The following is a 56284-nucleotide window of genomic DNA, read 5'->3' as shown; positions in this document are numbered from 1 at the left end:
AAGGAGGAAATCAGCCTCGATATCCGGCTGACGGCTTTGTTAGGTCTCTATTCCAATCCCAAGCGCGATCCGCGCAATCATACCGTGACGGCCTGTTATGTCGCCGAAGCGCACGGCATGCCCGTGGCGGCTGATGACGCCAAAAATTGCGGCATTTTTACGTTCGACAATCTTCCCGCCGAGCTGGCGTTCGATCATGCGATGGTGCTGGATGATTACCGCAATTACCGGCTGACCGGCCAAGTCGCGCCCTTGCGGCTATAGGAAGGCAGGCTTAACGCACCGTTTTACCGGCGCGTTACGTGGCATGGCGTTTTAAACGACCATGAAGGGGTTGGGCTTGGGATTGGCCAGTACTTTCAGTATGGCCCGGATATCGGCTTCCAGAATATTGAGATTGGTGTAAAGCTCTTCATTGTCATATTGTTCGTCAAACCTGAAGGACTCTATCACCGGCAACAATTCATCCAGTTTTTTCTGTAAATTCTCTCTGTCCACTATTTTCCACTCCAAAAAAGTCAGGACGGGTTATTGATCTGGTATGGCAAGCCAAACCGACTGTAAGAGGTTGGCCCCAGCAGGGAAAAGTCTACGATAATTGTGGCCTTTGTTGAAAGCCTAATTTTGGCGGGTATTGGGTGGAAATTAAGTGTGGGGCAACTCCAGTCGCCTTTTGCCGCGTCAAGTTAAAACATAAAACCACGAAGGACACGAATAGCACGAAGAAACTCAGGATAAAAACTTCATGTTCTTCATGAACTTCGCGGTTGATCAGTTAATTTGCTTGGGTGAATATTTGTGGAGGCGACTGCCAACAGACGCTTTAGGCGTCGCCCCACATTCCCACGCAATTTATTATTCAGTCTTCAGGACCATAGCATTTTGAGTAATCGCTACAGACATCGCAGGACGGCGCACGGCAGAGATACAGCCCTTCCGCTTCGCAGAGCTGTTTATACAGGAATTTTTTCCATTTCATGTCCTTGTCGTTTTTGCCAGCCAGTTCGGGAAAGTTACAGCACAGCATGGCGCTCAACTGGGAGCGGCTCCATAAGCCCAAATCCTGCCATAGGTGATCGCTCCCCAGACAGCCGGCCACGATAATGGAGATGATGTAGTCGTTTTCGAAAGTATGAGGCAGGCTGTAATGCTTGAGCAGGTTGACCAGATCATCTCTCTCGAGCATGCGGGTGAAATCCTGCCGTATGCCCGAGGGCGCCTGTTCGGGTATGCCGCAGTCCGGAAAATAGTGGCTGATCAGTTCGTTAAACTGTAAAGGCTCCAGCCCCAGGTAGTCCGGCAGAGCGCTTTTGCCCAAACACCAGCTGGAAACCATGCAGGCCAGCCATTCGTGGTTAGGCGTCGCTATCGCTTGCGATTTCAGCCGGGCGTAGAGGATTTCCCTGTTGTCCTGAAGTTTGAGCGCTATAGACATGATATTGGCCTCGTATGGCTTAATCCCGGGCCGGCTTCCGGCAAGTCCGGCCGACCACGATAGGGAGGATTCTGTGTTGCGGACTTGAAAGGCTGACTGAGGACATAAGCAATTCCTTGAAAAACCGGGATTATTTTTCCACTGTACCGGACAGACAGTCGTGCGGTTCGGTCCCGGATGTCCGGGGACAGCCTTCCAGGTCCGAGCCGGCCAGAATTTCCGTCAGCCCTATCCAGTTATGGACCTTGTGCTGATCGAATCCCACGACCCTGGCATCGCCTACCTGCATTAAGGGGCGGCGAATCAATAGCCGATCTTTCAGCATTAAGGCCAGAGCCTGCTCTTCAGAGATCTGATTAGGGTCAAGCGCGCCGTTTTTTACCGCCGGCGCGCTGTAATTAAACCACTGATGCACGGGCTCGCTGCCGAAGAAGGCGCGCAAGCGTTCCTTTTGCCAGGGCTCGGTCAATAAATTTTTCGCGATAACCTGATGACCCGCCGCTGTCAGTAACTTCTTTTGCCGGGTGTTGTTGATGCAACCGGGTTTTTCGTAGAAGTAGACCGTAGCCACAGTTGTCGTCCTTTTAATGGGCCTGCAACTCGGCCATCGCTTCGGCCATTTTTTCCGGCGGAATACCGGTCAAAGACCCCGGCGGATTGATGGCCTCACCCAGCGAGTTGAGTATCGCTCCTTCAATCGGGCAAATGCTGGCGCATTGATAAACGGGATAGTCGCCTTCGCATTCGGTGCATTTCTTGCTGTTGACCCGAAAATGCGGTTTGGCTTCATAAATGGCTTTGCTGGGACAGACTGGTTCGCAGGCAAAGCAGTTAACGCAGGATTCAATAATTTTTACTGCCATAAAACAAACTCCTGAATCGTAGGGTACGCATCGCGTACCATTTTTAAAAGGTACGCGATGCGTACCCTACAATGTTCCAATTGGCAGGGTGGGTGTAAAAGCACCGCCCACCCTAACTGTTGTTATGCACTCGCTCTAACTGCGTCAGGTTTTGCATCCAGCTTGCCTGCCGCCGCCATTTCCTTGTACACGGCCATGACCGCATCCTCGATCGGCTCCATGGCATGCTCGCCGTTCGGCTGGATACCGGCCGTTTCCAGCATCTCCCAGGGCTCATAGCCGACTTTCGAACACAGCACCGCTTCGCAGCCTTCCAGCGCCCTGATCGTGCGCATCAGGGTCGATTCAGTCTCGCCGCAGGTCGTATCGCCACCGCAATACTGATCGGCCTTGCGATGACTGATGAAGCGCACGCCATCGGGTGATGCCTCATAAATCAGAAATTCCTTGGCGTGACCGAAGTGCACGTTAATGAGGCCCTGTCCGCTGGTCGCCACGGCCATCAGCACCGGACGCGTATCGAGCTTGGGTTCCTGTTTGAACTGTTCGGCCTTGGATGCCTTTTCCAGGCGCTTGCTGTCCATTTCAGCCTGTATGGCTTCATGAATAACCTTGCGCTTTTCCATCGCCGCCTGGTAATCGATTTCCATCTCTTCGATTTTGTCCAGTGTGAATTCGTCGCCGCGGTCCTCGCCGAGCAACCCTACGGCATCGGCACGGCACTGGCGGCAGTGGCGCATCATGTTCATGTCGCCGGAGCAGGCATCCTGAAGGTCTTGAAGCTCGTCGGGCGTAGGACCGCGTTGCCCCATTACACCGTAAAACGTGCCGTGCTCGGCTTCGGCGATCAGCGGCATGACGTTGTGCAAAAACGCGCCCTTGGATTTGACGACTTTACTGACTTCCGCCAGATGCTTGTCATTGACGCCCGGAATCATGACCGAGTTGACCTTGACGAGGATGCCTTTGGCAATCAGCATTTCCAGACCTTTTTGCTGCTGTTCGATCAGGATTTTCGCAGCCTTGACGCCATGGATACGGCGGTTGTTCCAGAAGATCCACGGATAAATCTTGGCACCGATTTCAGGATCAACGCAGTTAATGGTAATCGTGACATGGTCGATATTGTGTTTGGACAACTCTTCAACCGCATCGGGCAGAGCCAAGCCGTTAGTGGATACGCACAGTTTGATATCGGGCGCTTCCTCGCTTAAACGGCGGAAGGTTTCGAATGTGCGTTCCGGATTGGCCAGCGGATCGCCGGGACCGGCAATGCCCAGGACCGTCATTTGCGGAATCGTGGCAGCCACGGCCATGGTCTTTTTAACGGCCTGATCCGGCGTCAGCAGTTCGGACACCACGCCAGGGCGCGATTCATTGGCGCAATCGTATTTACGGTTGCAATAGTGGCATTGAATGTTACAAGCCGGCGCCACCGCCACGTGCATTCTGGCGAAATAGTGGTGCGCGTCTTCCGAATAGCAGGGATGATTCTGTACTTTCTCCCGAATCGAGTCGGGCAATTGATCCATTTGGTCATCGGTTGAACCGCAGGAACCTGCTGAACATCCACCTGCTGCTTTGGGTGTATCGTTGAGTACTGGCAATTCCATAATATTTGACCTCGTAAGTTATGTTTGCATAAAGTAAATGCATAGGCCGTGCCAATATTTCATACTATTGATTTATATAGTTTTTTATTGATTTTTAGCCTTGTTTACGCGGGAGATGTCGCAAACGCAACAGGTATGCAGGCAGGTTTTGTAATCAACCGGACAATGAAGCGGGTTACAAACCCGCTCCAGCATTACCGCAAGCAGCCCTCAAGCTACATCAAAATACCACTCCAGAAGCTCTTCACCACCCCAATTTTCGGCGCCTGCGGGGATGGTTTCAGCCGTTTGGTAGAGTGTCATTTGTCCGGGTTTGGGTGATGTTACCAACAGGCTTTCCGCATAATCCACCGAACAGCCTTGCTTGCCGGTTTCATCCTTTAGCCATTGCGCGGCCATGGCGATAGCTTCCTGCCGGGTTTCACCGAAACCGAAAACGGCATAATCGTGTTGCACGTATAAAATGGTCATTGTTTTTCCTTGTAGGCTAGTCTCGAAGGCTGGGTTTATCAACCCAGTCTACGTTCGTTAAATTTGCTTCATGGTAATATCCAGCACCTGGATACGATAGGCGATCTGGCGCGGCGTCATGTTGAGCAGCCTCGCGGCCTTGGCCTGCACCCAGCCGCTTTGCTCCAGCGCTGCGATCACCCGCTCGCGGTCATCGAGCGTTTCATCGTTGATATCGACCGGCGGGGTTTTCTGGGATTTAAGCACGACGTGGTGGCCGATTTCATCTTCGAGTCCGGTATTGACCATGACATCCCTGTCGATAATGCCGTTGGGGCTCATGATCGCGGCGCGCTCGAGGCGGTTGGCCAGTTCCCGGACATTGCCGGGCCAGTTGTGCTTCATCAGGATTCGGATGGCGCTGTCTTTGATTTCCAGGTAACGTCCGCCTTGCTGGGCTGAGATTCTGCCCAGCAAAAACTCGGCCAGTTGCGGGATGTCTTCGGTTCTGTCGCGCAAAGCCGGCATGTGTATGGGCATGACATTCAGCCGGTAATACAAATCCTCCCGGAACGTGCCTTCGGTGACTTGCTCTTCCAGGTTGCGGTTGGTCGCGGCGATGATGCGCACGTTGACGTTGATGGTCTTGGTGCCGCCCACACGTTCGAATTCGCCTTCCTGCAACACGCGCAGCAGCTTGGCCTGGAACGAGGCCGATATCTCGCCGATTTCGTCGAGGAACAGGGTGCCGTTGTCAGCCAGTTCGAAACGCCCCTTGCGCTGCGTCAGAGCGCCGCTGAAGGCGCCTTTCTCATGGCCGAACAGCTCGGACTCCAGCAGCGTATCGGGCAGGGCCGCGCAGTTGAGTTTCAGGAACGGCCCGCTGGCGCAGCCCGAGTTGAAATGGATGGCGTTGGCGACGACTTCCTTGCCCGTGCCCGACTCGCCGCGTATCAGAACAGTAGTATTCCACTTGGCGACCTGGCGGATCAAATCGAACACTTTCAGCATCGACGGCGAGTGCCCGACGATGTTTTCAAAGCTGTAGTTCTTGATCAGCGCCTGTTTCAGGTGATCCCGCTCGCTGAGCAGATCCCGCTGCTTGCGTTCCATGACCCGGAGCATCTTGACGCTTTGCGCGATCAGATTGGCGACCATCTCCATGAACCGGGAGCGCTCGCCCAGGAACAGGCTGTTGGTGGGCTGCGCGGCCAGCACGCCGACCAGTTCACTTTTCTCCACGAAAATGGGCGAGCCAATGAACGGCAGTTCAGGATCATACAGTCCCAGCTTGCCCAGGAAACGCGGCTCATCGGCGACTTTTTCGACGACAATGGTGCTGCCGGCGTCCAGTATGGCGCCGATCAGACCTTCTCCGGGCTGATATCTGACAGGCTGGACCTGTTTGACGGGACTGTCGCTGTGTACGGCCGTGACGACCATCACGTTGTTTTCTGTCTCGCGCAACGTGATCATGCCGGAGCGCATGCCCGATCTCTTATGCAGAATTTCCAGCACGCCCTGTAGCTTGGCCTGCAAGTCGTGGGTACTGTTCAAGACCTGGCTGATCAAGTACAAAGTGTCCAGTTCCGCTTCTATTAAATCTGTACGCTCAATCATTCTATTGACTCTCTATGCCGATACTCTGCGCATGGGAAAACTGATAATAAAGCGGCAGCCCTGATTGTAATTAGGGTCTATCTCGATCAGTCCCTGATGCTGGTTGATGATTTCCTTGACCATGACCAGTCCCATACCGGCCTGATTGCCGCCCATGGGCCTTGTCGTATAAAAGGGTTCGAATACTTTGGCGCGTTTGTCGGCAGGGATTCCCGGCCCACTGTCTTCAATGCTGACGTAAACCAGATCGGCATCGGAATCGGTTATGATTCTAAGCCGCTGCTCCTCGCAGTCGGACTGAACCATGGCTTCGACCGCATTGTCGATGAGTTGCTTGAACAGGATGCGCAGGCGATTTTCGGAACCCAGAATCGTCGGCAGCGCCTGCATGGGCTGCCAATGCACTTCGATGTCGTGGCTCAGAAAACGCGGCTCGCTGAGCAGCATCATCTCGTGCAGTATTTTATTGAGATTAACCGGGACAACGGCCGCCTGGTAAATCTGGGGAATGCATTTTTTCATCATGGACACGGCCTCTTCGCCCGAGGCCTGAATTTGCTGCAAAATCCGCAACAGGCCGTCATGCTGGGCGTCACCTTTGTGCCGGAAAATCTGCTCCGCGGCTCTGATCTGATTCATCGGCATCTGAATCTGGTGCATGGCACCCAGCAGTGTCTCCCGGATGCCTCGCACCCGTTCATCTTCGACCATCATGGTTTTCAGGGTCTGGATATGCAGTTCTTCCATTTGACGACGTTGCTTGGTGATATCGGTCAAGGTCAGTACCAGATAGCGTTTCGCATTGTCTTCGAAAAAAGCGTCGGCATTGATTTCCTTTTCCACGAACCAGTTGCCGGCGCAGGAAAACCAGCGCGCGCCTTGATGGCCTCGGGTTTCCACCCTGAATTCCCGGTTATTGAAGCCTTGCTCGGCGAGTTGCAATTGCTCCCATAACTCTCCCATCTCATTGCGCAGCAACTCCAAAAAATAGATCGCCGGCTCGCCTTTATCAAGATCGCTGACCAGTGCCTTATACAGCTGATTATCCAGAATGACCCGATCCTGATCATCGAGCACAACCATGGCAATAGGCGATGAATTGATCACGGATTCAATCAGCAGTTTTTGATTGGTTACTTTTTTCTCGGACTCATAGTCGTTGGTAACATTCCGGTGCATGCCGATATAGTGCGTGATTTCCTTTTGACTGTTCAGCATGGGCGTAATAATCAAATCGGCGAGATAGCGATGGCCTAGCTTATGTCGGTTGATTAACCGGCCGTGCCATATTTTTTTGCCGCTGATGGTATGCCATAGATCATAATAGACATGACGCGGCGTGGACTTGTCCGATAGCAGGGATTCGTTTTCGCCCAGAATATCGGCCGGCACATAGCCGGTGACACGGGTGAATTCTTCATTCACATAGAGGATGCGGGCTTTCCTATCGGTAATGGAAATAGCGATGGGCGCCTGCTCGACCGTTTCAATGAACAGCCCGCAAGGCCCTCTGTTGTCAACGTCCTCTCCGAGCATAATGGCTTCAAGTTCTTCATTGATGCATTTGCCCTTATTACTGTGAGTCCACAAAAATTGCAACGAAGTTTTTTTCATACGTTTTCATACGCTTTATAGGGAATTGAACAATATCTTCCACACTCAAGCAAAAATGAAGCCAATTTTTGTAGGGTTATTAAAAAATGAACCTTCAAAGATGCGCCATCATCTTTGGCGCCTCGATTGTCGGCCCGGATCTATGTAGGATTTACGACACAGAAATTCCAGCCCGTGTCGTTATGTCTTAATTCCGACAGAATTTACGCACCAATATGGTGCATAACCGCACTTTTTTTAGCCATATTGCTTATAGAATCACTGCTTTTGTCAATTTGGCATGCTTGATGCTGTATTGCGTGAAAAACAGCTTGGAAAAAACAGTGAGTGAATATTTGTTACTTTTATTGGGCACCGCGCTGGTCAATAACGTAGTTCTCGTTAAGTTCCTGGGACTTTGCCCGTTCATGGGCGTATCCAATAAGCTGGATACGGCATTGGGCATGGGGATGGCGACCACCTTTGTGTTGACGCTGGCGGCCATCGCCAGCTGGATGATCGAGCATTTCATTCTGGCTCCGTTCCATATTGAGTTCCTGCGCATACTGGCCTTTATTCTGGTAATTGCCGCCGTCGTTCAGTTCACCGAGATGGTGGTCCATAAAACCAGTCCGGTGCTGTATCAGATACTGGGCATTTTCCTGCCTTTGATTACCACCAATTGCGCGGTCCTGGGCGTGGCCTTGCTTAATGTGCAGGCGCAGTACGGGTTCATGCAAAGTATGATTTTCGGTTTCGGATCGGCTGTCGGCTTTACGCTGGTCATGGTGCTGTTTGCGGGCCTGCGCGAGCGGCTGGCATTGATGAGCGTGCCAGCCCTGTTTGCCGGCACGCCGATCGCTTTTATCACGGCCGGGATTTTATCGCTGGCCTTCATGGGTTTCGCTGGATTGTACAAATAGCCTGCTTGAGGGGACACCATGTACATTTTAACTGCCATTGTAAGTTTAACGACATTAGGACTTGTTTTAGGTTTGCTGCTCGGTATCGCCGCCAGGTATCTGAAAGTTGAAAGCAACCCGATCGTCGATGAACTGGAAGCGTTAATGCCCGGCTCTCAGTGCGGCCAATGCGGTTACCCGGGTTGCAGACCGGCCGCGGAAGCGCTGGCCGCAGGCGAGGCGCCGCCCACGTTGTGCCCGCCCGGAGGCAGTTCGCTAGCCGAGCAGCTGGCAAAACTGCTCGGCGTGGAAATCGACCTGAACGATGTCCAGGACCCTGAGCTGCTGGTCGCCCGTGTCAGTGAAGACACTTGCATCGGTTGCACGCGCTGCTTCAAGCTCTGCCCGACCGACGCGATCGTAGGCGCGCCTAAACAAATTCATGCCGTCATCGCTGATGCCTGTATCGGCTGCAAGAAATGCGTGGCGGTCTGCCCGACCGAATGTCTGCAAATGCATCCGGTTGAAGTCACCTTGCGGAGCTGGCGCTGGCCCAAGCCGGCTGTTGCCGAGGGAGCTGCCACATGCTGAATCTATCCAGTCTGTTTAAAGGGCCGCGCATTCGCGGCGGTGTTCATGCCGAAGAACATAAAGCCGACACGTCCTGCAAACCTATCGCGGTTGATTTCCCGCTGCCCAAAAAGCTCTATATTCCGTTGCAGCAGCATGTCGGCAAAGCCGCGGAGCCGGTGGTCAGGGTCGGCGACCATGTCCTGAAAGGGCAACTGCTGGCCCACAGCCAGGGCATGGTTTCCGCGCCGGTGCATGCATCGAGTTCGGGCGTGATTGTCGATATCAATGATTATCCAGCGCCGCACCCTTCCGCGCTGCCGATACGCACGGTCGTAGTGGAAACCGATGGGAAGGACCAGTGGATCGAATATTCTTCTATTGATGACCCGTTTCAGCTGGCTCCCGAAGAGATCAGCCTGCGCGTCGGCGCGGCTGGTATCGTGGGCTTAGGGGGCGCTGCCTTTCCATCGGCCGTCAAATTGAATCTGGGCCGTGAAAGCAAGATACACACGCTGCTGATCAACGGCGGTGAATGCGAGCCGTATTTGACCTGCGATGACCGGCTGATGCAAGAGCGGGCCTTGGGCATTATCGATGGCATACGACTCATGCTGCATGGCATGGAGACCGAACAGGCGATTATCGGCATTGAGGACAACAAGCCCGAAGCCTACGCGGCCATGCTGGACGCCGCCGGCCCCTACCCGTTTATCAAAGTGCAACAAGTGCCGACCCGCTACCCCATGGGCTGGGACAGACAGCTGATCCGCTATCTTACAGGCAGAGAAGTGCCGGCCGGCGGCCGCTCCGCCGATGTCGGCGTGATCATGCATAATGTCGGCACGGCCTATTCGGTGCACAGAGCCATCCGCTTCAGCCAACCGCTGGTCAGCCGCGTCGTGACGGTCTCGGGCGGCGCCGTGGCCTTGCCTATGAATATCGAAGTGCCCATCGGCACCTTGATCAGCGAATTGTTTGCTTTCTGCCGCGTTAATCAAGCGGCAACCAAACGCATTGTCATGGGCGGACCGATGATGGGAGATGCCCTGCCGCATAGCCGTCTGCCTGTCGTCAAGGCGTCCAGCGGCATCCTGGCATTGACTCAGGAAGAGATCAGAAACACGACCCAGCAACCTTGCATCCGCTGCGCGCAATGCGTCAGCGCCTGCCCGGCCGGCTTGCTGCCGCTGGATATGGCCAACCGGATTCGCAACAATCAGTTGGATGCGGCCGTCGATATCGGTCTTAGAGACTGTATCAGTTGCGGCTCCTGTTCTTATGTCTGCCCCTCCAACATTCCGCTGGTGCAATATTTTAAATACGCTACCGGCGAACTCGCGGCCAGACAGCAGGCGCAACACAAATCGGAACATACCAAGCGTCTGATGGATGAACGCAATGAGCGCATGGCCCGCATCAAAAAACTGCAACAGGAAGAAGAACAAGCGCGCCTGGCGGCCAAAGCCGAAAGAGAACGTTTACAAACCGAACAAGGAACATTGGCATGATTGCAAGCAGAAAGCCCAGCAGCGGCGCTCATATAGGGACGAACACGTCGGTCCAGCACATTATGTGGCGGGTGATACTGGCCATATCGCCGGCGACGGCGTTCGGGCTTTTCTGTTTTGGCTGGCCCGCCCTGAATCTGTTCATCGTCACGCTGCTGTCTGCCGTTCTATTTGAGGCTTTCTGCCTGCGCCTGGCGGGCAGGATCGCCAAGCCTGCCATTATGGACGGCTCTGCGCTATTGACCGGCTGGCTGGTCGCCATGACGTTGCCGCCGTGGGCGCCCTGGTGGATTGGCGTCGCGGGCGCAGGTATAGCGATTATCCTGGGCAAGCAGGTTTATGGCGGGCTAGGGCAGAATCTGTTCAACCCTGCCATGCTAGCCAGAATCGCCCTGCTGATCTCGTTTCCGATTGAAATGACGACATGGCCCAATGTCGCGCCCGCTTTTTCAGCGCAGGCGCCCGACTTTATCGAAAGCTGGTCAATCACCTTCTCCGGCCTGGGCAGCATTGCTTCTGCCGACGCAATGACTGGCGCAACGACGCTGGGCTACATCAAGACCGAATTTTCGCAACAGCACTGGCTGCCGGACATCCTGGCGAATCATTCCATTTTTCTGAATTTCCTGGGCTGGACACGCGGCAGTCTGGGCGAAACTTCCGCGCTGCTGCTTGGCTTAGGCGGGGTGTGGCTGATCCGGCAGGGCGTGATCAAATGGCACATTCCAGTTTCTTTATTATTGACTGTCACGTTATTGTCGAGCGTGTTCCATCTGCTGGACAGCCAGCACTACATTTCCCCGCTTGTGCACTTGAGCTCGGGGGCTTTAATGTGCGCTGCGTTTTTCATCGCCACGGATTATGTCACATCGCCGAACACGCCGGCGGGACAGCTCGTTTTCGGCGCAGGGTGCGGCCTGTTGATCTTTGTCATCCGCACCTGGGGCACTTATCCCGAGGGCGCCGGTTTTGCCGTGCTGCTCATGAACGCGGCGACGCCGCTGATAGATCATTACATACGGCCGAGAATATACGGCCGCAATCGCAACGGAAAGCCTTTGGAGCAGAAAATTACCGTACAGGAGCGTGAACAATGAGATCTGATCCTGGCCACATCAAGTGGCTGATCGAAGAAGCAGCCATCTATAAGGAACTCTTGAAACGCTGGCTGGACCCGTCGAATCTTGAACGGCTGAGGCCCAGGCTGGAATTTCAGACCGGTGTTCTGGCCGGATTTGCCCTGATCGCCAGTTTGCTGCTTGGTGTCACCCACTGCAGTACGTTGGAAGCCATTCAGGAGCGGCTGGATGAAGATTTGCAGAAATCGCTGGCGGAAGTTGTACCGTCAACGTTGCATGATAATGATCTGCTACAGGATACGGTGACTGTCCCTTCCGGTGAGGACAACCTGGGCGCGGATGAAACGACAGTCTATATCGCCAGGAAAGCGGGGCAAACCACTGCGGTCTGTTTCAAGCTGGCTGCGCCTGACGGCTATTCGGGCGCGATCAGCATGGTCATGGGCATAAACCGCGACGGTCAAATCCTGGGCGTGCGCGTCATCAATCATGCCGAAACGCCCGGCCTGGGCGACAAGATCGAGGTCGTGAAATCAGACTGGATACTGGATTTCAGTGGCCGCTCCCTGCTGAATCTCACTGATGCGCAATGGGCGGTCAAAAAGGACGGAGGCGTTTTCGACCAGTTTGCCGGCGCGACCATTACGCCCCGCGCAGTCGTCAAGGCCACGCACCGGGGATTGCAGTTTTTCAACCGGCACCGTAGCGAATTAGTCGGCTCTTAAACATAAGGCGGTTATATGTCTGAAAATTATCGAAAAATAATGCGGGACGGCATCTGGGACAATAATATCGTATTCAGCCAGTACCTGGCATTGTGCCCTTTGCTGGCAGTTACGGTTACCGCCACTAATGGGTTAGGCATGGGACTGGCAACATTAGCGGTGCTGATCAGCACTAACGGCATCGTTTCGGTTACGCGCCAACTCATCCCCTCGGAAGTCCGCATCCCCATTTTCGTACTGTTAATCGCTGCAGTAGTGACCGTCGTGGATATGGTCATGAATGCCTGGCTGCATGAACTGCACAAAGTACTGGGCCTTTTTATCCCGCTGATCGTCACTAACTGTGCAATATTGGGGCGCGCCGAGTCGTTCGCTTCCAGACAGCCTGTCGCACCCTCCTTATGGGACGGCTTCATGATGGGGCTGGGTTTCACCATGGCTCTGGTCGTATTAGGTGCAGCCCGGGAAATCTCCTCGGCCGGAACATTGTTTGCCAACGCGTCCTTGTTGCTCGGCGATGGATTTAAATTTATCGAATTAACCCTGATCCCTGACTACAAAGGCTTTCTGCTGATGGCACTGCCACCGGGCGGATTCATCATGCTGGCGTTCATTATCGCTGGCAAACGATTACTGGACCGGAAACGAGTCGCGAACAAGGCTCAGGCAGCATTATTATCTGAAGCTATACCGGAGGAAATACAATGAATGTAGGAGTTTGTTACGCGCAGGCTGATAGACAGTTATGGATGCGGCTGGAAGTACCCGATAACAGTACCGTAGAAGAAACCATTTATCTGTCCGGCGTATTAACGCATTATCCTGAGATCGATTTGACCCAGCAAAAAGTCGGCATTTTCGGCAAGATTGCCAAATTAGACGCTACTGTTCAGGAAGGCGATCGAGTGGAAATCTACCGCCAGATCACAGCAGACCCTGCTCAGGTTAAGCGGCGCAAAATCAATGAGACCGCACAACCTTAAAGAAGTAAGGATCAACAATGTTTGTTTGTATTTATAAAGACATAACCGGCTAGTAAATTATGACCAGCATTGAAAAGGGCTTTGCAGCCACAACCGGTTAATCCGATGTTTCGGTGCGGGTAAAGATTGCGAAAAACTCAATAAAGAAGTTAATGCCATGCTTGAGCGAAGCACTATCCCGGCGATCGGAAATGCAAGCTTATAGTCATTGCAAACGACAAAAGTACTCGGCATGCCTTAAATGACTAAGGCGCAAAATTAACTATATTTAAATTTTATATGACGTGTTGGAACGCAGATTCAATATGATTCATTGCTCCCACGTCAAGCATGGGAGCAATGAAAATTTTATCCGGTTGTGATTGATATGAGCTACCTACAGCCGAATAACTCAGGGATATTAGCCCTCAAGTACCGCCAATCTGTCTTCAAGCAGTTTCTCAAGCGTTTCCAATGCTTTGGTAAAACCTTCGATACCTTCTGACAGTTTTTCCGAAGCCATACGGTTTTCCGCATGCATGCGATCAAAAGTAGCTTTGTCCATAGTGATTTTTTCGATAGATGCACTGGCTGCTTTTTGCGGGTCCAGTTTACGCACCAACTCACCTTCGGTAGCTTGCAATTCACCTAATAAAGACGGAGCAATAGTTAACAAGTCGCAACCTGCCAACTCGGTAATTTCGCCAATGTTACGGAAACTGGCTCCCATGACTTCAGTTTTATAACCGAATTTTTTGTAATAGTTATACACGTCTGTAACTGAAAGTACGCCTGGATCTTCAGCAGGCGCGTAAGAATCGCGGCCGGTATCTTTTTTGTACCAGTCAAGAATACGTCCGACAAACGGAGAAATCAGCGTAATGCCATTCTCGGCGCAAGCAATCGCTTGATGAATACCGAACAATAAGGTCAGGTTACAGTGGATACCTTCTTTTTCCAGAACCGCCGCAGCCTGAATACCTTCCCATGTCGAAGCAATCTTGATAAGTACTCGCTCGCGGGAAACGCCCTGTTCTTCGTACATCTTAATTAATTCGCGGCCGACAGCAATGCTGGCTTCGGTATCATAAGAGAGACGAGCGTCTACTTCAGTGGAAACACGACCTGGAATAACTTCGAGTATTTTATGTCCAAAAGAAACGGCCAGACGTTCGAAAGCGAGATTAGCTACCTCTGCTGCCGATGCGCTGCTACCCAATGTTGCTCTAGCACCTTTGAGCGTATCATCAACGATACCTTGATATTGCGGCATTTGAGCGGCGGCAGTAATCAACGAGGGATTGGTTGTAGCATCGCGTGGTTTAAAAGTTTCGATGGCCTGGATATCGCCGGTATCGGCTACAACCACAGTCATTTCCCTCAGTTGTTCAAGTAAATTCTTTGCCATAAATGGTACCTTTCGTTTTCAAATTTAAAAAAATCCGTAGAGCCGCTCATTATAATCTAAACGTATTGGAATGCAGTAGTTAGACTGTGGGCGGAGAATTCACCATTGAAGTAAATCCGGGCGTATATCTTACCTCAATCCTAAGTTAAGAAATATCGGGAATTGCAATTTTATTAGCGATGTTTCCGGAATGGAGCCATTCGATTTCAATCGAAATATGACGACGATTGCTGCATCTATTTATAGAATGCTGCTGACACGAATCTGATATCAGTCGATGATAACTCAACGCAACTTGAGCGCTTTTTATTTCTTCCGCTTCGCGTCAAGAAGAAGGCCACTGCCCTCGAATATTCGGGGGCAGTCACACCAGTCGAGCACTTTAAGGCACTCTTGTATAAGTAAGGACCTAGTTCTCTTGGATTTGAGGCAGCGGATATGCCCCGGATTTCAGGTATGTTATTAACCTTGCTTGCGCAGATATTTTTCTACTCCGGTTACATCTGCTTCTGACTTTTTATCCAAATACTTAGCAACACCAGTTACTGAAGCTGTAGCAGTTGCAGCTGGTTCTTCAAACGCAGTCTGTTTATTCAGATATTTGGTAACTCCAGTTGCTGAAGCAGCTTCTTGCTCGTTCAGATATCTGGCAACACCGGTAAGTCCACTAGCGTCTCTGGAATATACAGGAGCAGCTTTTTCAACTTGGTCTTTAGGTTTTCTACCAAAGAAAAACAGTCCAGCCAGTGCAAAAGCACCTAAACCGACCAAATAGTTAGTCATTGATTGTTCTTCTTTCTTTTCTGTGGTAGCTACCGCGCCAGTTGATCCTGATTCTTCAGTAGAAGCTGATTTTGATGCTGGAGCACTAGGAGCGGACTGAGTATGCTTATATTCAGCATCTTTATAAACAACTTCCGGCTTGAAAGTTGCAGCAGGATATTTTGCATCTGGTTTAGTAGTTTCTGCGGCAGCTGGTTTGGATTTTTCGGCTGAAGCGGATGATGCAGAAGACTGAGTATGTTTGTATTCAGCATCCTTATAAAGAACCTTCGGTTTGAAGTCGGATGCAGGATATTCAGTTTCTGCTCCCGCTATGGGACTGGCTAGCAGCAGTGCCGCAAGCACACCTGTCGTCAAATTATTCATTTTCACGTTGTTCACCTATGAGTCGTAATAAGCGAATTGGGCTCCCTAAGACTGGAGGACAATTAGTTTCCTCCGGATATAAAGGGAGCCCCTCGCCAAATTTATAGTGTATATTTACTTTTAAATTAAAGTACTGCTTCTACGTTTTTGACTACGTTTTCAACGGTGAAGCCGAACTCTTTGAAGAGTACTCCCGCTGGTGCCGATTCACCAAAACGATCAAGACCTACGATCTTGCCGTTGGTGCCAACGTATTTCCACCAGCCATTGCTCACTCCAGCTTCGACTACTACACGTTTGCTTACAGCAGATGGCAATACCGACTCGCGATATGCAGCATCTTGAGCGTCGAAAATGTTAGTAGAAGGCATAGAGACCACACGAATTTTCCGGCCCTTAGCTGTCAACTCCTCAGCGGCTTTCAGCGCCAGTTCAACTTCAGAACCGGTAGCGATGATGATGGCTTCGGGCTGGCCATCGCTGTCTTTCAGAACATAGCCACCACGAGAAATAGCGCTAATTTGTTCTTGAGTACGAGGCACATGTGGAAGGTTTTGACGTGAGAATACCAAAATTGAAGGCCCGTCTTTACGCTCAATAGCAGATCTCCATGATACGGCGGTTTCCACCGCATCGCATGGACGCCATACCTGCATATTTGGAATCATACGCAATGTAGCGGTTTGCTCGATCGGTTGATGCGTTGGACCGTCTTCGCCCAATCCGATAGAGTCATGCGTATAAACAAAGATCGAACGGATCTTCATTAATGCTGCCATGCGCAGTGCATTACGTGCATATTCTGAAAACATCAGGAAAGTCGCACCGAATGGGATAACGCCGCCATGCAATGCCAAGCCGTTCATGATAGCCGACATACCAAATTCACGCACACCATAGTTGATGTAGTTGGCATGCGGTTTATCTGCACGCATCGGTCTGTAACCTGACCATTCGGTCATGTTAGAGCAACCTAAATCAGCTGAACCACCGAAAATCTCAGGCAGTACTTTTGCATAACCTTCAATCGAAGCCAATGAAGAAAGACGTGTAGCCGTAGTTTTAGCTTCATCATTGACAGCATTAACAAATTTATCTGCTTCCGCAGTCCAGTTACTTGGCAGTTCACCAGACATACGACGCTCATATTCAGCTGCCAATTCAGGATAGGCCGCCTTATAAGCGGCAAATTTTTCATTCCATTCCTGCTCAGTTTTAGCACCTTTAGCTTTCGCATCCCAACCAGCATAAACATTAGCCGGAACCTCAAACGCATCATGATCCCAACCCAAAGCGGCCTTGGTCAGGTTGATTTCATCTTGGCCCAGAGGAGCTCCGTGACATGCATGACTACCTTTTTTATTAGGCGATCCAAAGCCAATTGTTGTTTTGCAGCAGATTAACGTTGGCTTATCGGTCATCGCTTTAGCCATCTCGATCGCTTTCAAAATAGCTTGAGAATCATGGCCATCAACATCAGGAATTACATGCCAGCCATAAGCTTCAAAACGCATTGGCGTATTATCGGTAAACCAGCCTTCTACATGACCGTCAATGGAAATGCCATTGTCATCCCAGAATGCAATCAGATTACCCAAGCCTAAGGTACCTGCCAAGGAACAAGCCTCGTGTGAGATACCTTCCATTAAACAACCGTCTCCCATAAACACGTAAGTGTGATGGTCAACAACTTTATGGTCGGGTCTATTAAATTCAGCAGCCAATGCTTTTTCAGCGATTGCCATGCCCACAGCATTGGTAATACCTTGACCTAATGGACCGGTAGTGGTTTCAACGCCGGGTGCGTAGCCGTATTCAGGATGGCCTGCTGTTTTAGAATGAAGTTGACGGAAGTTCTTCAGATCTTCGATAGATAGATCATACCCGGTCAGATGCAGCAGGGAATAAATCAGCATTGAACCATGACCGTTAGAAAGAACGAAGCGGTCGCGGTTTGACCATTTTGGATTGGTCGGGTTATGACGCATGAAGTCATTCCACAAAACTTCAGCAATGTCCGCCATGCCCATAGGGGCACCTGGGTGACCAGAGTTTGCTTTCTGTACGGCATCCATGCTCAAAGCGCGTATGGCGTTCGCTAATTCTCGGCGCGAAGTCATATTCTTCTCCTTAGAGATAAATTTCTAAAATATTTACAGACCAAAACTCGGATCATTATGTCTCTTCTTACCGTCTATTTTGCGGTTATGATTAAGAGAATAAAATATCCGAATTTTGATCTGCGTTGAGTATAAATGATGAATTAATCAGCCCTATCAACTTTGTCACGAAATAATTTCGATATCTGACATCTGATACGGTTAAAACGAGTGGTGAGACTGCGGCCACTCGTTTTTTTATCGCTACTCTAAGTTAGCGTGCCTTGACCTCATTTCTTCCTCAGGAATTCCTTTTTCATGTATAACATGAGAAATTAAAGCTTCCAAAAAGAATAACGTGGACAATTCAAATACCGTTCCCATTGGCATACCGACAACTTTACCATATTGTTCAGGGTTGCCGATTTGGAATACCGCATCTGCCATATCGCCAATAGTTGAGTCGCTTTTCGCCGAGATTAAAACAATTTGAGCGCCTATTTCTTTAGCGCGTTTGGTGAAGGCCACCAATTGTTCAGTTTCTCCGGAGCCTGAGATAATGATCAGCAGGTCACCTTTTTTAATGCTCGGTGTAACAATCTCACCAACGACACTCACATCATAACCGCTGTGCATCAGTCTCATGGCGAAAAATCTTCCGATCAAACCTGACCGGCCTGCGCCTGAAACAAAGATGCGGGATGCTTTATCAAGCATTGCAGTCAGCTTTTCATCGTATGAGTCGTCTGTAGCTGCCAGAATACCGGAAATTTTATCTATGATAAGTTGCTGATGCATACTTATACCCTAACTGCATGAACCAATTGACGAATTTCACGAGCTGCTTCAGCAGGGGAAGGAGCACCGTAGATTGCTGCGCCGACAACAATAATGTTTGCGCCAGATTTTACAACATCTTGAACAGTAGATTGTTTAATACCGCCGGCTACTGAAATTCTGACGTTTAAGCCTAATCTAGCGATATCGTTCAAGTCGCTGAATGGAGTATGGCCTGCTGCTTGTGCGTCAAGACCAGTGTGGATACCCATGATGTGAGCACCCATTTCGGCAGTAGCGCGTGCACATGCTACTTTATCTTCAACGTTGATCAAGTCGATTTGGGCTTCCGCACCGTGAGCATTAGCCGCTTTGATAACACCAGCACAAGTTGCAAGACCAGATACGCCCAGAACTGTACAAATATCAGCACCTGCTGCATAGAAAGGTGTTGCTTCGTACTCGCCAGCGTCCATTGTTTTCAGGTCAACTAAAAGCAATTTATCTGGAAATCTGTTTCTCAAGTCTTTAACCAGATTGATGCCGTTATGCTTAATGCATGGTGTTCCGATTTCAAAAATGTCAACATGTGGCGCTACTTGCTCTGCAAGTGCAACTGTTGCGTTGAAATCTAATGAATCTAATGCCATTTGAATTAATGGTTTTGCCATGATCGTGCTCCGATATGTTTTTATAGTTTGGTTACATAAATTTAATGCGATGCTAACTGTAAATTAGAAAGGGGACGGCTGTCAATGCCCAATCCCGACGGCAGTGTAAGGATGAGAACTGGTCGAGCGTATTTAGACTAATAATATTAATTATGCAATTACGCATTTTTTACATATGGATCAGCTTGGTTGCACCAGCTATTCTAAAAAATTTCGCAACCAAGGGTCGACACCATCCCTTTATACATTTTCATGCAAACAAATTGAATGAGCCTAATGCGCAAGACTTTGGACTATGAAGTAAAATGTCTTGAAAATGCAATCCGAAACAAGACGACCGCCATACTCTTTGAACAAACTACTTAATGACAGCCAATGAATTGAGGCAGGAGAATATCCGGAACGGCTTGGCTCGCTTTCATTATATTGTACCCAATCCTTTCTTACGGCAAAGCACTAGACTATACCTAACTTCAGTATTGCAGAACCGATTCAACACAATTTACTATCGAGAGATTTTCTGATGGAACCTTTTACTAATATTCGCGCCTTTATCATCGATATGGATGGCGTTTTATGGCACGGCGAACAACCGCAACCAGGATTACAGGACTTTTTTCAAGCCTTGCATGATCATCAGATCCGATTCATTCTGGCAACCAATAACGCTAGCCTGACTCGAGAACAATATGTAACGAAACTCGCACGCATGGGCGTGACGACCGTTACCCGCGATAATATTTTGACTTCAGCCACTGCAACGGCACTGTACCTGGCTGAACATAACAACCCGGAGACAACCCGAGTATTTATTGTCGGCGAAGACGGACTCAGGCAACCACTTCTGGATCAAGGCTTTACACTTACAGGACTTTATGAAGTCAACGATAGCAGCAAGGAAACACCCAACCTGGGGGCTCACATTGTTGTCTGTGGCAAGGACCAAACGCTGACCTGGGACAAACTGGCGACAGCGACATTAAATATTCGGGCAGGCGCGGCCTTCATAGGAACGAATGCCGACACCACATTACCGACAGAGCACGGCATCACACATGGCAATGGCGCCATTCTGGCCGCCCTTAAGGTTGCCACCGGCGTGACGCCCACCATCATAGGCAAACCGGAACCGATCATGTATCAACAAGCCCTCTCTTTACTGGGTGCTGATCCATCGCAAACGGTGGCGATTGGCGACCGGCTGGAGACGGATATTCTGGGTGCTGTTCGTACCGGCATACGCAGTCTCCTAGTGCTGTCGGGCATCTCTACCGAAGATGACCTGCAAAAGTCGGATTATCAGCCGACCTGGATCATGCCCGATATCCGCACTATAACCCAGGCATTGCTTGGTTAAGCCGAACATCTCCTGTAACTATAATAAAAATCAGCCTCTCGGAAGCTGATTGATCGTATTATCGGCACACGCTACCATAAGTAAAACAAAAAACACCGGAGTCGCCGCAATGAAAAAATTCATTAACAGTACTGACACGCTGCTCGACGAAAGTCTACGCGGTTTCGCTAGGGCTCATGCTGATATCATCCAGTTCAATGCCCAGCCGCATTTTGTCAGACGCATAACCGCTACTGCCCCTGGCAAGGTCGCGCTGATTTCCGGCGGCGGCTCAGGCCATGAGCCTCTGCATACCGGTTTTGTCGGACGGGGCATGCTGGATGCTGCCTGTCCCGGTCAGATTTTCACCTCCCCTACGCCTGATCAAATGCTGGCCGCCGCACAGACTGTCGAAAATGGCGGCGGTGTCTTGTTCATCGTCAAAAATTATGCCGGGGATGTCATGAATTTCGAGATTGCTTCGGAAATACTGGATTGTCCTCACGAAACCGTCTTGATAAACGATGATGTATCATTGCCCAGAACTCACAGCACCGGACGGCGCGGCGTAGCAGGCACATTAATCGTGGAAAAAATCGTCGGCGCGGCGGCGGAAAACAGTGCAGACTTGGCTACCTGTAAAGCGCTCGGCGAGCGCGTCAATCTAGCTACGGCATCCATGGGCGTGGCACTGAGCAGCTGCACAGTGCCGGCTCTCGGCAAGCCTACATTTACTATCGGCGACAACGAAATGGAAATGGGCGTCGGCATACATGGCGAGCGTGGGCGTGAAACAATGGCATTAGCCAGCGCCACCGAAATTGTCGAACATCTGGCTCAAGCCATTGATGAAGAGCTGAAGCCGCAAAAAGGCCAGCCCGCGTTATTACATATCAATGGGTTCGGAGCTACACCATTGATGGAATTGCATCTGGTTTATGACTTGGCCGCCAGTTTCTTTGAAAAACACGGCATCAACATTTGCCGCTCCTTGGTCGGCAACTATACCACGTCACTCGATATGGCCGGTTGCTCGGTTACACTGACACTGCTTGATGACGAACTGATTCATCTATGGGATGCGCCAGTCCATACCGCGGCTTTACGCTGGGGTTGTTAAGCGCTCGACCAGCACAGCGACTATCGCGCAAATCATTAACTGAGCAGTTTTAGCGCCTGCATCAACATGTCCTCTGCTCCGCTCTTCCAGAAAAGAGGCGCGCCCTTTAGTCGCCAGCATGTCGCGTGTGGACTCCATGCCAGCGAGCGCAACATCTGTCAGTTTGGTCAGCGCCACAGGCAGCTCAACAGCCTCCACCGATGATTGCCGCAAGCTATCCGCCACAGGGATCAAAACATCGAGCATGGTTTTTTCCCCGACGTCAGCCTTCCCTCTTTGCTTGACGGCTTCCACTCCCTGAGCATAAACCTCTGCAAAAGTAGATAGAGTCAAAGACCGCTCGCGAGAGGCTTTGCTCATGGCCATAAACAGGGTGCCATATAGCGAGCCCGACGCACCACCTACAGTCGTCATCAATGTCATGCCGATTTTCTGCCAGGCAGTAGCCCAATCCGACTGGCTTAATTCGACGCTTTGCGCTATGAGGGCTTGGATGCCACGTTGCAAGTTAATTACATGATCGCCGTCGCCAATAGCTTGGTCCAGAGCGGTTACCTCTTCGGCATTATTTTCGATCACATCTGCTATGGCCTGAATCAGGTTCGGCAATAATTGAGGAGTGAGTTGCATAACTGTTTCCAATTCAGAATATTGATAGCTTGGAGAATAGCGTGCAATTTATGGGTCTGTCCAGTTGAGATATCAGATCCATGCTCGAATAAGCAAATCAGGACATTTCGATTAAGCGGGCAAAAAACTTGGCTATTGGGCCATCAAGACGCCGGCTTGCCAGTAAATACACTGAAATGATAACCTGCAAAATTACCCCTTGATATAGGGCCTCTTTGACATCGAATCACTTTGACTTAATGACGACTTGCCCAATGAAAGTGGACGTACTGTGCGTAGGCCATGCTTCTTATGATCTGATCTTCTCAGTTTCGCACCATCCGGCCGAAGACGAAAAGATTTTTGCGGACGGATTTGTCGGCTGTGGCGGCGGACCGGCCGCTAACGCGGCCGTAATGGTTTCGCGACTGGGCCTCAAAGCAGCCTTCGCCGGCTATCTGGGCCAGGACCTGTATGGAGACAAGCATAGCCGTGAGTTCGTTGAAAGCGATGTCGATACCCGCTTCATCATGCGAGGACCATCGCCTACGCCGCTGTCGACAATATTGGTCAAGCCGGATGGAAAAAGAGCCCTGATCAATTACAAAGGCGGCACCCAGGCCTTGCCTGCAAACGCGGTGGACTTCTCTTCAGTCAAGCCCAAAGTGATTCTGTTCGATGGCCATGAACCGCATTTATCCGTAGCTTTGACCGAGCGTGCACGCCGCGATCGCATTCCCACCGTATTAGACGCGGGTTCTCTCCATGAAGGCACATTAGCCCTGATGAACCAGGTCGATTATTTGGTCTGTTCGGAAAAATTCGCCCGACAATGGGCCGGAGACGCGGAAATAGCTTTAACACGCTTGGCGGAAGTCGCCCCTTCCGTCGTCATCACGCTGGGCGAAAGAGGACTGCTTTGGCAACGAGGCAAAAAGCATGGCATCATGCCTGCTTTTCCGATCGTCGCAATCGATACTACCGGCGCAGGCGATGCCTTTCATGGCGCATTTGCCGCTGCTGTAGCTTTAGATATGGAATGGCTTGAGCTTCTGCGTTACGCTAGCGCTGCCGGGGCGCTTTGTTGTACAAAAACAGGCGCTCGTCTGGGAATCCCTTCGCAGGAAGAACACTGCGCTTGGCTCGAGCAGCATAAAAACCTTCATGTATAATGTTTGGCTGATCCAGTTATCTGGATTATGGACACTTAATCAATAGATAAGAGCTGTCCATTATTATATGTATTAAAGCGACATAAAAGAATAAAGAGCTGAAAAGTATTGACACGTCAACTATTCCTTGGAAACATAATCAACTATTTGCTTGTCAGAAAGTCCATGAAGCAATTATTTTCTATCATTACCCGACGCACAGGTAATGCCTATCTTCTTTTAGGTAAAAAAATCGGGTTCGATAATACTTTTCAGTTTTTCCAGCCAGTGCCGGAATTACTCTCAAAATTTCACTATATTTGTTTTTCACTAGCAGACACAAATAGCGCGTGTTCAGCCTGATTCCCCTAGCAACAACTGATATTCATTAAATTTCATCTTATTTCTCAACATAATAAAAATGCAAACAATAACATATAAACCCTGCGATTTAGTCATTTATGGGGCCATGGGAGACTTATCCCGCCGCAAGCTGCTCATTTCTTTGTATCGGCTTGAAAAAGCCAATTTGATTGAACCCGATACGAAGATCATAGGCGTGGACAGAGTTGCTCAAGATAGCGCAGCCTATATCGATATTGCTTATAAAAGCCTGCAAGAGTTTCTGAATGAAGAAATCGATAGCAGCGTATGGAAGACGCTGTCAGCGAGGCTTTCGTATCTGCAAATAGACTTGGCTCAACTGGATCAATACAAGAAGCTGCATGACATCCTTGATCCAGCCTCGAGGGTTTTGGTCAATTATTTCGCCGTCGCACCGTTTTTATTCAAAAGCATTTGTCATGGGCTCGATCAATCAGGGGTCTTAAATAAAGAATCGCGCATGGTCATGGAAAAACCTATCGGCCATGATCTTCAATCGTCAAAGGAAATTAATGATGTCGTCGCTGAAGTTTTCAGTGAAGATCAGGTTTTCCGTATCGATCATTATTTAGGTAAAGAAACCGTACTGAATTTATTGGCGCTGCGCTTTGCCAATTCCATTTTTACCTCTAACTGGGATCATAATACCATTGACCATGTTCAGATTACGGTCGGTGAAGAAGTCGGTATTGAAGGTCGCTGGGAGTATTTCGATAAAACCGGACAATTGCGTGACATGCTGCAGAATCACCTGTTGCAAATTCTGACTTTTGTCGCCATGGATCCGCCGGTCGATCTCGAAGCGCAGAACATCCATAGAGAAAAAATCAAAGTACTTGAAGCGTTGCGTCCCATTACCATCGACAACGTCGAAGAAAAAACCGTGCGCGGGCAATACTCCACCGGTGTTATCAAAGGCAGCGCAGTGCCAGGTTATCTGGACGAAGAAGGCGCCAATAAAGACAGCACGACAGAAAGCTTTGTAGCTCTGCGCGTCGATATTGATAACTGGCGTTGGGCAGATGTGCCTTTCTACTTGCGCACAGGCAAACGCATGGCGGGCAAGCGCACCGAGATTGTTATTTACTTTAAGCAGCTGCCGCACAATATTTTTAAAGACAGCTTCAACGTCCTGCCGCCTAATAAGCTCATTATCCACCTTCAGCCGAATGAAGGCATCGATTTTGTAATGCTGAATAAAATACCGGGAATTGATGAACACATTAAGTTGCACAAGACCAAGCTGGACTTAAGCTTTGACGAGACCTTCAGGAAAAGCAGCCTTTTCGGCGGCTATGAAAAACTGGTGCTGGAAGCCATGCGGGGCAATCCTACGCTGTTTATCAGCCGTGAGGAAATTGAACAGGCATGGACATGGATTGATTCCATACAAGATGCTTGGAAGCATGTTGATGCGACTCCCAAACCTTATCCAGCAGGCACTTGGGGGCCTACCGAAGCTGACGAACTGCTTGCTCGGGACGGCAGGGCCTGGGAAGAACCTTGCTATAAATAAAAGGTATTTCGTGCTCTCTCTGTATAGACAGAGAGGTCTATAAATAAAGAATCAAAGAGCATACACTTCATGGTTAAAGAATTTTTGTTTGAAGACCGCGCCAGCTTATTTGCCGCACTGGCAAGCGATTGCCGGGCGCATCTGGCGAAAGCCCTGACCGACAGAGGCGCAACAACCTTCATGGTCTCAGGCGGCAGCACTCCCGCGCCATTATATGAAGCCTTGTCCCTGTCCGATCTGGACTGGGATAACATCAATGTCGCCCTGGTCGACGAACGCTGGGTGGACAAGGAGCACAGCGCCAGCAATGAAGCACTTATTTATCGCTCGCTTTTGATCAACAACGCAGCTAAAGCTTCCTTCGTGAGCATGAAAACGGCCGCCAAGAGCGCCGTTGAAGGCTGCACTGAAACAGAAGTCTTGTACCAGGCATTACCGAAACCGTTTGCAATTTCCATCTTGGGCATGGGCAATGATGGTCATACGGCTTCCTTATTCCCGCATGCGGACGGACTGGACGAAGCGCTGGCAGACAATAACCGGCAACTCACCGCCGCTATCATGGCCAAGCAGAGCGAGGTTACAGGCCCTAACACTGAACGCTTAACACTGACGCTAAACGGCCTGCTGCAATCCGAACGTTTGATCATTTTATTGACAGGCGAGGAAAAACTCGCCGTATACCGTCAAGCCATGACCGAAGGCCCTGTAGAAGACATGCCTGTGCGCGCCGTGCTGCGTCAGAACAAAGCGCCGGTTGAACTGTATTGGGCACCTTGAGGTATTATTAAATGTTAAGCCGTCATTATAAGCTGTCGTAAAAAGAGAATATTATGCATCCCGTATTAGAAAAAGTTACTGAAGAAATCATTGAGCGCAGCCGTGAAACGCGTAGCGCTTATCTGGCACGCATCGACGCGGCCATTGAAAAAGGCCCTCATCGCGCGAAACTGGCGTGCGGCAACCTTGCGCATGGCTTCGCCGCCTGCTCAGTCAGTGAAAAAGCCGATCTGGCCGGCAGCGAGAAACCCAATATTGCGATTGTCTCTTCTTATAATGACATGCTATCCGCTCATGAGCCGTTTAAAGACGCGCCGGCGCTGATCAAACAAGCCATTAAGGAAGCAGGCGGTGTCGCCCAGTTTGCCGGCGGCGTACCGGCCATGTGCGACGGCATCACGCAAGGCCAACCCGGCATGGAACTGTCACTGTTCAGCCGCGATGTGATCGCCATGGCCACAGCTATCAGTTTGAGCCATAACATGTTCGACGGCGCTCTATACTTGGGTGTTTGCGACAAAATCGTGCCGGGCCTTTTGATCGGCGCCTTGAGTTTCGGTCAATTGCCAGCTGTATTCGTACCGGCAGGCCCCATGCCCAGCGGCCTGCCTAACAAGGAAAAAGTCCGCATTCGCCAACTGTATGCAGAAGGCAAAGTCGGCCGTAAGGAATTGCTGGAATCGGAGTCACAGTCTTATCACAGCGCCGGCACCTGTACCTTCTACGGCACGGCCAACAGCAATCAGATGATGGTTGAGATCATGGGTCTGCACCTGCCGGGCAGCTCATTCATTAACCCTTACACACCATTGCGCGATGAATTGACTAAAGCTGCCGCCGAACAGGTCCTGAAATTTACGGCCCAAGGCAATGATTTCCGTCCGATCGCGCATATGATCAATGAAAAAGCGATTGTCAACGCCATCATTGGCTTGTTAGCCACAGGCGGCTCGACCAACCACACAATCCACCTGATCGCTATTGCGCGCGCCGCCGGCATCATCATCAACTGGAATGACTTTGACAAGCTGTCCCGCATCATTCCGTTGCTGACGCGCATTTATCCGAACGGCCAGGCCGACGTCAACCACTTCCAGGCTGCAGGCGGCATGGGCGTCCTGATTGCCGAACTGTTGCGAGGCGGTCTGTTGCATGAAGACCTCCTGACCGTTGCGGACGAACGCGGCATGAAGAATTACATGCAGGAGCCTCGCCTGACAGACGGCAAACTGACTTGGACTCCTTGTCCTGAAGCGCCGCTGGATACTGAAGTGCTCAGCACTGTTGCCAAGCCGTTCGCAACCAGCGGCGGACTGCATGTCATGCACGGCAACCTGGGCCGTGGCGTTTCTAAAATTTCTGCTGTGGCGGAAGAGCATCAAATTGTTGAAGCGCCAGCGGTCGTATTTGACGATCAGGATGACATGATGGCTGCGTTTAAACGTGGCGAACTGGAAAGAGACTTTATTGCGGTCATCCGCTTTCAAGGCCCTAAATCGAATGGCATGCCCGAGTTGCACAAACTGACTCCGCCGCTGGGCGTGCTTCAGGATAAGGGCTTTAAAGTCGCGCTCGTTACTGACGGTCGTATGTCCGGTGCTTCCGGCAAAGTGCCGTCAGCGATACACATGTGCCCTGAATGTGCCGATGGCGGCCCGCTGGCTAAAGTGCGTGACGGCGACGTCATTCATTTGAACACGCAAACCGGCGAAATCAATGTACTGGTTGATGAAGCCGAATTCAACGCGCGTACACCCGCCGTCAATACAGCTACCAACCATCACTACGGCATGGGACGCGAGCTGTTCGGCGCTTTCCGCCGCGGCGCATCATCGTCCGAAACAGGCGCTTCAAACCTGTGGGTTGAAGACTAATCAGTACTGCACAGGCCCGGTAATCAGTCCGGGCCTACTCTTTACGAAGCCTGAACGGCTATCTTTTATTTTATAAATTGGAATTTATAATGACTGTATCCATTAAAGAGATTATGAATACGTCCCCGGTCGTGCCGGTGATGGTAATTAACAAACTGGAACATGCCGTACCGCTGGCGCACGCACTGGTTGAAGGCGGATTGAAAGTACTGGAAATCACTTTGCGCACGCCGATTGCCCTGGATGCGATCAAAAGAATCAAAGCCGAAGTGCCTGGCGCTATTGTCGGTGCCGGCACAGTCATCAACCTGGACACATTGAAAAAAGCCATTGATGTCGGCTCTGAATTTCTGGTCAGCCCAGGCGTCACCGAAAGCCTGATCGATGCGGCAATCAAATCAGGCGTGCCTATCCTGCCCGGCGTCATCAGCCCCAGCGAAGTCATGCGCTTGATGGAAAAAGGCATCACGGAGATGAAGTTCTTCCCGGCGGAAGCGGCCGGCGGCATCCCGATGCTGAAATCGATCGGCGGCCCGCTGCCTCAAGTGACCTTCTGCCCGACCGGCGGCATCAGCCTCAAGAATGCAGCCGATTACCTGGCGTTGAGCAATGTCGCCTGTATCGGCGGCTCATGGATGGCGCCTGCCGATCTCGTGGACAAGGAAGATTGGGATGAAATCAAACGCCGCGCCACTGAAGCGGCTGCGCTAAAAAAATAACACCAGTCAATCGCTCCAGGGTACGAACATCATTCGTACCCTGGAGCAATACCAGCGGTTATGCTTCCTTCCATTTGATGTTGCAGCCAACGCTGGGAATCTGTTCTGCATTGACAGGCTTGCTTGCCAGCAGATTATCCAACGCATTGCGCAAGTCCTTACCGGTTAATGGCACATCGTTCTTAGGCGTTGAGCCATCCAGACGACCTCGATAAATACAGGCCAGATTCCGGTCAAACACATAAATGTCCGGTGTGCAAGCCGCCTGATAGGCCTTGGCGGTATCCTGGCTTTCATCATATAAATAAGCGGCAAAAGGATGCCCCCAAGCTTCCATCATTTCCTTCATTTTATCAGGCGCATCTTGCGGATAGTTTTCTATATCATTGGCGCTGATCGCGACAGAGCTAATGCCAAGCGGAGCATAATGTCTAGCGATATCGATCAGCTGATCCTTGACATGCTGCACATAAGGACAGTGATTACAGATAAACATCACTACTGTGCCCTTTTCTCCTTTCAATTCCTGCAGGCTATTATGCGAGCCCGTGACAGGATTGAACAAATCAAAATCCGGTGCAATAGTGCCTAAAGGCATCATGTTTGAAGCGGTTGCAACCATGCTTTCCTCCTAAAATAGTGATAAAGACTTTATATAGACCTTGTGATTATAAAGCGGCACCCGACTTTCATAACAGCCCGGCGATTGGCTTTAAGACCGATAATCACTCATAAATGCTTATAATTCTTTACTTACATTACTCAAACGGTGTTATTTTTTATATAATTTCCCACCCTTGCTGTTAAATAAGCCGATTATCGGTTATTGCTTTAAATACGAAAAACACGAATCGCCTAAACGCGACACCATTAACCATTCACATTAAAAACGACCTATGACTCAAAACGAACTGAAAAAAAAAGTTGCCGAAGCTGCTCTGCAATATGTTAAAGATATTCCCGTTATCGGTGTCGGCACCGGCTCAACGGTTAATTTCTTTATCGAAATGTTGGCCGACTATAAAGCTGATATCGAAGGCGCAGTCTCCAGTTCCATTGGCACTACCGAACGTTTGAAAAAAGTCGGTATCCCGGTCCTGGACCTGAATGCTGTCAGCGATCTTAAAATCTATATAGACGGTGCGGATGAAGTCAATCCCGACAAAAAATTGATCAAGGGTGGCGGTGGCGCTTTGACACGGGAAAAAATCATTGCCGAAGCCAGCGAAAAATTTGTCTGTATTGCCGATGAAACCAAATGCGTGGATGTATTAGGCGCGTTCCCACTGCCTATTGAAGTCATTCCTATGGCTCGCAGCTTTGTCGCTCGTGAAATGGTCAAACTGGGCGGCCAGCCGGTTTGGAGAGAAAATTTCATTACCGATAACGGAAATGAGATCATTGATATCCGCAACCTGAATATTACCAATCCTGTCGAGCTGGAAAAAACCATTAATAATATTCCGGGCGTTGTGACCGTCGGCTTGTTCGCGTTGAGAGGTGCCGATATCGTATTGGTTGGCAAAGGTACCGAAGTCGTTACTTTATAAAACTCATGCCGGAAGGCTACTATTACAGTCTCCTCCCCCGCTATTAGATCATAATGCGCGGCCGCCCAGCTTCAGGCGGCCTCTATTTTCAAAAAATCAATTTAAAAATTATTATAAGAGGGTAAAAAAATGAATGAAAACTGGATTGCACCTTCCATTCTATCCGCAAATTTCGCCAAACTGGGCGAAGAAGTCGACAATGTTTTAAAAGCCGGCGCCGACGTGGTTCATTTTGATGTCATGGATAATCATTTTGTGCCTAACCTGACCATTGGTCCGCTGGTCTGTGAAGCGTTAAGAAAGCACGGCGTTACCGCACCAATTGACGTTCATTTAATGATTGAGCCAGTAGACCGCATTATTCCTGATTTCGCCAAAGCTGGCGCCAGCTATATCACATTCCATCCGGAAGCATCGATTCATGTCGACAGAACCCTGCAACTAATTCACGACTGCGGCTGCAAAGCCGGTCTGGTATTCAACCCATCTACGCCATTGCATTATCTGGACTACGTGATGGATAAAATCGATATGATTTTATTGATGTCGGTCAATCCGGGGTTTGGAGGCCAATCTTTCATCCCATCCGCATTGCCCAAACTGCGCGAAGTCAGAAAACGCATCGATGACAGCGGCCTGAATATACGACTGGAAATCGACGGCGGCGTTAAAGTCGACAATATTCGCGAAATCAAAGCCGCCGGCGCCGACACCTTCGTGGCCGGCTCGGCTATTTTCAGCCAGCCTGACTATAAAGCCGTGATCGACGCGATGCGTTCTGAATTGGCTAAAGCGGAATAAGCGTTTAAACCCTTTCATAAGCGGGAGGATTTGATCAGGAATCTTCCCGTTTGTGACTAAAATCTGCTTCGGAAAAATACCCTCGTTACCCTGAAAACCCGTCACGGTCGCACCTGCCTGGCAATCAACGCACCAGCCGCAATATCATACAGATTCAATTCCTGTTCCCAGAGTGCATCGACTTGACCGACGCAACCAGACCCACTTCGAGTGCGACGGAACCGAACGACGCTGCCCTGTAGTAGCCTGTGCAATGCGACAAGAGCGTTCGAGAGATTTTGTTCCGGATTATTGCGCAAACAGGCAAATCCCGTGAATACTATCACGGTAGCCAATTCGATTTCCGATGAAAGCAGTGATGGGCTGACCATTTTCCATGCCCTCTAGCCTTCTCGACGCAACAATAATCGCCAAGCGCATAGACTGCATTGACCATCAATTCCCGATCAATTTCCAGCGCCATGCTGAATGCCTAAAAATACTGTCGTGCGAGAACGAATGCGTGCCGTCTACCGGATCGACAACCCAACAACTGGACTGGCTTTCAGTCTGACCGCTCTATTCTCCCCAAAACCGAGTTGCGGATACCCTTTAACCAATGCCTCTTTTAAAAAGCCTCCCCAGCAACATTGGCCTCAATCACAAAATCACGCAGTTTTTTTATAGACTTCCAAATACTTCAGATTTCTGAAATGATTCAAAGCGACAGATCCAGCTTCACGGGCCACTTTCTCAAGCACAGCAGAGAAAGCAGATATGGAAATAACCTTAGGAAAATATGTAACCTTAGTCCATTTTATATTTATGTATTTAAAGTATCCATCAGATCAATCATGAATTCCATTTCCTCATCATCAACACGCATCCAGGCATCAAAGCCCAAACTTTCCAAGACCCCCCGTCCTTTCTCATCATTATTCATATCAACCAACAACTCTTGAAAGACGTCTCTTTTATCAGCCAGCTTCGGCCCGATCATCAGTGAATGATGGACAACACTAATCTGGCTGCGAACTAGCACTTTTAACTGATTTTTAATGATATTCGATAAATTGTCATAAGCTTCAGCCAAAAAAATACCGACATCTGCATTTTCGCGCAGCAACTGTTTTGCAATTAGCACATATGAATCACACACCATTGTCTCTACATTGCTATCATCCAAATCCCCAGGCTCCAGCATAATCATGCCCATCAAGTGGACATCAGGATCCTCAGTGACAGCGACTCGAATGCCTGGCGACAAATGTGACACATCTTCTACGGTGTTTTTGGCATTAATGGCAATAACAGCCTCATCAGCAACGCCAGTTGGCTTTACCAAAGGCAAAAAACCCTTTTCACGCACCAACATAGCAGCATCAAATGGATTAGCATAAATCAAATCAATTTTATCCAGATTAATAGCTTCTCTCTGCGTAGGAAAATTGTCATACATTTGCAAATGAATAGCTTCCCCACTCTGTTTTTGAAGCCAGGTATTAAAGATATACCAGCCGGAAATATGATCGGGGGAGAAATCTGGGCTGACTGTGAACATGTTCGACATGATTAGGCTCCGTATGGGTTAAAACAAAGTCGGATAAAGCTTAATGCATTCTTCCACTTTAGTACGGGAAGGCTTGCGGCGCACGGAGGTATAACCTACTACCTTGCCCTGCCTTACATTAGGAATAACGGTAGCCTTAACCCAGTAATAACCGCCGTCTTTACGCAAGTTTTTAACAAATCCCTGCCATTTATTGCCTTTTTGTACAGTATCCCACAAGTCCTTGAACGCTGCCGATGGCATATCCGGATGTCTCAAAATTGAATGTGGAGTATTGATCAGCTCATCTTCGGTATAGCCAGACATTTCAATAAAAGATTGATTGACATGCGTAATGACACCGTCCGGATCTGTTGTTGATACGATCAGTTTACCGTCAGGATAGGGTGTCTCAATTTGGGTATATAAAACCTTGCGTTTTATACCGCCGTATAAATTCAGAGTAACCTCCTGATAATCACCAATTATATCCTCAGGTTTCATATCATAAAGCATTATATATCTCCATTCTGGTAACATCCCGATAAACTGATCATTAATTTTTATGGGGCTGATTATTTAATATAAATACTTAGAATAATTGAGCCGTTGCTGTTTCTTGTGATCTAAGTCAAGAATGCTGTGATTACACAGTGAAATAAGTGAAATCAATACTCAATCATTTTGAAAATGGCGGAGTATTTATTTCACGAAGTTAATTTTTGATTATTTATAAGCTTTGGCAAGGTTAGCAAACAACGTTCTGCTCATGCCAGAGATGCTGAGAAACTTTTCCAACTCTTCGGCAATTGTCGATTTCTGATAAGACTGTTGCATTATCATTAACGCAAGCCCTGTAACTGAACCGATCGCCTGCAACGCTTTCGAGCATTTTTCACCGCTATGTCCGAATATCTCGATAACAATGCGGGTGAGTTCATTGTTAATTAAGGTCATAGCACCTGCCATAAATTCAACAGGCAAATTAACTTTGACATGGATATCGCCTACCTGATACATGTTTCGAGCAAATTCAGCATCGATATTATTGGCAAATAACCCTGTCATCCATCTTAAATGAGCTATTTTTAAAGTTTCCACTCGTCCTTCCAAATATTTGCCGGTTGAAGGTATCGTAGTTAATTGATCATAAAAAGAGTCGGTAACGGCTTGTAGATGCGGCATAATTTCCGGTCCGATGTCTTTTAGACATAATTCAAGCTCAGGTGTCAAACCGGAAAATGCTTTGGCATATTCAATTAATTCGTTGAAATTCGGTGACATTTATTTTCCCCGGTATTGAATATATCGAACTTATTACTTCACAACATTTATAAGTAATATTTCAATATCTATTCATTTTTTATTATATAAATTTCATGGTTATTTTATAACCAATTACTTCCTTCCAAAGGTCCCTACAGCAATTCAGAGATACTGTTCGCTGCCCGTTTCACATCAAGAAAAATCAAGCCCAACTTAGCATTAGGTTTTGCCAGAACGGTTAATACGGATTCATTACCGGCATAAACCATCAGGACATAGCCTTTGGCACCTTTAATTAAAACCTGTTCCAATGTCCCTCTTGTCAGTTCCTGAGCGGTGCGATCACCCAGCGAAAGCATAGCGGCGCTCATAGCACCCACCCGATCTTCATCCAGTCCGGCAGGCAACACAGAAGCCATCATTAAGCCATCTGTCGATATTACACCCGATGCCTCAATATCTGCTGAAGTACCATTAAGTTCTGTTAACACTGAAGCCAGCATATCTGCGCGCATATTTCTGTCTCTTATTTTTGATTATTAAATGATAAATTATTAATTAAGCGTTATTTAGTGGCATAACGCATACTCAATGCCCAAACCAGAGAAACGAATTCTGGATGATTAAAATGGGGAATACCCGAAATAGCAATAACAAAGCGATTATTACCAATAAATAATGGCCAAAATCCAAGCTGACTATTACCGTACGCATCAATGACCGCCCACGCGTTGCTAGCCAGTCCCATATTGTTCATCAATAAACCTGATCGACGCTCGTGAATGGTAGCTATTTCCGCGCTTAATGCTGATAGCTCTTCAGCAACTTCATGCGGAAACCCATGACTGGACAGATAGAAACCTTGGCTGTCCGCCAGGAGCACCTTGCCATTTTCCGAAATTTTACTTAATAGATCAGGCAAAATGTCTTCTAATGCATCGTGCGAATAATAATGTACGGTATCAAGCCCCTGAACCCAGCCTAATTTTTGGCAATGATGCAGCAATTCCAGACATTTTGCTTCTTCATGCTGGCTCATTAACTTCTGCAAATTGATCATGTTAAGCTCAGGGGTTTGTTCCTGGGCTAACAGGGCTCTCAAAAACTGCCGAGGCCTGTCCTTATTGACAGAACAGACGGCATAATAAGCCCCCGCAGGCGTTGGATACAAATACAACCCTTTCTTCAAGGCATAATTGCTCATGCGTTATTCCTCGAGTTCAGGATCCAAGGAATATAGTAGCGACTGCACTAAAAGAGACACATCACTTTTAATGCGGGCATCTACAGAGAACACTGGTGGTTTAAGCCCCATTCCTTGCAGCTGAACATGATAATCATTAATAGCCGGTTTATCGCTCAAATCCATCTGCGTTACACCGATAGCCACATTCGTTTTTGCTATGAATGACTGAAACGTATCCAAAAAAAACTTCATATCCTGGAAAGGATCCGCTCTGGTATTATCAAGCAGTAAAATCAGGCCTATACCGCCTGTGGTCAAAATATCCCACATAAAGTCAAAGCGTTCTTGTCCGGGTGTGCCGTAAAGATGAATCTTCTCGCCACCGGCAAGGTTCATAATCCCATAGTCCATGGCTACAGTGGTTGATGATTTCCTGTTCTTTGTCATGTCGCTGGCAGTCGCATCCGTTTTAACCGGCGGCACATCGCTTATTGATTCGATAGCTGTTGTTTTACCTGCACCAACCGGACCGGTAAAGATAATTTTGTATTGGCTCATATTGTTCCCAACTTTATGACTTGTGTCCGCGTAATTTGCTGATAATGCGAGTTAATAATCCCTGCCGTTCATTATTTTTCATAACTGGAGGCTGAACGATTTCATCGGCTTGACGTTTGGCTTGTTTAACCAAGCCAAGTGCATGCGCTGCGCTGATAAAAGCAAATACATATTGTGGTTTGATTTTTAAAGTTTCAGCGATATCGGGTAAGGTTTTCGGGCTCGCTATAAGCAATGCTGAAATTCTTAATGCATGAGGAGTAACAACAAGGCGAGTAAAGTTCGGCCAGTGTTTTAAAAAAACCGGCTTATGAATATCCAGGGCAACAGGATAGCGTCCTTTAGACGTCCATACAGCCAACTTCCACAGAAAGGCGTCCACATTATGAAATTTATCCAGCTCTTTCTTGACAGATAACGTATGTGCGCTAGCCGGAGTAAGTGACATGCCTGGGCCAGACAGGCTACTGATTGGCAAACCGGCGAACGCCCGCAGCTGTTTGTCATCCGCATCAAGCCAAATTTCATGATTATGAGGAAAAATAATCAGCGACTTCCAGCCTGAGTTAAGATGTAATACTTGTTTTTTTGTCTGCGCTATAAGGCATGCGGATTGAAAATATCCTTGAAAATATTCCTTAGGATTATAAGAAGCATTAGGAAATTGTTTCGGATCATTCACATCCAGACCAGGAATGGAACCTATAAACGCATTGAAATTTCCTTCATCAAGATGCATCGCCGTTTGATGTTTAGATGTCTTTTTGTGCTCATCCTTATTTATAAACAGCTTCTTGTTAAACAGAACCTCATCGCTCGGATTTTGTTTTGCAGTCAATATCGCTTCGGCTTTACTCAAAGCGTCTAGCATATCAGCTGTTTTTACCGGCTTTTTTACATACAACACATTATCCAGGTTCAGCTCTTGCAAGGATAATACGATAATAGGCCGAACGGAGTTTTCGGTCTGCCTCTGTTCAAGCAGTGCTTTGGCATTGACTGAATCGGCATCAATCATATCAACTTCAGCGTCCAAATCTTCAACAACAGTGGCCGCGCCTTTACAAGGCCCTTGAAGATACATCACCATCGTTTTATAAGTGCGACCATCCATGCCGTGAAGCGCGACTCTTAAAGAGCTTTTGCGTTTATTGTTCATTGCTGCTGCTCATAAAAAGCGTCATTAATTCATTCCAGTCGTCGGGCATTGCTATATTCAAGTCAGCAAAAATATCGACCATTTTTTTTAATCCTGAAACATCCTGTGTTGATTTATAAAGCTCTAGCAAGCTCTGATGCAATTCCAGCCTGTGCGGTTCGTTTACGATAGCTTTTTCCAGCACATCTCTTGCTTCAGCAAGCTGACTGTATTCAATATAATCGCGCGCCAAATTTAGCGGGTCATACGCTTGTTTAGTTGAAGCACTCGCCGCCTGTTGCACTAGGTCTTGAGTGCCAATCAATCCTTTTGTAAAAATGGAATATTGATTTCCGGCTAGTGCTGAGATATCCATTTCATTCACCATAAATGCCTGCAACGACTTATACTGCTCCCGGGACAACTTTGATCTTGTTCCGATTATCATGCGCCGACTGATTTTCGTACCGCGCCGATCTAAAACAACCAGAAAATCAACAAGTGCTGCAAAAAGTTGTTCCGATAAATTTGCGTAGTAACAATGGTAAATACGCTGAATATGAGTAATTAATTGTCTAGGCTTTCTAGATATATGAAAAACAAGATTTCTTAGGACATGCTCGGGTAATCTGTTATCGACAAAATAAAAAGCGTTTGAATCTGATGGCAAAAAAATATTATTCCATGCAGGAAATCCATGAGCGTCCTTTTGTCCCTCACTACAAGTAATCAATTTCTGGAAACTAGTCATGCATTAACTCTCAAAATTCATGCGAAAGATCTTCAATATGAATTTTAGCTGCATTCCTTCAAAAAAACAGGGAGAAAGGGCACAAAATTAAAAATATAATTCATTCAATTGAACTTTATTTTATTGGAGTAAACAGATTAACTATGTCTTTCACACAAAATGTGCTGAACAATCTTTTGCTTTTAAATAAAAAAGGCTTGTGAAACATTGCTTCACAAGCCTTTTTTGATCATTGAATTACTATTTCTTAGCTATTCAATGCATCGGCATAAGCCATATCAAATGTAGGAATATGATGGTCCAGCCAACCTTTCACCATTTGACCGACTTCTTCGGTAACTTCAGCCTCACCGGCATGAAATTTTGTTTGCAGTCCGGCACAAATACCGATTAAAGCTTCATGCTCAGCCTTGTGAGCCGTATAGCCATTGAAGTCTTTCGCCAGCATTTCTCTTTCTTCATGAGCGAAATGTCCTACAACATAAGAGATCAAGTCATCCAGCTGATTACCGACAGCGGAACGATCTGCGCCACCGGTTGCCAGATCATATAAGTTATTCAGTTTATCAAATAAAATTTTGTGCTCATCATCGGCAAACCCTACATTAGTGCCAAATTGACCAGCTGTCCAAGTGATTAAAGCCATAAATGTTCTCCTCATAATTGTTATAATAACCGCACAAAAATTATAGTTTTTACGCTTGCCCAAATATTGACCTAAATCAATTTTTGTTCATATCAACCGAGAGATTTAATGACAGCGCATCAAAATCAACTTGAGCAAAATAAGGTAACGCCCCCAGAAGAGGCGTCTCCAGAGAGGTTTTAACGGTTTGAATGTTCTCGTCCAGATTCAATAGACCTGGTTCGGTACACATGGCGATCCAGCCCGCACAGGAGATACCTGAAGAGTAAATGGCTTGATAGGTTAATTTTGCATGATTAATGCAGCCCAGCCTGATCGCTACAACGATAATGACCGGCAGGTCCAGTGTTTTTGCAAGATCGGAGATATCTTCAGTGGCATTAATTGGCGACATCCACCCGCCAGCCCCTTCAACCAGCATTATGTCAGCCGATTGTTTCAGAATATTAAAGTTGGCAACGATTTTACACAGTTCCACCGGATTATCGGCACCGGCAATATGAGGTGAGACGGGCGCTTCATAGGCATAAGGGTTGATCAGCTCATAATCAACCAATAATGAGGCATTTTCCTGGATCAGCAACGCGTCTTCATTTTTTAAAGCCCCGTTTTGCATCAGGCCCCCGGACGCTACAGGTTTCATGCCGATGACGGATTTTCCCTGCCTCTTGAAATAGCGCATCAGCGCAATCGTAGCCCAGGTTTTTCCGACATTGGTATCGGTGCCGGTAATAAAGTAGCCTTTCTCCATACTGCTATGCCTGTGCTGTAATCATTATGACCTCAAAAGTAGCAGGAATCCGCCCTTGGATGCTATAGGCATCATAAGCTGTAATCATGCTCTGCATCTGGGTTTTGGTAGTGATGCGTCTGTTACGCCCAGCCGTCACGTTATGCGCTCCGATATGCTTTAGCTCTCTCATCAATGCCTGAACAGAGCCATAAACCGGCCTATGAAGTGTGCTTTCTATCTTTATCTGACGAAAACCGGCTTTCTTAAGGAAACAATCGAGCTGCTCCTGACTATAAAATTCGTTAACATGACTGTAATCGTCAACCGTAGCCCATGCGCCTTTCAGTTCATGCAGGGTATGCGGGCCAAATGTCGAGAAAACCAGCTGCCCCCCGGGCTTTAGTATGCGTCTGATATCGGTGAAAACCGCTTTCAGATTTTCGCACCATTGCAAGGCCAGATTCGAAAACACGTGATCGACAGCATGATTGGCTAGTGGTAATAATTCCGCATCGGCGCATAAATACGTAACATTACTGGCATCAACCAGCTTGCTACGTGTGGTTTGCAGCATAGGCAGTGCAATGTCCAGCGCCAGCATGTATTTGCTACCAGTCCAGGCCAATAGCTCGGCCGTCAAAAAACCGGTGCCGCAACCTATATCCAGGACCGTACCGGTCAGCTTATCTGCGGCTATACGGCCCAGCAACTCCCTGCCTACCGTGCGCTGCAGTTCAGCGACAGCGTCATAGGACAGACAGGCCACTGAAAAAGATTGTCTGACTTTGCTTTTATCTAACACGAAACAACGCTCATCCTTAAACTAAAAAACGGGAAATAATAGTCAAGACCTCTTGCTGATGCGACAAAAACGGCACGTGCCCGGCCTTATCAAGAATATTGACCTCACAACCGGCATTCAGCTGTAACAGTTGCTTTCCGACAGAGACGGGAATCAGCGTATCCTTTCCACCCAATATGACCGATACAGGGCATTTTAGTCTCGACATAGCCGGTCTTAAGTCCGATTGCGTTAAGATATCCAGACCACCCTGCAATATCAGCGTGTCCGGCGCATCGCGTTCGAACACGGATTCTTTCAGTTCTTTCAATAAAACTTTATAATCCGCCAGACCGCTTACCTGCAGCGCCAGAAAACGCGACAAGGTCGCCTGACAGTTTTTACCCAAGCCATCGGCAAACATAGCCAATAGACGCGCGTCCATGCCGGGCCAGGTTTCCGCCTGTGCGAACAGCGGATTGCCGGCCAACAATATCAACGAATTAACGCGTTCAGGAAAGCGCTCGGCGATGTCGAGCACGACCGTTGCGCCTAAGGACCACCCCAGCCAGCAGCAAGGCTGCTCCGGCAGCGAACTCGCCAGAGCCGCACTGATTTGTTCCAGCGTAAACGGACTGATTTTGTCGCTACGCCCATGCCCCGGCAAATCGATGCAAGTAACTTGGTAATGTTGCGCCAGAGCCTCGGCAAAATCACGCCAGACGCCTGAATGCATGGCCCAACCGTGCACCAGCACAATCGGCTTGCCTTGGCCTAATGTTTCACTGTGGAGTTTTGTCATAGATGCAATTGATCCAGTGCGGCAAGCAGGCGGTCGACATGCCACTCTTCATGTTGCGCCGAAAAAGTCACGCGCAACCTGGCGCTACCTTGCGGCACGGTAGGCGGGCGTATCGCGCTGACCAGCAGACCGTTGTTCAGCAAGGCATTGCTGATGTCTACAGCGCGCTGACTACCACCGATCACGATAGGCTGGATAGCAGAAAAAGACGGCATCACCTGTAGACCTAGCTGCTGTGCGCCTTGCTGGAAACGCTCGGACAACATTTTGAGCTTATCCCGGCGCCAGCTTTCGGCCATAACTATTTTTAAGCTGACCCTTGTGGCTTCGGCAATGGCCGCCGGCAACGCCGTCGTGTAAATATAAGTTCGCGCTTTCTGGATCAGCGTTTCGATCAACACATCGGAACCGGCCACAAAGGCGCCGAACGTGCCGAAGGCCTTGCCCAACGTACCCATCAGTATCGGCACATCGTCCTGGCCGAGGCCGTAATAGTCAACAATACCCCGTCCCTGCTCGCCAATCACACCCAAACCATGGGCATCGTCGACCATCAACCAGGCCTCATGATTTTTGGCCGTTTCCGACAACGCCTGCAACTGAGCAAAATCACCGTCCATGCTGAAAACGCCATCTGTCAAAATCAGCTTGCGTCCTGTTGCTGTTTCAAGATTGGCATTCAGATGTTCGACATCCCCATGGCCATAACGCTTGAACCTGGCGCCGGACAGCAGGCCACCGTCGAGTAAAGAGGCGTGGTTCAAGCGGTCTTCGAACACCGTATCGCCGCGACCAACCAGAGCAGAGACGAGGCCCATGTTCGCCATATAACCGGTCGAGAACAGCAAAGCCCTGTCGCGACCGGCAAAGGCTGCCAGTTCTTCCTCCAGAGCGTGATGCGCGGCACTGTGTCCGCAAATCAGATGCGCCGAACCGCTGCCGACGCCGTAACGATCGACCCCGGCTTTAAACGCCTGCACGACAGATGGATGATTGGCCAGGCCCAGGTAATCGTTACTGCAGAAATTCAGCAGTTCCTTGCCGCCGATCCGCAGATGGATGCCTTGAGGTGACTCTATAACACGCCGCGAACGGTACAGCCCCTGCCCGGCAATGGCTTCGATATCGCCGGCGAGCGTCGAGAATGCGCCTGCCATTATGCGTAGCTGGAACCGCCTGAATGCAGGCCCAGACGTTCGAATAACCGGCGGTCATGGTTGGTCATCGGGTTGTCAGTCGTCAATAATTTATCGCCGTAAAAGATTGAGTTGGCGCCAGCCAGAAAACACAAAGCCTGCATTTCATCGCTCATATTGTTGCGACCTGCCGATAGACGCACACGCGAATTAGGCATCATGATGCGCGCCACGGCAATAGTTCTGATGAAAATAAGCGGGTCCAGCGCTTCGGTGCCCATCAGCGGCGTTCCTTCGACCTGAACCAGCATATTAACCGGCACGCTTTCAGGATGCTTGGGCATATTGGCCAGTTCTATCAACAGCTTGGAGCGGTCGATATCGCTTTCGCCCATACCGACGATGCCGCCGCAACAGACGTTAATACCGGCGTCCCTGACGCGTGCCAAGGTATCAAGGCGGTCCTGATAAGTGCGCGTCGTGATAATTTCGGAATAATAATCTTCCGACGTATCCAGATTGTGGTTGTAGTAGTCGAGCCCGCCGTCCTTCAGCCTTGCCGTCTGCTCATCGGTCAACATGCCCAGTGTGACGCAGGTTTCCATTCCGAGCGCCTTGACGCCCTGCACCATTTCGACGACGCGTTCGATGTCCCGGTCTTTGGGTTGGCGCCAGGCCGCGCCCATGCAGAACCGCGATGCGCCTTGGTCCCTGGCTTGCTGAGCGGCTTTCAGAACGGCGTCGATAGGCATTAGTGCTTCGGGCGTCAAATCCGAATCATAACGCGCGCTTTGCGGACAATAACCGCAATCCTCCGAGCAGGAACCGGTTTTAATGCTCAACAGACTGCTCACCTGAATCTCGTTCGGATCGAAGTTCTCTCTATGGATGATTTGTGCTTTAAAAATCAGCTCGTTAAACGGCAACGCATAGAGCGCTTGGACTTCATCCAATTGCCAGTCATGACGAATGGCCGTCGACTGTTGAATCGGGCTTATTGCAGGGTTTGCAGACATTCTGTTAATCTCCGGCTACAGTATTTTTTTAAGGAAGACAGCCATGATACTTGTCAACCTGTTCAAATGAAAATAGATTACAACTGGATCAATATTATACAGGATTACCTGCTTCCGCCTATCTGCATCTTGTGCGGAAACGCCGGATCTGGTTCGCGCGACATCTGCTATTCCTGTTATCGACATTTACACAGAAACAATCCGTGCTGTTATTGCTGTGCCGAACCTTTTGAAATGCCAACTGCAATAACGGTTCTGTGTGGCCGCTGTCAAAACCGGGCGCCGGCCTATGACCGGACTTATGCGCCATTCATACATCAAGGCGCCATGCGGCATTTGATTGCATCGCTAAAATTCCGCGCCCACTATAAGAATGCACGCCTGCTGGGCCAGTTACTGGCAGAGCATATCAGCGAGACAGCAGAAAGACCGGATTGCGTCATGCCTGTACCGCTGCATAAAACCCGCTACCGCCAGCGCGGATTTAACCAGTCCATCGAAATCGCCAGAACTGTCTCCCGTGAATTACAACTGCCTATCGATCTTTCGTCCTGCCGGAGACATCGCAATACACCGCACCAAACCAATCTGCCGGCCAAGCAGCGGCGTAAAAACCTGAAAAATGCCTTCTCGCTGGTTAAACCGATTCAGGCTAAACACATAGCCATTATCGATGATGTCATGACGACCGGTTCTACCGTCGATGAACTCGCCGCGCTATTAAAAAAGGCCGGAGCCAGCCGGGTTGATGTCTGGGCATGTGCCCGGGCCTGAATTGCGTTGAACCCATTCACCGCGCTATTTGGGCAATGGTTTGATCAAGCATTTCCGAGAGCCTGGCTTTCGCCCCTCGGTTCTGGTAAACAAATACCTTGGCTTTTTCAATTAACGACGCTCTGTAGGCGGCATCTCCATATATTGCATAGACGGCTCTGGCAATATCGTCTTTATTTTGGCATTGTATGGCTGCCTCATGTCGTAGAATCCCACCGGCTATCTCTTTAAAATTAGCCATAAAGGGTCCAAACAATACCGGCACGCCTACCGCAGCAGGCTCAAGCACATTATGACCGCCCACAGGAACCATGCTGCCGCCGACAAATGCGACATCAGCGCTCGCATACAGCATCTTCAACTCGCCCATGGTATCAGCCAGATAAACATCGTTATCCTGTTGACAATCATTACCGGATGTGCGGGTCACTACTGATAATTGTTGCAGTTTGCATAATCTCTCGACTTCGCCGAAGCGTTCGGGATGTCTCGGCACCAGCACCAGCAACAACTCGGGAATTTGCTGTTTTGCCTGTTTATAAATATCGAGAAATATCGCTTCTTCATCTTTATGCGTACTGGCAATAATCCATACGAACCGACTCTTGAACAAATTCCGTTTTAATTGCAGCCCCTGCTCTACCGTTTCATCGGCAATATCAATGTCAAATTTGATATTGCCGGCGACAACCACTTGCTGTTTTTCAGCGCCGATAGCGATGAACCTGTCCGCATCATCCTGCGTTTGCGCAGCGATCAATTTAACCTGCCCCAAGGCCGGACGAACCAGTGAAGGAATTTTTTGATAACCGCGCGCCGATTTTTCCGATAATCGGGCATTGATTATATAAAGCGGAACACCGTTTCTGCCGCAACAGGCGAACAGATTGGGCCAGATTTCCGTCTCCACGATCACGGCGATGCTCGGTTTAAAGCAGCGCATAAAACGACTGACGGCGCCAGGCGTGTCATAGGGCAGATAAACATGCTCAACAGCTCCCTGCAGCACTGCCTTGACGCGCGCGGATCCGGTCGGCGTCGTGGTCGTAATTAAAAGTCGCGCATCAGGATGCAGAATTTGTATTTTCCGGATTAATGGAAATAAGGCTTCAGCCTCGCCGACTGAAACGGCATGAAACCAGATAACGCCTTGAGCATGTTGTTTAGGGTAGTAGGCAAGCCGTTCGTGCCATCGATGGCGATAGGCCGGCGCTTTGATACTCCGCCAGAGCAGGCGGCACAGTATAAAGGGGACGAGCAGGTAAAAAAGGAATGAATATAAAGCACGCATGTTAAAAAGGCGCAAGGCGCAAGGCTCAAGGTTGAAAAGCCGTCGCTTTACCTTTTGCCTTGTTACCTTTTGCCTTTAACTATTATGCTTCAGCAGCAATTTTGATAGGCATCGTTACAACAACATCTGTATGCAGGTTGATGTCGATGTCGTATTCGCCAACTTGACGAATGACGCCTTTCGGCATACGCACTTCATGCTTTTCAACAGCAACACCTGCCGCAGTAATCGCATCAGCGATATTGTGTGTACCGATAGAGCCGAACAACTTGCCTTCATCACCTGCTTTGTGCGTGATAACAACTTCAAGTTTGCTCAGTGCATTCGCACGTGCTTGAGCAGCAGCCAGCTTTTCAGCGGCAACTTTTTCAAGTTCTGCGCGGCGTGCTTCGAATTCCGCAATTTTTCTAGCCGTTGCAGCAACAGCTTTACCCTGTGGAACCAGATAGTTTCTGCCATAGCCAGGTTTAACCGTGACCTTATCACCCAGGTTACCCAAGTTTGCTATCTTTTCAAGAAGAATAACTTCCATCTTTTAATACCTCACCTTTCGGTTTTAGCTAATTATTTCGCGCCGTCAGGCGTTAGTTTGATTTGAAATTTTATTTCGTAAGTTCATCCATGCGTCGCTTATGCCTACTAAAGCCACAGGCAAGATGACATGGGGTATCAAAAACAATGTCAGATAAAACATCGGCACCAGATAGCGACCGAGTTTCATCGAAGCAAAAACCGCATGCAGTACGGCTGTTCCGATACAGGTGTATAACACAAACAGCAAAATAGTCATGTTCCAGGCGACCTCGGAGAGCGTTCCGGAACTGGCCCAGGCAATAGCTACAATAGCCAAACTGCCCATTGCCAGCCGAGGTTTCGTATTCAACGACAAAAACTCTTGCTTGAAACCGCCGGGGTTATAGAGCACCGATTGCCACCATCTCCCCAGAAACAGGCCGAACAGCAAGCCGAATACGGTTCCCGCTGCAACCACGCCGGTCATGTAATGAGACAGAACATCCAAAGTGCGCTGAATTTCATCAACAGGCGCATTGGGCGGCACCATCTGCGATAGAACCTCTTTCCACATGACTGCAGGCTCTGCCTCATAGAGATAGAAGCCGACAACCCCGAGCACGCCTATCAACACCGCAAATTCAACCGCCAGAGATAAATGTCTTCCTTCTCTTAAAACGATTGAAATCAACCAGACAGGCAGCCACAACACCATGCTGTAAAGCAATGCGAACTGGTAGTTGCCCAACAGAAAGAGCCCCAATAATGAGGCTGCGGCACTTGAACAGACTAAAACATATAGGCCCTCAAAAGCCCCTCGCCTTAATGTGACGAGAGCAACGGAGGCTGAACTTACTATACTTACCGGAGGCATAATCAGTGATAGCAATGCGAGACTGGAAGCCACAAGCATGGCTTGCAGCCGTCCTCGCATGATGTAAGCCGCTAGAAAGCTCACTGACTGCTCCTCCGGTACTGATTATTTGTGAGCGTCGCAGAAAGGCAATAATGCAATAAAACGCGCACGTTTAATTGCCACACCCAACTGTCTTTGATATTTAGCGCTGGTACCTGTAATACGGCTAGGAACAATTTTGCCGGTTTCAGTAATATAATCGCTTAATAGATCCAGATCTTTATAATCGATCTGTGTACCACCGTCCGCACTGAATCGGCAGAATTTTTTACGTCTTACGTTGCGTGCCATAATAATCTCTTGTCCAAGTGTTAAAGGTTTTATTCAGAAGCGATTTCGTCAATGTCGAAATCTTCATCGTCCAGACTGACATCTTCGTCGGCGTCTCCCGCTGCCGCTTCTCTAGCTGCCGCTTCTCTAGCTCTGGATTCAGCCGCTTTGCCTTCTTCAGCTGTTGCCGTGGCAATTGGGGATGGCGTAGTAATAGCTTCTTTTTGCAGTAAAGTCATGCTGCGCAGGATAGCGTCGTTGAAACGGAAGCCACTTTCCAACTCTTCCAAAGTAGGCTGATCGCACTCAACATTCATTAACACATAATGGGCTTTATGAATTTTATTGATGGGATAAGCCAGATGTCTACGACCCCAGTCTTCCAAACGATGAATTTTTCCGGCTGCCGTTTCGATAGTCGCTTTGTAACGATCGATCATCGCCGGAACCTGAGAACTTTGGTCAGGGTGGACTAAAAAGACAATTTCATAATGTCGCATAATTTTTCCTTTCGGTTTTAAGCCTTCCATCTCTGTTTTATTTAAAGATGGTAAAGCAAGGAGAGGCAAATGCCCCAAAGAACCAACTATTATAGGGGCTTTTGCAGGCGTTGGAAAGGTTAAACACAAAACATCAAGGCAAGCGCATCTAAATTAATTTAGAAATCAGCGACACTGAAGTTTTTACCCTATAGAATCATACCATTAAGTTTACAGTAAGCTCTCGCGGCAATTAAAGACCGCCGGGTGAAAAAACACAACATAAGGTATAATAATGATTGACATTATCCTTTTGACGATCTGTTCGCCTATCAGTGACGCTGAGAAAGCTGGAAAAATCATCAAACAGTTCGAAAACTATGTTGCGCCGGCATACAGAGCCTCAATCGAAGATCGGCACCATTTCGATCGGTCCGCTAGATAATGCAGGTGAACGAGGACGGCATTTAAAGTCTAGCGGACCAGAATCACAGCCACTAATTTCAAGAGCCAATCCCGTCCGAGCGCCATGCCAACCTTCTGAAAGAGATCGTCTGTCACCCTGTAAATTCGATTTCGATGTAGACCTCAAAAAAACACCCCTGCCTATAAGATCAGATATTTCTATCAAGGCATTAAATATAATCTATCTTGATTTTAGCTACCGCTGACAAAATTAGTCATTGAATCATACAGATTCAAAAATATTCTTCTTTTCAGAATGTTCTACAACTTTTTTAAAGTAACTCAAATACAAATGCAAGCTTAAAGATCACATTCAGGTTACATTCAGGCTTGACAAAAATTTCTCACTGTAGACACTAGAGGGGTTTTCAATACTCAGAGTAATCCTTCTTTGAACGACATGCCCCTTAGTATGCTCTTTGGCATACTTGCATTAATGCTTATTCTTTCGGCTTTTTTTTCCGGTTCCGAAACGTCTCTGATGACACTGAACCGTTATCGTTTAAAACATTTAGTTAAGCTCAAGCATTCCGGTGCCATAAAAGCCCATAACTTACTGCAAAGACCCGATCATTTAATCAGCCTGATTTTACTGGGAAATAATTTTGTTAATGTTGCCGCTTCATCATTAACGACGGTTATTGCCATTCGTCTCTATGGTGAAAGCGAATCCAGCATCGCTATCGCCGCCGGAATCTTAACTATCGTTATTCTTATTTTTTCCGAGGTGGCTCCGAAAACACTGGCGGCTATTAAACCTGAGATACTCGCCTTTCCTGCGGCATGGGTCTTCATCCCTTTACTAAAGCTCTTCTATCCGATTGTATGGGCCATTAACTTAATTATCGGCCTGTTGCTAAAACTGGTTGGCATTAATGTCAAAAAACACAGCCACGATATACTCAATAAAGAAGAATTGAAAAGTATCGTGGCTGAAGCGGAAAGCCTAATGCCTTCGCGCTATCAGAAAATGTTGTTGGGCATTCTTGATCTTGAGTCGGCGACCGTTGAAGACATCATGACGCCTCGCAATGAAATTGTCGGCATTGATCTCGAATTGCCCATTGAAGAGATTATCAGGCAAATCAAGACCAGCCCGCATACCCGCCTGCCTGTTTATAAAAAAAGCATCGATAGAGTAATCGGTTTCCTGCATTTAAGAAAAATCCTCATGGTGGTCAACAATGAGGATTTTGACAAGCAAACCATTATCAATCAACTGATCAAGCCTTCTTTCATCCCGGAAAGCACGCCCGTACATAAACAGATTCACCGGTTTAAAACCGAGAAAATACGCATCGGCCTGGTTGTTGACGAATACGGTGATGTAGAAGGTCTTGTCACCCTGGACGATTTGCTGCAGGAAATAGTAGGGGAACTGATTACCGACGATGTCACCGTCAGAAAACAAAACGACGGCAGCTTTTTGGTGGATGCCAATATTACTGTAAGAGAATTAAACCGTGTCACTCAATGGTCCTTACCAACGGAAGGTCCTAAGACACTGAACGGGCTTATCCTTGAATTCATGGAGACCATCCCGGAACCGGGGACCAGTATAAAATTACACGGCTACCCGCTGGAAATTCTAAAGCGCGATGAAAACACCGTTAAATTGGTTAAGTTTCTGCCGCAAAAATAGATAGTTAGAAATTACATGAATGTCAATAAGTTCCATTAAAAAATTTGTGTGTTTTGTCTAACCAAGATAATCCGTCTATAATTAAAATTCGCTAATTAAAATTTGCTTGGGATTACTTTACGACGCAATGGCCAGACTCACTGTTTTTTTTAAAGATAAAGCGATCCATTCAGACCTGTTTGAAGAATGCATTGTGCATATTGGTCGCGATAAAACCAACGATTTAACTATCGATAGTCTCGCAGTAGCTCCGGTTCATGCGGTTCTTGTCATTCGCAACGATAGCTGTGTCATCAAGCAGTTGAGCGAAGATTTTCCATTAATCGTCAACCATGTAAAAGTTAAGGAATGTCATCTTAATAATAATGACACGATTTCTATCGGCAAGCATGACATCATCTACAATACGACTGAATCAGCGGCAGAGCAGATTCGGCATATCGACACCACCGACAAAGACGCCAAGCCAATAAGCGGCGTCCATGCGCCTATGCCTGTCGCTAATCTGCAGGTCATGGACGGTCAGAATATAGGCAAAATCCTGCTCTTGAAAAATGCGATGACGCGACTGGGTCAAAGCGGTAGAGGCATGGCCGTCATATCCAAAAGAAAAGAAGGCTACTTCATTGCCGCCTTGGAAAATAAAGACCAGATCACAGTCAATAACAAGCCTTTGGACGATAGCTCCCTCAGACTGAACAATCATGATGTGATCGTTATTGACAATACGACTCTGCAATTTTTTCTGGCCTGATGAGCCGGTAGACTGAGTAGCACAAAGCAACAAACACCACTATCCGCCTATTTCCCTCCTTTAAAGATCTGAAAAAATTTCCAGTGCTTCGGAAAGATGGGAAACGGCATGGATTTCCAGTCCTTCAATCGGTTTTCTCGGCGCATTGGCTTTCGGGATAACTGCCTTTTTGAAGCCATGTTTTGCCGCGTCATTAAGACGCGCATGTCCGTTAGCGACCGGCCTGATCTCGCCATTAAGGCCAATCTCGCCAAAAAAGAATGCATCATGCGGAATCACCTTATCCCTAAGACTGGATACGATCCCCACGACAATAGCCAAATCAGAGCTTGTTTCCGTGACCTTGATACCGCCGACCACATTGGCATAAATCTCATCATTGCCTGTTAAAATGCCGCCGTGCCGCGCCAGCACCGCCAGCAGCATGGCAAGACGATTCTGGTCGAAGCCGACGGCCAGACGCCGCGGATTACCATATTGGCATTCAATAACCAATGCCTGAATTTCCACCAGCAAAGGCCGTGTACCTTCCCAGAGCACGGTTACGACACTGCCTGAAGACGGTTTTTCGGCACGGTTCAAAAACATGGCCGACGGATTCTTGACTTCTTTAAGCCCCGAACTGTCCATGGCAAAAAAACCCAGCTCACCGACACTGCCAAACCGGTTTTTATCGGCCCTCAAAACCCTGAACCGGGCATCATCCGTCGAAGCCAGAATCACCTGCGTATCGACAATGTGGCTCAATGTCATAGGACCTGCCAGCGACTGATCCTTGGTCACATGACCGACCATGAAAATGGAGACATTGTGTTTTTTGGCGTATTGAGTCAGGTAGCTGGCCGATTCCCGGACCTGAGAGACCGATCCGGGTGCTGAATCCGTATCCAGCGTGTGCATGACCTGAATCGAATCAATCACCAAAATTTGCGGATGCACTTCGTCCAATACATCGCAGATACTCTGAACCGAAGTTTCGGCCAGCATCATGATGTTATCGACTGGCAGTTTGAGCCTGTGTGCTCTCTCGGCGATCTGTTGCAGTGATTCCTCGCCGGAGACATAAAGCACGCTAATGCCATTCTCAGCAATATTGGCAATGGCTTGTAGCAAGATAGTGCTCTTGCCGGCGCCCGGCGCACCACCAATCAAGACCACGCTGCCTCTGACAATGCCGCCGCCTAGTACGCGATCAAATTCTGAAATCCGCGTGGAAATCCGCTCGGCTTGCGAAAGATTGATGTCGGACAACAATTTAACTTCTGACCGACTGCCGGCATAGCCCGCCGTGCGGCTGTGGCGATCAGACACTGCTGAGCCTAGCCTGACTTCTTTAATCGTATTCCAGGCTCCGCAGCTCGTGCATTGCCCTGCCCAACGAGGAAAATCCGCTCCACATTGATCGCAAACGAATGCCGTTTTGTTTTTCTTGCTCATATTAATTAATAAGACACTTGAAAACTAAAATATTGTCACCCTCGCTTATCAAATTACTTAGTAATTGCAACCGGTTGCGCTATTAGCATCTTTATCTCAAGAATACTTTCATTTGGGCGCTACAAGCCCATCATCAGATGGCTACCATGCTTTTTCAGCCAATGCCTCTGTTGCTGATAGCTTGGCAAATGTTCGGCTACCAATGCCCAGAAATGTCGGGAGTGATTTTTAACCTGAATATGACACAGTTCGTGAACAACAACATATTCCAGCACTTCGGGCGGCGCCATGATTAATACCCAATTGATATTGATATCGTTATAAATGCCGCAACTGCCCCAGCGGCTCTTTTGAGTCTTGATTTTGATGGACCGCGGAAACAACTGCCTTTTATCGGCATGAATATTAACGAATTGTTCCACATGCAGTTTTGATGTCGTCTTCATCCAGCGTATCAAGGCTTTTCTGATGTCATCACCATGTTCTCTAGCAACCAATGCATCAGGGACATGGGCAACGAATGCATCTGAAAACTCTATTTTGACTCTTTTTAATGTTGAAGGCCTGACCGCCAATTGATACTGTTTCCCTTGAAAAGGGACATCGACGCCATGCTTATAATCAGACGGCATGCGGCGACCATACAGATGGCTTTTAGCTTCCATGTTTGCCAGGGTCTGCATAATCCACTGCTGCTTTTCCAGAACAAATTGTTCAATGCGCAGTGGAGAGGCTTTCACAGGCGCGACGACTTCAACCTTGCCGGGCGTTACAACGATGCGTACTCGGGTCGCGCGCTGGCTGTGACGAATGTGATAAGAAAAAGGTAGATTAAAAATAATAGTTCTCTAAATTACAGCAAGTTATTCTTTATCTAAGCCCGGTTCAAGAATCTGACCGCTCTGAACCGCTAACACGCTTACCAACGCACCGGATTTAGCCAGCGATAGCCAGGACTGTTAAAACTGTAGACAGGCAGTAAATCTGCTCTTTTTGTTGACGGTTTAATCATCGAAATCAAATTACCAAATACCGCTGAACACGACTATGGGCATGGCAAAATAGCTCAGCACCCTATGCGCCTGACTCGACTTATGCGCTTTTACATGGGTGATACACATTTTATCCTCATCAATACCGAACCCTTTCAGCATGAAGTATAGGGCGATAAAATAGTCTTCGCAATCACCAGCATCGATCGCCAGAAATTCGACCAGTGTCATCCATTAATCATCAACAATCAATGTATCATATCATCGACGAACGCCACATTCTGATTAAAAAATCATTGCCACATTGTAATTTTTCCTGAGCCGGCAAGTCTTTTGCCATCTATATCGGCTTTGCCACTGGCTGATACGCAGCGGTGCATCTTCACTACATTTGTTTTTATCAAACAAATAGTTATTCAGATAAGGCCATGGGCATAACCCCTTGTGCGAACTGCATTTATCAGTTAACTTTAATCATCCTGATTAATCATATGCGTGGCCAATTGCTGTAAAACCTGGCTTAAATTGTCTCTGAAATCAGCGTCCATGGGCATTTCGTTTAAAGCCTTATTCATACACAACATCCATTGATCCCTTTCAGAAGGGCCTATGGCAAAAGGAAAATGCCGCTGCCGCAAACGCGGATGCCCATACTGCTGAATAAACAAATCGGGACCGCCCAGCCACCCCGATAGAAACTTGAACAACTTATCGCGGGCTCCTGACAGACTCTTTGCATGCATAGCCCTAATACCTGCTGCTTCCGGCAAAGTATCCATGAAAAAATAAAAACGATCGACTAAACTTAATAGTGCTTTTTCACCACCGATAAGCTCATAGGGAGTTTTCTGTATAATTTCTGTCATCATTTAACTCTAAAATTACTACGCTTATAACTTGTTATCTTAACTCAATTTTTGTTACCAATATCGCGAAACTCTTGTAAGATTTAAAGGTCTTTCTGTTTCGTTAACCCTTTGTTTGAGGAATCTGAATAAAATGAGATTAAATACCGCTGTTTCTCGTCCGGAAGCCAGTATTCTGGCGACCAATAAAATGCTGAAAAACACCTATCTTCTACTGTCGATGACATTGCTTTTCAGTGCACTGACTGCCGGTGTGTCCATGTTTATGAATTTGCCGCACCCCGGCATGATCATCACTTTAGTGGGCTATTTCGGCCTGTTGTTCCTGACTGAAAAATTCAGAAACAGCGGTCTGGGTCTGGTTTTTGTCTTTGCATTAACCGGCTTCATGGGCTTAACGCTGGGCCCTATTTTGAACATGTACCTTCATGCTTTCAGCAACGGCCATGAATTGATCATGACCGCATTAGGCGGTACCGGCGTTATCTTTCTCGGTCTTTCGGGTTATGCATTGACCACGCGCAAGGATTTCAGCTTCCTGGGTGGATTCCTGATGGTCGGCATACTCGTAGCGTTTCTGGCCGGTATCGGCGCAGCGCTCTTCTCCATGCCTGGCCTATCTCTTGCCGTATCGGCGATGTTTATCCTGCTGATGTCCGGCATGATCCTGTTTCAAACCAGCGCCATCATACACGGCGGCGAAACCAACTATATTTCGGCCACCGTATCGCTGTACGTTTCTATTTACAATCTGTTCCTGAGCTTGTTGCAATTGCTGGGTGTCTTCAGTGGCGACGACTAAACAGTTTTTTTCCATTTTTATCCCATGCACTGTGAAAAGTCCGGCTTGTCTAGCCGGACTTTTTGTTTTGTTATTTATGCTTACAGGATGCCAGACCGCAAAAACGCCCGATGAGGTAACGGCAGCATTCTGGGAAGCATTAATAGAAGACAAGCTTGAAATAGCCAAAGCCTATGCCACGCCGGCAAGCCGTGACCTAGTCAAAAAAGAGCCGAATCTCGAGAACGCATCAGTGGAAACCGGCCAAATTGTCATCAATGACCCTGCTGCATCGGTAGAAACCATCATCACACTGACAACTAACGAAGAAGCCGGAAAAACCTTATCCTTTAACACTGTCTTGGCAAAAGAGCACGATCACTGGCTTGTTGACTACCGGCAAACTTTGCTTAATATTTCGAGTCAGCCGCTCAACGGTATTATCAGAAGCCTGAAGTCTCTTGGCGATATCTTCAATAAACAACTGGAACAACAGCTTCCATTAATTGAAAAGCAAATTGAGTCCTTCGGCCAGGAACTGAAAAAGCAACTGGATGAATTCGGGCGCCAATTGGAAAAATCCAGTCCTCCAGACAAACAATCGCCCTATCCCGGTACGATTTAGTCTCGATACCTATTACATCAGAGCCATGCAGGCATATCAGTAAAACTGCCTCATCATGGCTCAAGCCGCGGTCTCTGATTAATTCATTCACACTGGCGCCACAGCGCACCTTATGGCAAGACTCCGCTATAAGAACACCCGTCTGACCGCTTTGCTGAGGATCAGCAGTTGATCCAATACATCGATTAACTGCATATCATTTGGTCAATATATGGCTATCTACGCTCAACGCGGCAGCGCATAATCCGGCAATATCGTGGATATTGCCGTGCACGGTATTCACCAGGATATTATACTCGCGCTCAAGCTTCAGATGCCCCCTCCGCCAGCCAAGTTAACGCAATAACAAGGAGGGTCGACCGTAGTCAGACTATTGCATGATGAGTCAGATAAAAAAGACCTCCTTGTTCTGGCTCTTCCCTGCCATCTTCTTTAGTACAGTATCGGCTCATGCTTTTTCAGGCTGTAATGGATTCTTTGCCTTCAGCCAGAAATAACATCGAAAACTGCCTGCTCATTTTTCAACCTTCAGCTAAAATTCCTTTCATGAAAAAGATAGTAGCTGCTTCGCTCTCAGCATGTTAATAAAATAAACGCAGCAGCAATAATGAATATCGGTGTTTTGAATGATTCCCTTGCCCGCTGTTTTTGTTCAATTTGAGCCCGTTAAAACATTTGCTTTTTTACATCAACAAGCAATTTACAGCCTATGACAGAACAAAATCGATAGAAACAAAACATAACCTATGCTTAATTACTCGCTGGCAACTACTGGCGATAACGCTGACAAATAATCCTGTAAAGAGATATTTGAGCATCGAAAAATCCGTATTAAAAAAATATGATAGAAAAGTTAAAAACGTGATTGCTTAATTTAAAAACAGGCTGAAATAGTGATCAGCGCTCATTCAAAGACAATCATAGCTATAAGAAATCGGGAATTTAAGAGATGCTTAGCGTCAGAAAACCGCCGCCTTATTTTTAATCTAATCCGTCCAAATCCATTATGACTTTACCGACAAAGCACGCCACTAATTACATTGAGATCCTGCTAGACAAGACGCGCGGCAATCGCCCGCTTACTTTAACCATTTTTAAGAAGCTTTTTGAAGAGCTTCCTGAGCAAATTGATACTATCAAGGATGCACTGGAAAGCCGGCAATACACACTTGCCCAGCAAATCACCCATAAATTGCATGGATCGGTAAGCTTTTGCGGCCTGACCGATATACAGAAACCGGCATGCGCCTTGGAGAGCAGCTTATTGAATCATGACTACAAGGCAGCTAATCAGCACTTTCTGATATTGCAACAATGTATTCTGAACTTTACCCGCTACCAAACCGCTATACTCGCCGATCTTGCTGATAATTCAGGACAATAAAAAAGCCCTTCGCGGGCTTTTTTATTGTGAAAGAGTTGGATAGTTGGTTACTTCAGTTCATCAAGTAATTCCAAGGCCACTTTCCTCTGCTCCGATGAGCCTTTTTCGTATACTTCATCGGCAATATCCTTGGCTGCCTCGGCATCGCCCATATCAATATAAGCTTTTGCCAGATCCAACTTCGTTTCCCATTCATCCATATCCATCAGATCAGAGACACCAGCGTCGGCCTCCCGCTCTTCTGAGGAGGGTATGTCCAGATCGAAATTAAACTCAAATTCATCACT

Annotated in this window: 63 protein-coding genes (2 of these 63 cut by a window edge); 23 read left to right on the top strand and 40 right to left on the bottom strand. The window is 48.2% G+C overall.

From position 1 onward, the window contains the following. A protein-coding gene (locus METLU_RS0117590) for an NUDIX domain-containing protein (protein WP_027159373.1) crosses the window boundary here: on the top strand, positions 1 to 264 show its 3' portion. 174 nt of this gene lie to the left of the window's left edge; the window shows 264 of its 438 coding nt (coding positions 175-438); the start codon falls outside the window, past its left edge; its stop codon occupies positions 262 to 264. Between the two features lie 51 nt (positions 265 to 315). Here the strand turns inward: METLU_RS0117590 and METLU_RS0117585 are convergent, their stop codons facing one another. The 8 genes from METLU_RS0117585 to nifL form a co-directional block, all read right to left on the bottom strand. Continuing rightward, a complete protein-coding gene (locus tag METLU_RS0117585) occupies positions 316 to 498 on the bottom strand; it encodes a hypothetical protein (protein ID WP_027159372.1) in 183 nt (60 codons plus the stop codon). 361 nt (positions 499 to 859) lie between these two features. After that, a complete protein-coding gene (locus tag METLU_RS0117580; protein ID WP_027159371.1) occupies positions 860 to 1435 on the bottom strand; it encodes a nitrogen fixation protein NifQ in 576 nt (191 codons plus the stop codon). A gap of 130 nt (positions 1436 to 1565) precedes the next feature. Next, positions 1566 to 2006 (bottom strand): ArsC/Spx/MgsR family protein, encoded by a 441-nt coding sequence (locus METLU_RS25745; RefSeq protein WP_051299967.1) that lies wholly within the window; start codon positions 2004 to 2006, stop codon positions 1566 to 1568. 13 nt (positions 2007 to 2019) lie between these two features. Beyond that, positions 2020 to 2298, bottom strand: coding sequence for a 4Fe-4S dicluster domain-containing protein (locus METLU_RS0117570; RefSeq protein ID WP_027159370.1), 279 nt, complete (start codon positions 2296 to 2298; stop codon positions 2020 to 2022). Positions 2299 to 2420: 122 nt separating this feature from the next. Continuing rightward, entirely contained in the window at positions 2421 to 3911 is a 1491-nt protein-coding gene (gene nifB, locus METLU_RS0117565; protein ID WP_027159369.1) for a nitrogenase cofactor biosynthesis protein NifB, read from the bottom strand. Positions 3912 to 4121: 210 nt separating this feature from the next. Further along, complete coding sequence (locus METLU_RS0117560; RefSeq protein ID WP_027159368.1) at positions 4122 to 4382, bottom strand: hypothetical protein; 261 nt, start codon at positions 4380 to 4382, stop codon at positions 4122 to 4124. A gap of 57 nt (positions 4383 to 4439) precedes the next feature. Continuing rightward, complete coding sequence (nifA, locus tag METLU_RS0117555) at positions 4440 to 5981, bottom strand: nif-specific transcriptional activator NifA (RefSeq protein ID WP_027159367.1); 1542 nt, start codon at positions 5979 to 5981, stop codon at positions 4440 to 4442. A gap of 12 nt (positions 5982 to 5993) precedes the next feature. Continuing rightward, complete coding sequence (nifL, locus tag METLU_RS0117550) at positions 5994 to 7595, bottom strand: nitrogen fixation negative regulator NifL (RefSeq protein WP_027159366.1); 1602 nt, start codon at positions 7593 to 7595, stop codon at positions 5994 to 5996. A 323-nt stretch (positions 7596 to 7918) separates the two neighbouring features. On the opposite strand from nifL, the gene rsxA reads away from it, so the two are divergent. The 7 genes from rsxA to METLU_RS0117515 are packed head-to-tail and all read left to right on the top strand — an operon-like array spanning position 7919 to position 13344. Next, a complete protein-coding gene (gene rsxA, locus METLU_RS0117545) occupies positions 7919 to 8497 on the top strand; it encodes an electron transport complex subunit RsxA (RefSeq protein ID WP_027159365.1) in 579 nt (192 codons plus the stop codon). Positions 8498 to 8515: 18 nt separating this feature from the next. Then, positions 8516 to 9067, top strand: a complete 552-nt coding sequence (rsxB, locus tag METLU_RS0117540) for an electron transport complex subunit RsxB (protein WP_027159364.1) — start codon at positions 8516 to 8518, stop codon at positions 9065 to 9067. Next, a complete protein-coding gene (rsxC, locus tag METLU_RS0117535; protein WP_036243245.1) occupies positions 9061 to 10557 on the top strand; it encodes an electron transport complex subunit RsxC in 1497 nt (498 codons plus the stop codon). Before rsxB ends, rsxC begins: the two co-directional genes overlap by 7 nt. Continuing rightward, positions 10554 to 11654, top strand: a complete 1101-nt coding sequence (locus METLU_RS0117530; RefSeq protein WP_027159362.1) for an RnfABCDGE type electron transport complex subunit D — start codon at positions 10554 to 10556, stop codon at positions 11652 to 11654. The genes rsxC and METLU_RS0117530 overlap by 4 nt, the downstream gene beginning before the upstream one ends. Beyond that, on the top strand, positions 11651 to 12361 hold the full coding sequence (gene rsxG / locus METLU_RS0117525; RefSeq protein ID WP_027159361.1) for an electron transport complex subunit RsxG: 711 nt from the start codon (positions 11651 to 11653) through the stop codon (positions 12359 to 12361). Before METLU_RS0117530 ends, rsxG begins: the two co-directional genes overlap by 4 nt. Positions 12362 to 12376: 15 nt before the next feature. Next, positions 12377 to 13069 carry an electron transport complex subunit E gene (locus METLU_RS0117520; protein ID WP_027159360.1) on the top strand — a complete coding sequence of 231 codons (693 nt, stop codon included), beginning with the start codon at positions 12377 to 12379 and terminating at the stop codon, positions 13067 to 13069. Next, positions 13066 to 13344: an RnfH family protein gene (locus METLU_RS0117515; protein ID WP_027159359.1), complete on the top strand. Its 279-nt coding sequence runs from the start codon at positions 13066 to 13068 to the stop codon at positions 13342 to 13344. The genes METLU_RS0117520 and METLU_RS0117515 overlap by 4 nt, the downstream gene beginning before the upstream one ends. A gap of 400 nt (positions 13345 to 13744) precedes the next feature. Here METLU_RS0117515 and METLU_RS0117510 read toward each other — a convergent pair whose 3' ends face one another. The 5 genes from METLU_RS0117510 to hxlA form a co-directional block, all read right to left on the bottom strand. Then, positions 13745 to 14731 carry a transaldolase gene (locus tag METLU_RS0117510; protein WP_027159358.1) on the bottom strand — a complete coding sequence of 329 codons (987 nt, stop codon included), beginning with the start codon at positions 14729 to 14731 and terminating at the stop codon, positions 13745 to 13747. 462 nt (positions 14732 to 15193) lie between these two features. Then, positions 15194 to 15886, bottom strand: a complete 693-nt coding sequence (locus METLU_RS0117505) for a hypothetical protein (RefSeq protein ID WP_155920617.1) — start codon at positions 15884 to 15886, stop codon at positions 15194 to 15196. A gap of 119 nt (positions 15887 to 16005) precedes the next feature. Continuing rightward, positions 16006 to 18000, bottom strand: a complete 1995-nt coding sequence (gene tkt, locus METLU_RS0117500; RefSeq protein WP_027159356.1) for a transketolase — start codon at positions 17998 to 18000, stop codon at positions 16006 to 16008. Positions 18001 to 18243: 243 nt separating this feature from the next. Continuing rightward, positions 18244 to 18777 (bottom strand): 6-phospho-3-hexuloisomerase, encoded by a 534-nt coding sequence (gene hxlB / locus METLU_RS0117495; protein WP_027159355.1) that lies wholly within the window; start codon positions 18775 to 18777, stop codon positions 18244 to 18246. Positions 18778 to 18779: 2 nt separating this feature from the next. Beyond that, positions 18780 to 19427 (bottom strand): 3-hexulose-6-phosphate synthase, encoded by a 648-nt coding sequence (gene hxlA, locus METLU_RS0117490; protein WP_027159354.1) that lies wholly within the window; start codon positions 19425 to 19427, stop codon positions 18780 to 18782. A gap of 523 nt (positions 19428 to 19950) precedes the next feature. On the opposite strand from hxlA, the gene METLU_RS0117485 reads away from it, so the two are divergent. Continuing rightward, positions 19951 to 20784 carry an HAD-IIA family hydrolase gene (locus tag METLU_RS0117485; RefSeq protein ID WP_027159353.1) on the top strand — a complete coding sequence of 278 codons (834 nt, stop codon included), beginning with the start codon at positions 19951 to 19953 and terminating at the stop codon, positions 20782 to 20784. A gap of 109 nt (positions 20785 to 20893) precedes the next feature. Continuing rightward, the gene (dhaK, locus tag METLU_RS0117480) at positions 20894 to 21883 is read left to right on the top strand and encodes a dihydroxyacetone kinase subunit DhaK (RefSeq protein ID WP_027159352.1); all 990 of its coding nucleotides are present in this window, start codon (positions 20894 to 20896) and stop codon (positions 21881 to 21883) included. On the opposite strand, the gene dhaL is transcribed toward dhaK, so the two are convergent. Continuing rightward, a complete protein-coding gene (gene dhaL, locus METLU_RS0117475; RefSeq protein WP_027159351.1) occupies positions 21866 to 22513 on the bottom strand; it encodes a dihydroxyacetone kinase subunit DhaL in 648 nt (215 codons plus the stop codon). The two genes, dhaK and dhaL, sit on opposite strands and share 18 nt — an antisense overlap. A gap of 254 nt (positions 22514 to 22767) precedes the next feature. On the opposite strand from dhaL, the gene METLU_RS0117470 reads away from it, so the two are divergent. The 5 genes from METLU_RS0117470 to METLU_RS0117450 all read left to right on the top strand — a co-directional run bounded on the left by METLU_RS0117470 (position 22768) and on the right by METLU_RS0117450 (position 28916). Beyond that, a complete protein-coding gene (locus METLU_RS0117470) occupies positions 22768 to 23664 on the top strand; it encodes a carbohydrate kinase family protein (RefSeq protein ID WP_027159350.1) in 897 nt (298 codons plus the stop codon). A 400-nt stretch (positions 23665 to 24064) separates the two neighbouring features. Further along, positions 24065 to 25543 carry a glucose-6-phosphate dehydrogenase gene (gene zwf / locus METLU_RS0117465; protein ID WP_027159349.1) on the top strand — a complete coding sequence of 493 codons (1479 nt, stop codon included), beginning with the start codon at positions 24065 to 24067 and terminating at the stop codon, positions 25541 to 25543. 69 nt (positions 25544 to 25612) lie between these two features. Further along, positions 25613 to 26323 carry a 6-phosphogluconolactonase gene (pgl, locus tag METLU_RS0117460; protein WP_027159348.1) on the top strand — a complete coding sequence of 237 codons (711 nt, stop codon included), beginning with the start codon at positions 25613 to 25615 and terminating at the stop codon, positions 26321 to 26323. A gap of 53 nt (positions 26324 to 26376) precedes the next feature. Next, positions 26377 to 28197, top strand: a complete 1821-nt coding sequence (edd, locus tag METLU_RS0117455) for a phosphogluconate dehydratase (protein ID WP_027159347.1) — start codon at positions 26377 to 26379, stop codon at positions 28195 to 28197. A gap of 89 nt (positions 28198 to 28286) precedes the next feature. Continuing rightward, the gene (locus METLU_RS0117450) at positions 28287 to 28916 is read left to right on the top strand and encodes a bifunctional 4-hydroxy-2-oxoglutarate aldolase/2-dehydro-3-deoxy-phosphogluconate aldolase (RefSeq protein ID WP_027159346.1); all 630 of its coding nucleotides are present in this window, start codon (positions 28287 to 28289) and stop codon (positions 28914 to 28916) included. 58 nt (positions 28917 to 28974) lie between these two features. Here METLU_RS0117450 and METLU_RS25740 read toward each other — a convergent pair whose 3' ends face one another. Further along, positions 28975 to 29538 (bottom strand): thioredoxin family protein, encoded by a 564-nt coding sequence (locus METLU_RS25740; protein ID WP_036243238.1) that lies wholly within the window; start codon positions 29536 to 29538, stop codon positions 28975 to 28977. A 274-nt stretch (positions 29539 to 29812) separates the two neighbouring features. On the opposite strand from METLU_RS25740, the gene rpiA reads away from it, so the two are divergent. Both rpiA and rpe read left to right on the top strand, forming a co-directional pair. Beyond that, the gene (rpiA, locus tag METLU_RS0117430) at positions 29813 to 30466 is read left to right on the top strand and encodes a ribose-5-phosphate isomerase RpiA (protein ID WP_027159344.1); all 654 of its coding nucleotides are present in this window, start codon (positions 29813 to 29815) and stop codon (positions 30464 to 30466) included. A 129-nt stretch (positions 30467 to 30595) separates the two neighbouring features. Next, the gene (gene rpe / locus METLU_RS0117425; RefSeq protein WP_027159343.1) at positions 30596 to 31267 is read left to right on the top strand and encodes a ribulose-phosphate 3-epimerase; all 672 of its coding nucleotides are present in this window, start codon (positions 30596 to 30598) and stop codon (positions 31265 to 31267) included. A gap of 101 nt (positions 31268 to 31368) precedes the next feature. On the opposite strand, the gene METLU_RS28750 is transcribed toward rpe, so the two are convergent. The 15 genes from METLU_RS28750 to bioB form a co-directional block, all read right to left on the bottom strand. After that, positions 31369 to 31638 (bottom strand): FIG domain-containing protein, encoded by a 270-nt coding sequence (locus METLU_RS28750; RefSeq protein WP_231383638.1) that lies wholly within the window; start codon positions 31636 to 31638, stop codon positions 31369 to 31371. A gap of 431 nt (positions 31639 to 32069) precedes the next feature. After that, positions 32070 to 32816, bottom strand: a complete 747-nt coding sequence (locus METLU_RS0117420; RefSeq protein WP_027159342.1) for a phosphate/phosphite/phosphonate ABC transporter substrate-binding protein — start codon at positions 32814 to 32816, stop codon at positions 32070 to 32072. 18 nt (positions 32817 to 32834) lie between these two features. Further along, on the bottom strand, positions 32835 to 33311 hold the full coding sequence (locus METLU_RS0117415; protein ID WP_027159341.1) for a PAS domain-containing protein: 477 nt from the start codon (positions 33309 to 33311) through the stop codon (positions 32835 to 32837). A gap of 210 nt (positions 33312 to 33521) precedes the next feature. Next, positions 33522 to 34079 carry a protoglobin domain-containing protein gene (locus tag METLU_RS0117410; RefSeq protein ID WP_027159340.1) on the bottom strand — a complete coding sequence of 186 codons (558 nt, stop codon included), beginning with the start codon at positions 34077 to 34079 and terminating at the stop codon, positions 33522 to 33524. Positions 34080 to 34213: 134 nt separating this feature from the next. After that, positions 34214 to 34576, bottom strand: a complete 363-nt coding sequence (locus tag METLU_RS0117405; RefSeq protein ID WP_027159339.1) for a roadblock/LC7 domain-containing protein — start codon at positions 34574 to 34576, stop codon at positions 34214 to 34216. A gap of 50 nt (positions 34577 to 34626) precedes the next feature. Further along, on the bottom strand, positions 34627 to 35265 hold the full coding sequence (locus METLU_RS0117400; RefSeq protein ID WP_027159338.1) for a hypothetical protein: 639 nt from the start codon (positions 35263 to 35265) through the stop codon (positions 34627 to 34629). 3 nt (positions 35266 to 35268) lie between these two features. Then, the gene (locus METLU_RS0117395) at positions 35269 to 35805 is read right to left on the bottom strand and encodes a GTP-binding protein (protein WP_027159337.1); all 537 of its coding nucleotides are present in this window, start codon (positions 35803 to 35805) and stop codon (positions 35269 to 35271) included. Positions 35806 to 35818: 13 nt separating this feature from the next. Beyond that, positions 35819 to 36964: a hypothetical protein gene (locus tag METLU_RS0117390; RefSeq protein ID WP_027159336.1), complete on the bottom strand. Its 1146-nt coding sequence runs from the start codon at positions 36962 to 36964 to the stop codon at positions 35819 to 35821. Continuing rightward, entirely contained in the window at positions 36954 to 37694 is a 741-nt protein-coding gene (locus METLU_RS0117385; protein WP_027159335.1) for a type IV pilus assembly protein FimV, read from the bottom strand. Before METLU_RS0117385 ends, METLU_RS0117390 begins: the two co-directional genes overlap by 11 nt. 247 nt (positions 37695 to 37941) lie before the next feature. Next, positions 37942 to 38340 carry a bacteriohemerythrin gene (locus METLU_RS0117380; protein ID WP_027159334.1) on the bottom strand — a complete coding sequence of 133 codons (399 nt, stop codon included), beginning with the start codon at positions 38338 to 38340 and terminating at the stop codon, positions 37942 to 37944. A gap of 76 nt (positions 38341 to 38416) precedes the next feature. Next, a complete protein-coding gene (gene bioD / locus METLU_RS0117375; protein ID WP_027159333.1) occupies positions 38417 to 39091 on the bottom strand; it encodes a dethiobiotin synthase in 675 nt (224 codons plus the stop codon). A gap of 4 nt (positions 39092 to 39095) precedes the next feature. Further along, the gene (bioC, locus tag METLU_RS0117370; protein ID WP_027159332.1) at positions 39096 to 39875 is read right to left on the bottom strand and encodes a malonyl-ACP O-methyltransferase BioC; all 780 of its coding nucleotides are present in this window, start codon (positions 39873 to 39875) and stop codon (positions 39096 to 39098) included. A 16-nt stretch (positions 39876 to 39891) separates the two neighbouring features. After that, positions 39892 to 40656: a pimeloyl-ACP methyl ester esterase BioH gene (bioH, locus tag METLU_RS0117365; RefSeq protein WP_027159331.1), complete on the bottom strand. Its 765-nt coding sequence runs from the start codon at positions 40654 to 40656 to the stop codon at positions 39892 to 39894. Next, complete coding sequence (gene bioF, locus METLU_RS0117360; protein ID WP_027159330.1) at positions 40653 to 41813, bottom strand: 8-amino-7-oxononanoate synthase; 1161 nt, start codon at positions 41811 to 41813, stop codon at positions 40653 to 40655. Before bioF ends, bioH begins: the two co-directional genes overlap by 4 nt. Then, positions 41813 to 42808 (bottom strand): biotin synthase BioB, encoded by a 996-nt coding sequence (bioB, locus tag METLU_RS0117355; RefSeq protein ID WP_027159329.1) that lies wholly within the window; start codon positions 42806 to 42808, stop codon positions 41813 to 41815. Before bioB ends, bioF begins: the two co-directional genes overlap by 1 nt. Here bioB and METLU_RS0117350 point away from each other — a divergent pair. Continuing rightward, the gene (locus METLU_RS0117350) at positions 42755 to 43582 is read left to right on the top strand and encodes a ComF family protein (protein ID WP_331271278.1); all 828 of its coding nucleotides are present in this window, start codon (positions 42755 to 42757) and stop codon (positions 43580 to 43582) included. The genes bioB and METLU_RS0117350 overlap by 54 nt on opposite strands. Before the next feature lie 16 nt (positions 43583 to 43598). On the opposite strand, the gene waaA is transcribed toward METLU_RS0117350, so the two are convergent. The 5 genes from waaA to rpsF form a co-directional block, all read right to left on the bottom strand. Further along, on the bottom strand, positions 43599 to 44873 hold the full coding sequence (gene waaA, locus METLU_RS0117345; RefSeq protein ID WP_027159327.1) for a lipid IV(A) 3-deoxy-D-manno-octulosonic acid transferase: 1275 nt from the start codon (positions 44871 to 44873) through the stop codon (positions 43599 to 43601). Positions 44874 to 44955: 82 nt separating this feature from the next. Further along, positions 44956 to 45405 carry a 50S ribosomal protein L9 gene (gene rplI / locus METLU_RS0117340; RefSeq protein ID WP_027159326.1) on the bottom strand — a complete coding sequence of 150 codons (450 nt, stop codon included), beginning with the start codon at positions 45403 to 45405 and terminating at the stop codon, positions 44956 to 44958. Positions 45406 to 45450: 45 nt separating this feature from the next. Further along, positions 45451 to 46299 (bottom strand): YybS family protein, encoded by an 849-nt coding sequence (locus METLU_RS0117335; RefSeq protein ID WP_081679245.1) that lies wholly within the window; start codon positions 46297 to 46299, stop codon positions 45451 to 45453. Between the two features lie 66 nt (positions 46300 to 46365). Next, positions 46366 to 46593 carry a 30S ribosomal protein S18 gene (rpsR, locus tag METLU_RS0117330; RefSeq protein WP_027159324.1) on the bottom strand — a complete coding sequence of 76 codons (228 nt, stop codon included), beginning with the start codon at positions 46591 to 46593 and terminating at the stop codon, positions 46366 to 46368. 29 nt (positions 46594 to 46622) lie between these two features. Further along, complete coding sequence (gene rpsF / locus METLU_RS0117325) at positions 46623 to 47072, bottom strand: 30S ribosomal protein S6 (RefSeq protein ID WP_027159323.1); 450 nt, start codon at positions 47070 to 47072, stop codon at positions 46623 to 46625. An 835-nt stretch (positions 47073 to 47907) separates the two neighbouring features. Here rpsF and METLU_RS0117315 point away from each other — a divergent pair. After that, positions 47908 to 49158 (top strand): HlyC/CorC family transporter, encoded by a 1251-nt coding sequence (locus METLU_RS0117315; RefSeq protein WP_027159322.1) that lies wholly within the window; start codon positions 47908 to 47910, stop codon positions 49156 to 49158. A 127-nt stretch (positions 49159 to 49285) separates the two neighbouring features. After that, positions 49286 to 49912: an FHA domain-containing protein gene (locus tag METLU_RS0117310; RefSeq protein ID WP_027159321.1), complete on the top strand. Its 627-nt coding sequence runs from the start codon at positions 49286 to 49288 to the stop codon at positions 49910 to 49912. Positions 49913 to 49972: 60 nt separating this feature from the next. Here METLU_RS0117310 and radA read toward each other — a convergent pair whose 3' ends face one another. From radA to METLU_RS0117290, 4 genes are all read right to left on the bottom strand, one after another. Then, a complete protein-coding gene (radA, locus tag METLU_RS0117305; RefSeq protein WP_027159320.1) occupies positions 49973 to 51349 on the bottom strand; it encodes a DNA repair protein RadA in 1377 nt (458 codons plus the stop codon). Positions 51350 to 51468: 119 nt separating this feature from the next. Then, complete coding sequence (locus METLU_RS0117300) at positions 51469 to 52128, bottom strand: M48 family metallopeptidase (RefSeq protein WP_331271290.1); 660 nt, start codon at positions 52126 to 52128, stop codon at positions 51469 to 51471. A gap of 243 nt (positions 52129 to 52371) precedes the next feature. Beyond that, positions 52372 to 52572 (bottom strand): hypothetical protein, encoded by a 201-nt coding sequence (locus tag METLU_RS26885; RefSeq protein ID WP_027159318.1) that lies wholly within the window; start codon positions 52570 to 52572, stop codon positions 52372 to 52374. A gap of 239 nt (positions 52573 to 52811) precedes the next feature. Beyond that, positions 52812 to 53207, bottom strand: a complete 396-nt coding sequence (locus METLU_RS0117290; protein WP_027159317.1) for a group II truncated hemoglobin — start codon at positions 53205 to 53207, stop codon at positions 52812 to 52814. A gap of 133 nt (positions 53208 to 53340) precedes the next feature. Between METLU_RS0117290 and METLU_RS0117285 the strand changes: the two genes are divergently transcribed. The 3 genes from METLU_RS0117285 to METLU_RS0117275 all read left to right on the top strand — a co-directional run bounded on the left by METLU_RS0117285 (position 53341) and on the right by METLU_RS0117275 (position 55997). Continuing rightward, positions 53341 to 54009, top strand: coding sequence for a Bax inhibitor-1/YccA family protein (locus METLU_RS0117285; protein WP_027159316.1), 669 nt, complete (start codon positions 53341 to 53343; stop codon positions 54007 to 54009). 76 nt (positions 54010 to 54085) lie between these two features. Beyond that, a complete protein-coding gene (locus METLU_RS0117280; RefSeq protein WP_155920615.1) occupies positions 54086 to 54613 on the top strand; it encodes a hypothetical protein in 528 nt (175 codons plus the stop codon). Positions 54614 to 55619: 1006 nt separating this feature from the next. After that, positions 55620 to 55997 (top strand): Hpt domain-containing protein, encoded by a 378-nt coding sequence (locus METLU_RS0117275; protein WP_231383637.1) that lies wholly within the window; start codon positions 55620 to 55622, stop codon positions 55995 to 55997. A 47-nt stretch (positions 55998 to 56044) separates the two neighbouring features. Here METLU_RS0117275 and METLU_RS0117270 read toward each other — a convergent pair whose 3' ends face one another. Then, positions 56045 to 56284, bottom strand: the end of a protein-coding gene (locus METLU_RS0117270; protein WP_231383636.1) for a FimV/HubP family polar landmark protein. The gene runs 2397 nt beyond the window's last position; only the last 240 of its 2637 coding nucleotides appear in the window; the start codon falls outside the window, past its right edge — the gene reads right to left on this strand; the stop codon is at positions 56045 to 56047.

The organism is Methylobacter luteus IMV-B-3098, assembly GCF_000427625.1.
GTDB lineage: Bacteria > Pseudomonadota > Gammaproteobacteria > Methylococcales > Methylomonadaceae > Methylobacter > Methylobacter luteus.
The sequence above is the reverse complement of the archived record's forward strand: the minus strand, read 5'-3'. Positions and strand labels throughout refer to the sequence as shown.

What these genes read in the sequence shown, in the direction of transcription:
- rpiA (WP_027159344.1), top strand. Translation starts at nt 29,813, where the DNA reads ATGACTCAAAACGAACTGAAAAAAAAAGTTGCCGAAGCTGCTCTGCAA.
- rsxB (WP_027159364.1), top strand. Translation starts at nt 8,516, where the DNA reads ATGTACATTTTAACTGCCATTGTAAGTTTAACGACATTAGGACTTGTT.
- METLU_RS0117385 (WP_027159335.1), bottom strand. Translation starts at nt 37,694, where the DNA reads ATGACTAGTTTCCAGAAATTGATTACTTGTAGTGAGGGACAAAAGGAC.
- dhaL (WP_027159351.1), bottom strand. Translation starts at nt 22,513, where the DNA reads ATGCAACTCACTCCTCAATTATTGCCGAACCTGATTCAGGCCATAGCA.
- dhaK (WP_027159352.1), top strand. Translation starts at nt 20,894, where the DNA reads ATGAAAAAATTCATTAACAGTACTGACACGCTGCTCGACGAAAGTCTA.
- METLU_RS0117285 (WP_027159316.1), top strand. Translation starts at nt 53,341, where the DNA reads ATGAGATTAAATACCGCTGTTTCTCGTCCGGAAGCCAGTATTCTGGCG.
- bioB (WP_027159329.1), bottom strand. Translation starts at nt 42,808, where the DNA reads ATGTCTGCAAACCCTGCAATAAGCCCGATTCAACAGTCGACGGCCATT.
- tkt (WP_027159356.1), bottom strand. Translation starts at nt 18,000, where the DNA reads ATGACTTCGCGCCGAGAATTAGCGAACGCCATACGCGCTTTGAGCATG.
- METLU_RS0117420 (WP_027159342.1), bottom strand. Translation starts at nt 32,816, where the DNA reads ATGTCGAACATGTTCACAGTCAGCCCAGATTTCTCCCCCGATCATATT.
- METLU_RS0117335 (WP_081679245.1), bottom strand. Translation starts at nt 46,299, where the DNA reads ATGCTTGTGGCTTCCAGTCTCGCATTGCTATCACTGATTATGCCTCCG.
- METLU_RS0117580 (WP_027159371.1), bottom strand. Translation starts at nt 1,435, where the DNA reads ATGTCTATAGCGCTCAAACTTCAGGACAACAGGGAAATCCTCTACGCC.
- METLU_RS0117410 (WP_027159340.1), bottom strand. Translation starts at nt 34,079, where the DNA reads ATGTCACCGAATTTCAACGAATTAATTGAATATGCCAAAGCATTTTCC.
- METLU_RS0117395 (WP_027159337.1), bottom strand. Translation starts at nt 35,805, where the DNA reads ATGAGCCAATACAAAATTATCTTTACCGGTCCGGTTGGTGCAGGTAAA.
- rpe (WP_027159343.1), top strand. Translation starts at nt 30,596, where the DNA reads ATGAATGAAAACTGGATTGCACCTTCCATTCTATCCGCAAATTTCGCC.
- rpsR (WP_027159324.1), bottom strand. Translation starts at nt 46,593, where the DNA reads ATGGCACGCAACGTAAGACGTAAAAAATTCTGCCGATTCAGTGCGGAC.
- METLU_RS25740 (WP_036243238.1), bottom strand. Translation starts at nt 29,538, where the DNA reads ATGGTTGCAACCGCTTCAAACATGATGCCTTTAGGCACTATTGCACCG.
- METLU_RS0117450 (WP_027159346.1), top strand. Translation starts at nt 28,287, where the DNA reads ATGACTGTATCCATTAAAGAGATTATGAATACGTCCCCGGTCGTGCCG.
- METLU_RS0117350 (WP_331271278.1), top strand. Translation starts at nt 42,755, where the DNA reads ATGACGAATGGCCGTCGACTGTTGAATCGGGCTTATTGCAGGGTTTGC.
- METLU_RS0117405 (WP_027159339.1), bottom strand. Translation starts at nt 34,576, where the DNA reads ATGCGCGCAGATATGCTGGCTTCAGTGTTAACAGAACTTAATGGTACT.
- METLU_RS0117415 (WP_027159341.1), bottom strand. Translation starts at nt 33,311, where the DNA reads ATGCTTTATGATATGAAACCTGAGGATATAATTGGTGATTATCAGGAG.
- METLU_RS0117280 (WP_155920615.1), top strand. Translation starts at nt 54,086, where the DNA reads ATGCTTACAGGATGCCAGACCGCAAAAACGCCCGATGAGGTAACGGCA.
- METLU_RS0117520 (WP_027159360.1), top strand. Translation starts at nt 12,377, where the DNA reads ATGTCTGAAAATTATCGAAAAATAATGCGGGACGGCATCTGGGACAAT.
- METLU_RS0117380 (WP_027159334.1), bottom strand. Translation starts at nt 38,340, where the DNA reads ATGGCTTTAATCACTTGGACAGCTGGTCAATTTGGCACTAATGTAGGG.
- waaA (WP_027159327.1), bottom strand. Translation starts at nt 44,873, where the DNA reads ATGCGTGCTTTATATTCATTCCTTTTTTACCTGCTCGTCCCCTTTATA.
- nifB (WP_027159369.1), bottom strand. Translation starts at nt 3,911, where the DNA reads ATGGAATTGCCAGTACTCAACGATACACCCAAAGCAGCAGGTGGATGT.
- METLU_RS0117400 (WP_027159338.1), bottom strand. Translation starts at nt 35,265, where the DNA reads ATGAGCAATTATGCCTTGAAGAAAGGGTTGTATTTGTATCCAACGCCT.
- METLU_RS28750 (WP_231383638.1), bottom strand. Translation starts at nt 31,638, where the DNA reads ATGGTCAGCCCATCACTGCTTTCATCGGAAATCGAATTGGCTACCGTG.
- bioH (WP_027159331.1), bottom strand. Translation starts at nt 40,656, where the DNA reads ATGACAAAACTCCACAGTGAAACATTAGGCCAAGGCAAGCCGATTGTG.
- METLU_RS0117530 (WP_027159362.1), top strand. Translation starts at nt 10,554, where the DNA reads ATGATTGCAAGCAGAAAGCCCAGCAGCGGCGCTCATATAGGGACGAAC.
- nifL (WP_027159366.1), bottom strand. Translation starts at nt 7,595, where the DNA reads ATGAAAAAAACTTCGTTGCAATTTTTGTGGACTCACAGTAATAAGGGC.
- pgl (WP_027159348.1), top strand. Translation starts at nt 25,613, where the DNA reads ATGGTTAAAGAATTTTTGTTTGAAGACCGCGCCAGCTTATTTGCCGCA.
- edd (WP_027159347.1), top strand. Translation starts at nt 26,377, where the DNA reads ATGCATCCCGTATTAGAAAAAGTTACTGAAGAAATCATTGAGCGCAGC.
- METLU_RS0117275 (WP_231383637.1), top strand. Translation starts at nt 55,620, where the DNA reads ATGACTTTACCGACAAAGCACGCCACTAATTACATTGAGATCCTGCTA.
- hxlB (WP_027159355.1), bottom strand. Translation starts at nt 18,777, where the DNA reads ATGCATCAGCAACTTATCATAGATAAAATTTCCGGTATTCTGGCAGCT.
- METLU_RS0117470 (WP_027159350.1), top strand. Translation starts at nt 22,768, where the DNA reads ATGAAAGTGGACGTACTGTGCGTAGGCCATGCTTCTTATGATCTGATC.
- radA (WP_027159320.1), bottom strand. Translation starts at nt 51,349, where the DNA reads ATGAGCAAGAAAAACAAAACGGCATTCGTTTGCGATCAATGTGGAGCG.
- rsxC (WP_036243245.1), top strand. Translation starts at nt 9,061, where the DNA reads ATGCTGAATCTATCCAGTCTGTTTAAAGGGCCGCGCATTCGCGGCGGT.
- METLU_RS0117560 (WP_027159368.1), bottom strand. Translation starts at nt 4,382, where the DNA reads ATGACCATTTTATACGTGCAACACGATTATGCCGTTTTCGGTTTCGGT.
- METLU_RS0117485 (WP_027159353.1), top strand. Translation starts at nt 19,951, where the DNA reads ATGGAACCTTTTACTAATATTCGCGCCTTTATCATCGATATGGATGGC.
- bioD (WP_027159333.1), bottom strand. Translation starts at nt 39,091, where the DNA reads ATGGAGAAAGGCTACTTTATTACCGGCACCGATACCAATGTCGGAAAA.
- rplI (WP_027159326.1), bottom strand. Translation starts at nt 45,405, where the DNA reads ATGGAAGTTATTCTTCTTGAAAAGATAGCAAACTTGGGTAACCTGGGT.
- METLU_RS26885 (WP_027159318.1), bottom strand. Translation starts at nt 52,572, where the DNA reads ATGACACTGGTCGAATTTCTGGCGATCGATGCTGGTGATTGCGAAGAC.
- METLU_RS0117510 (WP_027159358.1), bottom strand. Translation starts at nt 14,731, where the DNA reads ATGGCAAAGAATTTACTTGAACAACTGAGGGAAATGACTGTGGTTGTA.
- bioF (WP_027159330.1), bottom strand. Translation starts at nt 41,813, where the DNA reads ATGGCAGGCGCATTCTCGACGCTCGCCGGCGATATCGAAGCCATTGCC.
- zwf (WP_027159349.1), top strand. Translation starts at nt 24,065, where the DNA reads ATGCAAACAATAACATATAAACCCTGCGATTTAGTCATTTATGGGGCC.
- rpsF (WP_027159323.1), bottom strand. Translation starts at nt 47,072, where the DNA reads ATGCGACATTATGAAATTGTCTTTTTAGTCCACCCTGACCAAAGTTCT.
- hxlA (WP_027159354.1), bottom strand. Translation starts at nt 19,427, where the DNA reads ATGGCAAAACCATTAATTCAAATGGCATTAGATTCATTAGATTTCAAC.
- METLU_RS0117390 (WP_027159336.1), bottom strand. Translation starts at nt 36,964, where the DNA reads ATGAACAATAAACGCAAAAGCTCTTTAAGAGTCGCGCTTCACGGCATG.
- rsxG (WP_027159361.1), top strand. Translation starts at nt 11,651, where the DNA reads ATGAGATCTGATCCTGGCCACATCAAGTGGCTGATCGAAGAAGCAGCC.
- METLU_RS0117570 (WP_027159370.1), bottom strand. Translation starts at nt 2,298, where the DNA reads ATGGCAGTAAAAATTATTGAATCCTGCGTTAACTGCTTTGCCTGCGAA.
- METLU_RS0117290 (WP_027159317.1), bottom strand. Translation starts at nt 53,207, where the DNA reads ATGACAGAAATTATACAGAAAACTCCCTATGAGCTTATCGGTGGTGAA.
- METLU_RS0117515 (WP_027159359.1), top strand. Translation starts at nt 13,066, where the DNA reads ATGAATGTAGGAGTTTGTTACGCGCAGGCTGATAGACAGTTATGGATG.
- nifA (WP_027159367.1), bottom strand. Translation starts at nt 5,981, where the DNA reads ATGATTGAGCGTACAGATTTAATAGAAGCGGAACTGGACACTTTGTAC.
- METLU_RS0117310 (WP_027159321.1), top strand. Translation starts at nt 49,286, where the DNA reads ATGGCCAGACTCACTGTTTTTTTTAAAGATAAAGCGATCCATTCAGAC.